Raw genomic sequence first — 57671 nt, 5'->3', positions numbered from 1 at the left:
TCCTCGCCGGGCCGCACGCAAGCGATGCCGCGCGCGGCCAGCCTGTCCGGATAGACGGCACTGTCGACCAGCCAGCGCGTACCCGTCAGGCCCACCCGTTGGACACCGCGCGCCGCCGCTTCGGCGGCCACGACGTCGGCGATATGCAGCCATGGCAGCGGCGAACGGGGCGCCATCAGCTCGAATGCCTGGTGGATGGTGTTGTCGGGGCAGATCAGGAAATCGGCGCCGGCGGCGGCCAGCTTGCGCGCCGATGCCAGCATCAGTTCGGCCACGCCTGCCAGGTCGCCCCCGTTCAGGCAATCCACGTAACGCGCCAGCGACGGCGTGTGCATCGATACTTCCGGGTGTTCATATGGCCCCAGCGCATGCGCGCCCTCTTCGCAGATCGTGCGGTAGCACAGGGCCGCGCCTTCGGCCGAGCAGCCGACGATGCCGATATGTTGTGTCATGCGATCTTCCTTTTCAATTAAATACGCTGCCCGCCGTCGATGGGGATTTCCGCGCCCGTGATGTACGAGGCGCGCTCGCTGCACAGGAACTCCACCAGATCCGCCACTTCGGCCGTCGTGCCCAGGCGGCGCAGGGGGATTTGCGTGTCGACGATGTGCGAAGTGCCGGGCGACAGGATGGCCGTGTCGATCTCGCCCGGCGCGATGGCGTTCACGCGCACGTTCAGCGGCGCCATGTCGTTGGCCATTTCGCGCGTCAGCGACGCCAGCGCCGCCTTCGAACTGGCGTAGGCCGAACCGGCAAACGGATGCACGCGATAGCCGGCGATCGAGCACAGATTCACCACGGAGCCGCGCGCATTCGACAATTCCTGCGCGAAGCCGCGCGTCAGCGCCAGCGGCGCAAAGAAATTCGTGTTGTACATTTCCTGCCACGTCTGCATGTCCGTCGTCAGCGAATTGACGCGCGAGCCGCCCGGCCCCTTCGGCGACACGCCCGCATTGTTGACCAGCGCGTGCAGTTTGGCGTCGCCCAGCATGGGGCGCAGCGTCTCGACCATCTGCCCGATCTGGCTCAGGTCCGACAAATCCATGCACACATGCGTGTTGTGCTCCTGGCTGCGCGGGCAGCCGCCGGGAATCGGGCTGCGCGAGACGGTGATGACCCTCCAGCCCAGGCTGCGGAAGCGCTCGGCCACGGCATGGCCGATGCCGCGGCTGGCGCCCGTGACGATGGCGGTTTTCTGTTCCATGTTCTGTTCAATCTTGTGCTTGATGTGCGTCATGTTCTTCCTTGTCCTCTTCGGTTGCGCCGGCGTGGATGCGCTCCTGGCGCATCACGTAGGCCAGCATCTGCGTGCCGCCGTCGAGGATGTCCTGCTCGATGGCGCGCCGCGCGGCCCCGCTGTCGCGCTGGCGCAGCGCGCTGATGATGGCGTGGTGGTGGCCCACCCGCATGTCGGGCGAAAAGCTGGCGTAGCCGGCGGCGATCAGGGGCGCCGTCTGCATCCACAGATGGTCGACGAAGCGTTTCAAGGTCGGCATGCCGGCCGCCTGCGCCAGGCCCAGGTGAAACGCCTGGTTGCATTGCAGCGCCGCGGCCAGGTCGTGCCGCGCGATGGCCTCTTCATTCGCCTGCAGCAGGCGCTCCAGGTCGGCCAGGGTGGCGGCGTCGATGCGCTGCGCCGCTTCCGCCGCGCCCAGGCCTTCCAGTTCCAGCCGCAGCGCGCGGATTTCCAGGTAGCGCGCCACGCTCAGCACGGGCACGCGGAAGTCGCGCGGCGAGCGCAGCACCAGCGCCTCTTCCTGCACCAGCTGCAGCATGGCGTCGCGCACGGGCGTGACGCTGGTGCCCAACTGCTGCGCCAGTTCGCGGATGCGCAGCCGGTCATTCGGCTGGAAGCGCCCGGCCGCCAGCGCTTCGCGCAGCATGGCGTACACGGACTTGCCCAGATTGACGTGCAGCAGACTGTCCAATGAATGGTTCATGCGTGTTTTTGATCGCCTATAAATTATGATGCATCATACATCAATGCGAAAAACAGTGTTTTTCCACGCGTGCGCCGCAGACAGGAAGCGCCGCGAGACCGTACAATCAGCCGCCACCGTATCGAAAGGAATGCTCTTGAACTGGGATTATCCGCACGCCCATACCCTGCCCGTCACGCCAGAACCGGGCGACATCGACGGCTTGCAGCACACGAATAACGCCGTCTACGTGCGCTGGTGCGAGCATATCGCCTGGCACCATTCGGCCACTCTGGGGCTGGACCTGGACGACTACCGGCGCCTGGACCGGGCCATGGCGATACGCCGCGGAGAATACGACTATTTGCTGCCGACGCGGGCCGGCGAAGCGCTGACCCTGGCCACCTGGCTGTGCGCCAGCGATGGCCGTTCCAGCATGGAGCGGCGCTTCCAGCTGGTCCGCGACAGCGACGGCGCCACCGTCGTGCGCGGACGCTGGGACTTGATCTGCATCGAATTGAGCAGCGGCCGCGCGCGCCGCCTGCCGCCCGAGTTCCTGGCCGCGTACGAACCGGCCATCGTGGCGGCCGGCGCGTAAAAGCGGACGCCTGGGCCGCCGTTTTGCGCGCCGTTCGGCGAAGATGCGGGGCTTTTCTTGCGCCTCCGCAGTGCAACATGCATTTCGCTCCTGATTTGCCCATTCATGCTTTAGAATCAGCGACCTCAGCCCCGTAAAAACAGGATAAAACATATGACGGCAGTCGGGATTACCGAACCACAAGAGCTCAAGCGCGGCCTGAAAAGCCGCCACATCCAGCTCATCGCCCTGGGCGGCGCCATCGGCACCGGCCTGTTTCTGGGCATCGCGCAAACCATCAAGATGGCCGGCCCTTCAGTGCTGCTGGGTTATGGCATCGCCGGCGTCATCGCCTTCCTGATCATGCGCCAGCTGGGCGAGATGGTGGTCGACGAACCCGTCGCCGGCTCCTTCAGCTACTTTGCCGACAAATACTGCGGCCACCTGCCCGGCTTCCTGTCGGGCTGGAATTACTGGGTGCTGTATGTGCTCGTCAGCATGGCCGAACTGACGGCCGTCGGCATCTACGTGCAGTACTGGTGGCCGGGCGTGCCCACCTGGGTGTCGGCGCTCGTCTTCTTTTGCGTGATTAACGCCATCAGCTTGTTGAATGTCAAGGCGTTTGGCGAGATGGAATTCTGGTTTGCCCTCATCAAGGTGGTCGCCATCATCGGCATGATCGTCTTCGGCGCGTACCTGCTGGCCTCCGGCGACGCGGGCCCGCAGGCGTCGGTGGCCAACCTGTGGCAGCACGGCGGCTTCTTCCCGAATGGCTGGCAGGGACTGGTGATGGCCATGGCCGTCATCATGTTCTCGTTCGGCGGCCTGGAACTGGTCGGCATCACGGCGGCCGAGGCGGATGACCCGAGCACGACGATCCCGCGCGCCACCAACCAGGCCATCTACCGCATCCTGATCTTTTACATCGGCGCGCTGGGCATCCTGCTGTCGCTGTACCCGTGGCAAAACGTCGTTACCGGCGGCAGCCCCTTCGTGCTGATCTTCCATGCGCTCGACAGCAACATGGTGGCCACGGCCCTGAACGTGGTGGTGCTGACGGCCGCCCTGTCCGTCTACAACAGCGGCGTGTACTGCAACACGCGCATGCTGTTCGGCCTGGCCAAGCAAGGCAATGCGCCGCGCGCGCTGCTGCACCTGAACCGCCGCGGCGTGCCGCTGGTCGCCCTGGGCGTGTCGGCCCTGGCGACAGGCGCCTGCGTGGTGGTCAATTACTTCATGCCGGGCGAAGCGTTTGAAGTGCTGATGGGACTCGTGGTGTCGGCGCTGATCATCAACTGGGCCATGATCAGCTGGATCCACCTGCGCTTCCGCGCGCAGAAAAAAATCGAAGGCAAGACGACCCTGTTCCAGAGCCTGGGCTACCCGTTCACCAACTACCTGTGCCTGGCGTTCCTGGCCGGCATCCTGGTGATCATGTACCTGACGCCGGGCCTGCGCATTTCCGTCTACCTGATTCCCGTGTGGCTCGCCGCGCTGGGCGTCGGCTACTGGATCAAGCAAAGCAAGGCCAAAGCGTAAGCTGTTTGCGCCGCATCAAACAAAAAGCCCGTCTTCGCAGGAAGACGGGCTTTTTTTAATATGAGGCAAGGGGCAATTAACGGACCGCCTCCTCGGGCGGCACATCGGCTTGCCACAGGCTGATGGTCTGGCCCGCATACGACTGCAGCAGCACGTCGTCGCTCAAGGTCAGCAGCGCCTGCTTGCGCTGTTCCAGCCGCGCTTCGGGCGTCATCTCCTTCTCGCCCGACTTGTATGGCCCCAGCACGGGCAGCAAGTCGCGCAGCACGGAGAAATTGCCCGGCGTGGTCTTGTCCGATTGCAGCTTGCCCAGGAAATACTTCATGACGTGTTCGGACTGGCTGCCCTCCTGCCGCAAGCTCGCCTTCACCATCTTGCCATCCTTGTAGGCCACTTGCGCCTCGCTGCTGGCCGTATCCTCAATCTGGTGGTAGGTATAGTTCTGCGATTCCGTATTGTCCAGCAGGCGCAGCGGCACGCCAGGGACCAGCGTCTGGTGGTAGCTGGCGCTCAGCTTCGATTGCTGCTGCTGCCTGATTGAGCGCTCGTCCTGGCTGGCGCCGGCCTGCTCCGTCTTCTGCGACACTTCATAGTTGAAGCCATCCTTTTCCGCGCTGCGCATGGGATTGCTGAATTTCACGGTCTGCGACACGGAAGCGCTGAAATCGGCCAGCCCCGTCAGGATGGACTTGTCCTCGGCCGCCAGGCGCCACTTGCCCGTCGCGGGATTGTCCGTGGCCACTTGCGGTGCGGCGGTATTGCTGTGCAAGGCAGTGAAGCTATCCTTGAGCATGGCCACCAGGCCCGCGTCGCCATGGCCGCGCGACGCCGCCTGGTCGAATTGCTTCATATAGCTGCCCAGCGCCTTGGCTTGCCGCTCGGGGCTGCCCAGGGTATTGAGCGCGCTGGTATCGACCTTCAGGTCCAGGCTGCCGGCCTCGCCGCTGAAGCTGACCTTGCGCTGCGCGCCATCGGCCTGGAAATCCAGGGTTTGGGTACTTTCCGTTTCGCCACGCACCTTGACTTCCGCATGCAGCTTCACCGACTCGAGCACTTGCTGGTCGAACTGCATCAAACCTTCCAGCTTGATTTTCGGCGTGCTTTGTCCCATCCCGTCGATGGCTTCCTGAAAACCTTTCGCCAATTCGCCCAGGGCGCTCGCTTCAGCGTCGCTGAGGTCGCCGCTGGTCGTCATGTTCACGGCCAGGCCGTCGCCCTGGCTGTCGAGCGACAGCTTGACTTCCACGCCGCTCTTCGTCGTGATGCTGAGGGAAACCCGGTCTTCACCATTGCCATGCAGGCTGCCGGGCGCGATGCCGGACGCCGCATAGATGTTCGGCGTGGTGCTCGGCGGCGGCTGCCGCATCGCCTGCGAGAAATTGTAGTTTCCCAGCTTGGCTTGTCCCAGCATGGCCGCGCCCAGGCCGCTGAAGCGGCCGCCAAACGCATACGAAGAAAAACTCTTCGTCATCGCCTCGCTCACCTTGTCGCGCGTCGCGCTTTCCCACACCATCGGTGGTTTGACGAGCGCCGCCGGCTTGCCGTCGTTCACGCTTTCCGGGCTGAGAGCAACGATGGACGATGGCGTCGATACGGGCGACGGCGCTGCCGCCTCCGCGCGGTTCGATGTGGCGGCGGCAGCCCGCGACGGGGCGCTGTTCCAGCTGGACAGTGGAGAAATGGAGGTCATGGCGCTGTCACCTTGCAAATAGAGAGAAGATGCATCATAAAAGTTCGATATGGTTAAGTATTTTGCAATTACCTGGCGCCAGGCAAACCTTGCGTCACGTTATCTGGCGTGATGGCAAGTACTGCATGGCAATACTGCATTAACGGCAAGAAACGGAAAAGCATGAGCGTCGGGGAAATGAAACATTTTCATGCCGCCGACCTCGCCTACCCCCAACAAGTTGAATCACCGCCGGGAATGTCCATTAAAATGCCACCATGGAACACAAGATTCTGCGCGCGCCGCTGGCCAGCTTTACCGACTTGTTGCTCGATGCCGTGTGCATGGTCGACGTGGAGGGGCGCTTTGTCTTCGTCAGCACCGCCTGCGAACGCATCTTCGGCTATACGCAGCAGGAAATGATCGGCAAGCTCATGCTCGACATGGTTGCCCCGGCCGACCGCGCGCGCACCCTGGCGGCCGCGCGCGCCATCATGGATGGCCATGCGCAGACGCACTTCGAGAACCGCTACCTGCGCAAGGATGGCAGCCTGGCGCACATCATGTGGTCCGCCCGCTGGTCCGCCGCCGACCAGCTGCGCGTGGCCGTGGCGCGCGACGTCACCCTGCTGAAACAGGCGCAGGCAAAGCAGGCCGCGCTGTACGCCATTTCCGAAGCCATGCAGGCGACGCAAGACTTGTCCGCCTTGCTGCACCGCATCCAGCACATCATCGGCGAACACTTGCCCACGCGCGGCCTGACCTTGCTGCTGCATGACGAACACGGCGCCCAGCCTCCCATGACCTCGCATGCCGACGACAGCGCGCCGCAGCCCACGTCATCGCTGGCCAGCCTGCTGTGCGATGAAGTCCTGCGCAGCGGCCGCCCCCTGCTGTTGCAGACGGGACAACTGGCCGGCCTGCCGGCGGCGCTGCAAACGGCGGCCTGCGCCCTGTCCTCGTGCTGGCTGGCCGTGCCGCTGTATTCTTCCCTGGGCAGCATCGGCGCGCTGGCCTTGCAAGGCGGCCAGGATGCCGTCATCGGCACGGAGCAGGACCAGGATTTGCTGCAATTTGTCGCCAAGCAACTTGCCACCGCCATCGAGCGCCGGCAGTTGCAGACGCAGATGCAATTCATGGCCATGCACGACGAACTGACCCGCCTGCCGAACCGCCGCCTGTTCCACGACCGCCTGCACACGGCCTTCGCGCGCGCGCACCGCCAGGAAGGCCGGCTGTCGCTGCTGTTCCTCGACCTCGACAACTTCAAGCGGGTCAACGACGACCACGGCCATGCCTGTGGCGACCTGCTGCTGCAAACGGTGGCGAGCCGCCTGCGCGATTGCATGCGCGAAACCGACACCCTGGCCAGGATGGGCGGCGATGAATTCGTCGTGCTTTTGGAAAGCAATGCCGCGCCCGCCGACGTCAGCCTGATCGAGCAAAAGATCCACGCGGCCCTGGCTGCGCCGCTGCACCTGGGCAACGGACAGCATTTGCAGATCGCCGTCAGCATCGGCGTGGCCCACTATCCGGAAGACGGCGATACCATGCAACTGCTGCTGCGCCATGCGGACCGCGCCATGTATGCATCGAAAATGCTGGCCGCCGCCTCGCGCTAGCGGACGCCCGCTCCTGGCGGCAGTTGCCCCTATGCTATACTTTCCGGCGATGCTAAGACTCTTCAAAACATGGCTGATCCTGCTGCTGATCGCGGCGGTGCCGCTGCAGGCGGCCGCTGCGGGCGCCACGCGGCTATGCGCGCCGCTCGCTGACGAGCCTGCCGTCGCGATGACAGCGGCTTGCCAGCATCACGCTGCGCGCTCATCCGCCGTCGCGGACAGCGCCGGCACGCCGGAAAACGACAAGACCCCTGCCAAGCACCCCGCGTGCGGCGCCTGCGCCAGCTTTTGCCTGGGCGCGCTGATGTCGCCTGGCCTGGCCCTGCCTGCCGCCGCCTGCAGCGGTGCGCAACAAGTCACCATCGCTACGGCCACCTTGCTGACGGGATTCATTCCCGACGGCCCGCGCCGGCCGCCGCGGCCGCTTTCCGCTTAAATTCCAAGCTCGTCCCAAGCAAGCCACCAAGGTGGCCACGATAGCCCTATTCCGTCTGAAAGCAACACATGATCAAACATTTCTTATTGCGCGGCGCCTTCGCCGCCATGCTGGGCCTGCCCACGTTCGCCATGGCGGCCCTGCCCGTCATCGAAGTCTACAAGAGCGCCTCGTGCGGCTGCTGTGCCGACTGGATCAAGCACCTGGAAGCGAACGGTTTTACGGTCCGCGCGAAAAATGTCGAGATGCCGGCGCAATACCGCAAGCTGGCCGGCATTCCCGACGCGCTCGGCTCCTGCCACACTGGCCTCGTCAACGGCTACGCCATCGAAGGCCATGTGCCGGCCAGCGAGATCAAGCAGTTGCTGCGCGACAAACCCAAGGCGAAAGGCCTGGCCGTGCCGGCAATGCCGATGGGCTCGCCTGGCATGGAAGGACCGCGCAAGGATGCGTATGACGTCTTGCTGGTCAAGAACAATGGCAGCACCGAGGTCTACAAGCATTACAAATAAAAAACCTGCACGGAAATGAAAAACGCCGCCGGAATCGCTTCCGGCGGCGTTTTTCTATCAGGCAGCAGTCAAGAACTTACTGCCTGTCAAGACTGCATCAGATGCTGTCCAGCACCGCATTCAGGCTGGCGCTAGGACGCATAACGGCTTCCGTCTTCGCCGGATCTGGCAGGTAGTAGCCGCCGATATCCGTTTCCTTACCTTGTACTGCTTTCAGCTCGGCAACGATCTTTTCTTCGTTGTCGGCCAGGGCCTTGGCCACCGGCGCAAAATGCGCTGCCAGTTCCGCATCGTCCTTCTGCGCAGCCAGGGCTTGCGCCCAGTACATGGCCAGGTAGAAATGGCTGCCGCGGTTGTCCAGCTCGCCGGTACGTGGCGATGGCGACTTGTTGTTGTCCAGCAGCTTGCCGGTGGCTTCATCCAGGGTTTTCGCGAGGATTTTGGCCTTCGCATTGCCCGTCTTGATACCCATGTCTTCCAGCGACACGGCCAGGGCCAGGAACTCGCCCAGCGAATCCCAGCGCAAATGGTTTTCTTCCACCAGTTGCTTGACGTGTTTCGGTGCCGAACCGCCGGCGCCCGTTTCATACATGCCGCCACCGGCCATCAATGGCACGATCGACAACATCTTGGCGGACGTGCCCAGTTCCAGGATCGGGAACAAATCGGTCAGGTAGTCGCGCAGGATATTGCCGGTCACCGAGATGGTGTCCAGGCCGCGGAAGGCGCGTTCCAGGGTGTAACGCATGGCGCGCGTTTGCGACATGATCTGGATGTCCAGGCCCTTGGTGTCGTGCTCCTTCAGGTAAACCTGTACCTTCTTGATGACTTCGTTCTCGTGCGGACGGTAGGAATCGAGCCAGAACACGGCAGGCATGCCCGAATTGCGCGCGCGCGTGACGGCCAGCTTGACCCAGTCGCGGATCGGCGCGTCCTTGACCTGGCACATGCGCCAGATATCGCCCTCTTCCACCGTTTGCGTCAGCAGCACTTCGCCCGTTTCCAGGTCGGTGATGTTGGCGATGCCGCCTTCCGGCACTTCAAACGTCTTGTCGTGCGAACCGTATTCTTCCGCTTGCTGCGCCATCAGGCCCACGTTCGGCACGGTGCCCATGGTCTTCGGATCGAAGTTGCCATGCCATTTGCAGAAGCCGATCATTTCCTGGTAGATACGCGCGAAAGTCGATTCCGGCATGACGGCCTTGACGTCCTTCGGACGGCCATCGGCGCCCCACATCTTGCCGCCGATACGGATCATGGCTGGCATCGACGCGTCGACGATGATGTCGTTCGGCGAATGGAAGTTGGTGATGCCCTTGGCCGAATCGACCATGGCCAGTTCCGGACGGTTGGCGTGGCAGGCGTGCAAATCTTTCAGCACTTCATCTTTTTGCGACGCTGGCAGGGTTTCGATCTTGTCGTACAGGTTGCTCATGCCATTGTTGACATTCACGCCCAGCTTGTCGAACAGCGCGGCGTGCTTGGCGAACGCGTCCTTGTAGAAGATGCGCACGCAATGGCCGAAAACGATAGGGTGCGAAACCTTCATCATGGTCGCCTTGACGTGCAGCGAGAACATCACGCCCGTCTTGAAGGCGTCGTCGATTTCCTTCTCGTAGAACTCCAGCAGCGCTTTCTTGCTCATGAACATGCTGTCGATGATTTCGCCCGCTTGCAGGGAAACCTTCGGTTTCAGCACGATGGTCTTGCCCGAGGCCGTGACCAGTTCCATCTTGACGTCGCGCGCCTTTTCCAGCGTCAGCGATTTTTCGCCGTGGTAGAAGTCGCCATGGTGCATGTGCGACACGTGCGTTTGCGACGACTGGCTCCACTCGCCCATCGAATGCGGGTGCTTCCGTGCGTACTCTTTGACGGCCTTCGGTGCGCGGCGGTCGGAATTGCCTTCGCGCAAGACCGGGTTGACCGAGCTGCCGATGCACTTGCCGTAACGGGCTTTCAGGGCTTTTTCTTCGTCCGTCTTCGCATCTTCCGGGTAATCCGGCAGCTTGTAGCCACGGCCTTGCAATTCGCGCACGCAGGCGATCAGCTGGCCTTGCGAAGCGCTGATGTTCGGCAATTTGATGATGTTGGTGTCCGGATTCTGGGTCAATTTGCCCAGTTCAGCCAGGGTGTTCGGGACTTTTTGCGCGTCCGTCAGGAATTCGGGAAATTCAGCCAGTACACGGGCCGCCACCGAAATATCGCTGGCGACCACGTCCACGCCAGCCGGCGCGGTGAATTTTTTGATAATTGGCAGCAGGGAATACGTCGCGAGCAGCGGCGCCTCGTCAGTCAGCGTGTAGATGATTTTGGATTTTTGTGTTGCCATGTTCATTCCCTTGTATGCGGTGATGCCTGGTGGTTAACTTTCTTCATTCCAAACACAGGACGGTTAGCCTTGCTTTGGACGGCTAGTGTGCCGGCGGTGACGCCGTGCTTGCCCACCACGTATTTTAGACTGTCCTGCCGCTGTTTGTGTATCAGATGGCGACGAATCTTATATAAGACAGCAAATATCCGGATCTGAAGGCCCAGGATGGTCATTTTCCGCGCTGAAATGCCCTCCAGGCATGCGCGCGGCATGTATGCGGCCGTGGCGGCAATGAATATATTAATCATTATAAATCGTAATGATTCTCATTTATAATATCCTATGTGCAATTCCTCCCTATCAACTTTATACGCTTGCCCCTGATGCCCATTCAACATTCCCGACTCGCCCACCCCCACCTCACCACCCGATTGATCCTCGCCGGCCTGCTCGTCGCCAGCGTGACGCCGCAGGCGATCGCCCAGGCGACGGCCGATGCATCCGCCCCGCTCGCCACCGTGCTGGTCAACGGACAAGCCGAAGCGGACGCCGGCGGACAGATCGCCAAGAGCGCGCGCGCCGGCATGCTGGGCGAAAAAGACTTGCTCGATACGCCGTTCAGCGTCAACAGCTACACCAGCCAGCGCATGCTGGACCAGCAGGCGCTGACCCTGGCCGAGGTGCTGGGCGGCGACCCGTCCACCCGCTTCACGGGCCAGATCGGCGGCGTCACGGATTCCTTCTTCATCCGCGGCTTCCCCCTCAACGAAGGCAATCTGAGCGAAGTGGCGTTCGACGGCGTGTATGGAGTCTCGCCCAACTACCATTTGTTTACGGAGTATCTGCAGAGCGTGGAAGTGCTCAAGGGGCCGGCCGCCTTGCTGTACGGCATGTCGCCGAACGGCGGCGTGGGCGGCGTCGTCAACGCCGTGCCGAAACGTTCCTTGCCGCGCGACCTGACGCGCCTGACCGTCGATTACGGCGCGGGCTCGCAGGCTGGCGCGGCCATCGACGTCAGCCGCCGCTTCGGCGAGGAACGGCGCTTCGGCATCCGCTTCAATGGCTTGCACCGCCAGGGCCGCACGCCGCTCGACCACCAGACCTCGCGCGCGGAAGTGGCGGCCATCGCCCTCGATTACCAGGGCCAGCGCCTGCGCGCCTCGCTCGACGTGATCGAGCAATACCAGTGGATCGACGCGCCCACGCGCCCCTTCCTCGTGGCCGCTCGCCTGCCCGTGCCGGCAGCGCCCGATGGCCGCCGCAACATCGCCCAATCCTGGGGCTGGTGGAAATCCAACGACCTGGCCACCCTGGGCAAGGTCGAATACGACCTGAACGACAACGTCACCGTGTTTGTCGACGTGGGCGGCACGCGCTCCGACGTGTCGCGCTATTCGGACCAGACGCCGACCATCACCAGCGCGGCCGGCGACATGACGGTCACGCCCATGAACTGGAAATTCCGCGTGCGGCGCGCCAGCGCGGACACGGGCGTGCGCGCGCGCTTTCGCACGGGCGGCGTCGAGCATGCGCTGGTCGTGATGGGCAATGTCTACCAGGACGAATTTGGCAGCGTCAGCAATTCCGGCAAGCTCATCACCTCGAATATCTACCGCCCTGTCGCCGTGGCCGACCCCGGCATCGCCGCCCCGGCCCGCGCGCCGAAGCTGTCCGCCTCCACCCTGTCCAGCCTGGCCGTGGCCGACACCCTGGACATGCTGGACCAGCGCGTGCAACTGACCCTGGGCGTGCGCCGCCAGCTGGTCGAAGCGAAAAACTACCATGCGACGACGGGCGTGCTGACCACGCACTACAAGCAGGGCGCCCTGACGCCGCTGGCCGGCATCGTCGTCAAGCCATTGCGCCACGTGTCGCTGTACGCGAACTATATCGAGGGCTTGAGCAAGGGCGATATCGCGCCGAACATCGCCGACAACGCGGGCCAGGTGTTCGCACCCTACAAGAGCAAGCAGTATGAAGTGGGCACGAAGGCCGATTTCGGCGTGGTGCTGGCGACCCTGGCCGTGTTCCAGGTGACGAAACCCAGCGGCCAGCTGTATGGCAAGGTCTACAGCATGGACAGCGAGCAGCGCAACCGGGGCCTGGAACTGAACCTGTCGGGCGCCGCCAGCAAGGCCGTGCGCCTGCTGGCCGGCATCACCTTGCTCGACGGGCGCCTGGTGAAGACCAACAACGCCGCCACCATGGGCAAGCGCCCCGTGGGCGTGCCCACGTCCATGGCCAATCTGGGCGGCGAATGGGATGTGCCGTACTGGCCTGGCCTGACGGCCACGGGCGCCGTCAGCTACACGGGCAAGCAGTTTGTCGACCAGACGAATGTGCAGTCGGTGCCGTCATGGACCAAGGTGGACCTGGGCTTGCGCTACCGCACGGCCATCGCCGGCAAGGCGACCACCTTGCGCGGCGGGCTGATGAACGCGTTCGACCGCCATTACTGGGCCGGCGTGGCTTCGTATGGCACCGTCTCGCAATCGGCGCCCCGCAGCGTGCAACTGTCGGCCGCCGTGGATTTTTGACGGGCACCGGCATCGGGCATCGCCCGGCTGGCGCGTGCACTGCGCGCCAGCCGCAAAGTCAGAAACAATAAAAATAGCAAGAAGCAGACCAAGCCACCGCTGATGGCGCCAGGACCCACCGCTGGTCCTGGCATCATCGGCAAACGGCGACACTCCCGCAGCGGCTCGATACGCCGCACCGCAACGCATTCCATACCTCCCTGCCACTTCCCGGCGCACTGCCGCCGCCATTCCGCCTGCCTCGCTGCGTCGACAAGGACGCAACACCGAACGACAACTACATTGATATTTATCAAATTGACTGCCCGAGGCCTGGGCTACTGTCGGTGCCATCTTTGATTTGAAACAGAAACTCTGCAGCCAAGAATCGACCATTCCAGAAACAACGCCAGTTCTCGCCAGGCTCTTCATTCCCCAGCCGATAACGCTCGCCAAGTGCGGTAACACCCAGCGTCCCACCTCCCTTGCCTACACGTGCAGGGGAAACTTTTGCTAGCGATTTTGCAGCTTTTTGATTAATGAACGTTAAAAAGGAATTTCGTATGAGCACGTATTCTGACATTTGCATCGTAGGCGCCGGCATAGGCGGCTTGACTTGCGCCAACCGCCTGATCGACACCGCCGCCAGCAGGAAGCTGCGCATCCGGGTCTTCGACCTGAATGCCACCGTCGGCGGCCGCATCCAGTCGCGGAAAATAGATGGCGAGGAAATCGCCGAACTCGGCGCCGCCCGCTACTCGCCGCAGCTGCATCCGCACTTCCAGCAACTGATGCAGGGCAGCGGGCTGCCGCATGCCGTCTACCCGTTCACCGAGGTCATTTCCCACGACAGCGTGCTGGAAGAGCTGAAGGCAACGCTGCATGGCCTGAGCCCGATGCTCAAGGAGCATCCGAACGACTCCTTCCTCGAATTCTTCAGCCATTACCTGGGCGCCGCCAAGGCCACCCACATCATCAAGGCGACCGGCTATGACGCCCTGCTGCTGCCGATGGTGTCGGCGGCCATGGCCTACGACATCATCAAGAAACACCCGGAAACGCAGCACTTTACGGAAAACGCCGCCAACCAGTGGCGCTATGCCACCGACGGCTACCACGCGTTGCTGTGCCAGCTGCAGTACCAGGCCCAGGCCGCCGGGGTGGAATTCCGCCTGGAACACCGCTTGCTGTCCGTTGAAAAATCCGGCGCCGACCATGTGCTCGCCTTCAGCCACCAGGGCGACACGCAGATGCACCGCACGCGCCACCTGGTGATGGCCATCCCGCCGTCCGCCATGCCGCGCCTGAACCTGGATTTCCCGAACGCCTGGAGCCCGTTCCAGTACGACTCGCTGCCCCTGTTCAAGGGCTTCCTCACGTTCGACACGGCCTGGTGGGAAGCGCTGGGGCTGACCGACAAGGTGCTGATGGCGGCCAATCCCCTGCGCAAGGTCTACTTCAAGAGCGACAAGTATGTGCTGTTCTACACCGACAGCAAAAGCGCCACCTACTGGCGGGACAGCCTGGAACTCGGTGAAGACGTGTACCTGGAGCGCGTCCGCCGCCACCTGGAAGACGTCCTGCCGCTCGATGGCCAGCCGCTGCCGCCGATCAAGGCGCACTTCCACAAGTTCTGGCCGCATGGCGTCGAGTTTTGCGTGGAACCGGAAGCCGAGCACCCGGCCGTCCTGCTGCACCGGGACGGCATCATCTCTTGCTCGGATGCCTATACCGCGCATTGCGGCTGGATGGAAGGCAGCCTGATCAGCGCCCAGCACGCCAGCGGCCTGTTGCTGCAGCGGCTAGATCAACGGGAAGACGTCGCCGCCGCCAACGATACCTTCATCACTTCCTCGACCGAGCGCGCATGAGCCTACTTGACTTCCCCCGTCTGCATTTTCGGGGTTTTGCCCGCGCCAATGTGCCGACGGGGAATCGCAATACGCACGGCAACATCGATATCGCCACGAACACGGTATCGATGGCGGGCGAGCCTGTCGACCTGAGCCGGCCGCCGGCTGAATTCCATGCGCACCTGAAACAGCTTACCCCCCGCTTCAACGCCAAGGGCAAGCCCGATCCGGACGGCATCTTCAGCCAGGCGGCAGGCCACAATTTTTGCGGGAATAATCATTTTTCGTGGGAAAACGCGAGGATCACGGGCGTCCAGCTGCGCGATGGCGAGATCGATACGCAAGACCCGCTGGTGGGCGCCAGGCTGGGCCTGTGGGGCCACTACAACGAGTACCTGCGCACGACCTTCAACCGCGCCAGGTGGATCGACAACAACCCGGCCCAGCCGGACACCACGCTGATCTACGCCGGCCAGTTCACCTTGAGCGACAAGCTGGCCACGCCCAACACACCCACGCTGTTTACGGCCGACATCGCGCAGGCGCACTCGGTGCGCTGGCTCGGCAGCGGCCATATCACGGAACGCAGCGGGCATTTCCTGGACGAGGAAATCGGCCGCTCCAGGCTGTTCCAGTTCTCCGTGTCCAAGCAAGACCCGCATTTCCTGTTCAATGCGGACCTGCCGTTGCCGGCCAGTATGCATGTCTTGCAGCAAGCTTTGGCCGACGACGAGGTGCTGGGCCTGACGGTGCAGTATTGCCTGTTCAATATGTCGACGCCGCAAAAACCGGACTCGCCCGTGTTCTACGACCTGGCCGGCAGCATCGGCCTGTGGCGGCGCGACGAGCTGGCCACCTATCCGGCCGGCCGCCTGCTGCAGCCGCGCCAGGCCAGCCTGGGACCGGTGCTGGTGAAACTGCATGCGGACCGCGTCTCGTTCAACATGCCGACCGCCATCCCCTTCACCACGCGCGACGCGGACGCCGTCTCGGAACAGCATCCCACGCATGCCCTGGGCGGCAAGCAGGCGCTCGGCGACCTGCTGCTGCAGGATGACTCCGGCACCTTGCTGGCGCGCATTCCCGAGCGGTTGTACCGCGACCACTGGCGCCATCACGGCGTCTTCGACGTACCGCTGCAACATGCCCCCGCCGCGGGTTCGCTCAGCCTGGGCAGCGCGCAGGCGCAGTGGGACGAGGCCGACTGGGTATCGCAATCGGACAGCAACCAGCTGTACCTGGAAGCGCCGAACCGCAACAAGCACGAGCAATTTCCGCAGGCCATCACCGTGCAAAGCCGCTTCCGCGGCGAGCTGGCGGCGCCCCCGTCCCTGGCGCAGGCGGAAGACGGCGCGCTGCTGACCGTGGAGCAGCAGCCGTCGCCGCTCGGCCACGGCTACACGGCGCTGACCCTGACGGGGCGCCAGCCGGGCGCGACCCGCATCGTGCTGGGGACGGGCAAACACAAACAATACCTCGGCGTGCGGGTACTGCCCGACGACTGGCATCTGGACGACGTACCGGCGGAACAGGTCGACTACGCCTTCCTCTACCGGCATGTGATGAGTTACTACGAGCTCGTGTATCCCTTCATGTCGGACAAGGTCTTCAGCCTGGCGGACCAGTGCAAGTGCGAAACGTATGCGCGCCTGATGTGGCAGATGTGCGATCCGCAGAACCGCGACAAGAGCTACTACATGCCCAGCACGCGCGAACTGTCGCTGCCAAAATCGCGCCTGTTCCTAAAATACCTGACGCAGGTCGAGGCAAAGGCCAAGGCGGCGCTGCCGGCACCGGCCACGCCGCACGCCATCGGCAGCAAGGCGGAACTGATCGACGAGCTGAAAAAGGCCATCGACCTGGAACTGTCGCTCATGCTGCAATACCTGTATGCCGCGTATTCCATTCCCAATTATGCGCAGGGGGCGGCGCTGGTGCAGGCGGGCCGCTGGCTGCCGGCCGAGCTGGAGCTGGCCTGCGGCGCCGAAGACCGGCGACGCAACAGCGGCACGCGCGGCATGTTGCTGGAAATCGCCCACGAAGAAATGATTCACTATTTATTAGTCAACAATGTGCTGATGGCGCTCGGCGAACCGTTCCACAGAGGCACCCCGGTGCTGGGCCAGCAGGCGCGCCAGCGTTTCGGCCTGGACACGGAATTTGCATTCGAGCCATTTTCCGAGCACGTGCTGGCCCGTTTCGTGCGTTTCGAATGGCCCGACTACATTCCCACGCCGGGCAAATCGATTGCCACCTTCTATATCGCGATCCGCCGGGCCGTGGCCGAGCTGCCCGGCCTGTTCGAGAGCGGCGGCGGCAAGCGCGGCGGCGAACATCATTTGTTCCTGAAAGAACTGACCAACCGCGCCTATCCCGGCTACCAGCTGGAAGTGTCCGACCGCGACAGCGCGCTGTTCGCCATCGACTTCGTCACCGAGCAGGGCGAAGGCGTGGCCGTCGATTCGCCGCATTTCGCCTCGTCGCACTTCCAGCGGCTGCGCACCGTCGCCGGCAAGTTCTCCGCCTGCGGCAAGCCGTTCGAGCCGGCGCGGCCGGCGCTGAAGAATCCGGTGCTGGAAGCGCGGGCGGACTGCACGGTAGTGACGGATCAAACGGCGCGCGCGCTGATGCAGCTGTATCAAGGCTGCTACGAACTGACCTTCCTGCTGATGGCGCACCATTTCGCGCAGCGGCCGCTGGGCAGTCTGCGCCGCTCGCGCCTGATGAACGCCTCCATCGACATCATGACCGGCCTGTTGCGCCCCCTGTCGGCGGCCCTGATGAACATGCCATCGGGCGTGCCCGGCCGCCACGCGGGACCGCCCGTGCCCGAACCGGTCAGCAGCAAGGTCAGCAGCGACTACAGCCTGGGCTGCGACATGCTGGCGCAGAAGTGCCTGGCGCTGGCGCAGTACGCGCGCAGCCTGGAGAGCGATGTCATCGGCATGGCGCCGATAGAAATGTTGGAGTTTTTTAATCAGCAACTTACCGATTTATCTCGGGGAAAGATGTCAAGAGAGGCCTGAAATGCATAAAATCATTATCGTCGGCGGAGGCCTGGCAGGTAGCCTCAGCGCCATTTATCTGGCGCAGCGGGGGCACGATGTCCACGTCATCGAAAAACGCGGCGATCCGCTGCTGGAGAATACCGCCAACGCCGACCCGGTCAACTCGCGCGCCATCGGCGTGAGCATGACGGTGCGCGGCATCAAGGCCGTCCTGGGAGCTGGCATCAGCAAACAGGAGCTCGACCAGTGCGGCGAACCCATCGTCGGCATGGCCTTCAGCGTGGGCGGCCGGCACCGGATACGCGAGCTGACCCCGCTCGAAGGCCTGTTTCCCCTGTCGCTGGACCGCACAGCCTTCCAGCGCCTGCTGAACCGGCATGCCGTCAAGCACGAAGTGAAGTATTACTTTGAGCATAAATGCCTGGATGTCGACCTGGAAAGAAAGATCGTGCTGGTCCAGGGCCCGGACGGCGCCGTACAGCAGCTGTATGGCGACCTGGTGATTGGCGCCGACGGCGCCCACTCGGCCGTGCGGCGCGCCATGCAAAGCGGCATGCGCCGTTTCGAGTTCAAGCAGAGCTACTTCCGCCACGGCTACAAGACTCTCGTGTTGCCGCACGCGGCAGATCTCGGTTTCCGCAAGGATTTGCTGTATTTTTTCGGCATGGATTCCAAGGGCCTGTTTGCCGGCCGCGCCGCCACCATCCCGGACGGCAGCATCAGCTTTGCCCTGTGCCTGCCCTACACCGGCACGCCCAGCCTGGGCACGCTCAACCGCGAAGCCATGGCCGACTTCTTCAACCTCTACTTCGGCAGCCTGCCGCCGGAGCGCCGCAAGGAGATGCTCGACCAGTTCATGGCGCTGCCCAGCAACGACCTCATCAATGTCCGCTCCAGCACCTTCCACTACAAGGCCAATATCCTGCTGATCGGCGATGCGGCGCATGCCACCGCCCCGTTCCTCGGGCAAGGCATGAACATGGCGCTGGAAGACGTCCACGTCTTCGTTTCCCTGCTGGAAAAGCACGGCAATGCGCTGGGCCCTGCCCTGTCCGAGTTCACGCAGCAGCGCAAGGTGCAGGCGGACGCCATGCAGGACATGGCGATCGCCAACTATGAAGCGCTGAGCAATCCGAATCTGATTTTCTTCCTGCAGACGCGCTACACGCGCTACATGCACAAGAAATTCCCCCGTGTTTATCCGCCGGACATGGCGGAGAAACTGTACTTCACATCGGTTCCCTACGATGAATTGCAGCAAATCCAGAAGAAACAAAACGTTTGGTACAAACTTGGAAGGGTAAATTAATGAACATTCTCGTCATCGGCGCAGGCCCCGCAGGCCTGCTCTTCGCCAGCCAGATGAAACAGGCCCAGCCCGGCTGGAATATCAGCATTACGGAAAAAAATACCCCGGAGGAAGTGCTGGGCTGGGGCGTGGTGCTGCCGGGACGGCCGCCGCGCCATCCCGCCAATCCGCTCTCTTACCTGGAGCAGCCGGAACGGCTCAATCCGCAGTTCCTGGAAGAATTCAAGCTCGTGCATCACGACCAGCCCAACCTGATGAGCACGGGTGTTACCCTGTGCGGCGTCGGACGCCAGGCCCTGGTGCAAGCCCTGCGCGCCAAGTGCGTGGCGGCCGGCATCGCCATCCGCTACGAAACGCCGCCAGACGACAAGGCGCAGCTGGAAGCCGAGTACGACCTGGTGGTAGTCTCGAATGGCGTCAATTACAAATCGCTGGACTTGCCGCCGGCGCTGGCGCCGCACATCGATTTCGGCCGCAACAAATACATCTGGTACGGCACCACCCAGCTGTTCGACCAGATGAACCTGGTATTCCGCAGCAATGAACAAGGCATTTTCATCGGCCATGCCTACAAATACTCGGACACGATGAGCACCTTCATCGTCGAATGCAGCGAAGAAACGTACGCTAAGGCCGGGCTGGACGCGCTTTCCGAGCGCGATGCCGCCGCGTATATCGCCAGGACGTTCAAAGCCGAACTCGGCGAGCACAGGCTGCAGAGCCAACCAGGCCAGGGCTGGCGCAATTTCATGACCCTCAGCCGTGACCGGGCCTGCGACGGCAAATTCGTCCTGCTGGGCGATGCGCTGCAATCGGGGCATTTTTCCATTGGCCACGGCACCACCATGGCGGTGGTGGCAGCCCTGCTGCTGGTGAAAATCCTCGATACTGAAGCCAGCACGGCCGCCGCCCTGGACAGTTTCAATGCCCGCGCCGTGCCCCTGATGCAATTGTTCAAGGAGCACGCCAACAGCAGCCGCCTGTGGTTTGAAAGCGTGGGCGAACGTATCGGACTGAGCAATGCAGAGCTGACCGCCAGCTTCGACGCCCGCCGCAAGGACTTGCCGTCGCTACAAGAAGCGCTGATGGCCAGCCTCGGCTACGCGCTGGGCCGCTAGGGAGCTGCCATGCCGACACACGTCTCCCCGCCGCTGCTGCCGATGCAATGGAGCAGCGCTTATATTTCCTACTGGACGCCGATGCAGGAGGACGACCAGGTCACGTCCGGCTATTGCTGGTTCGACTATGCGCGCAACATCTGCCGCATCGATGGCCTGTTCAACCCCTGGCCGGAAAAGGAACATGGACACTTGCTGTGGATGTCGGAAATCGGCGACGCCAGGCGTGAACAAAGCCGCAAGCAGAAAGTGGCCTACGCGAGGCAAGCGCAAGCCACCGGCGAGCAGCTGCAGGGCACGGCGCTGGCCGATGAGGTGATCCCGTTCCATGAGCTGTTCCTGCCGCAAGCGGTGCTGGCGGACGGCGGCGCCCGTCACGACGGCCGCCACACCGTGCTGGGCCGGGAGGCGGACGCCTGGGTAGTGGAGCGGACGGGCAAGCCGTCATCGGTCTTTTACCTGGAGGCCGGCGGCAACCGCCTGCTGCGCATGGTCACGGGCAACGACCCGCAGCACCTTTCGGTACGCGACTTCCCCAACCTGTTTGTCGGCGACATTCCCGACAGCGTCTTTACGTCTTGCAACACCTGACCACGGCGTGGCGCGCGCAAGGGCCGCTTGCGGCCGGGGGGCGCGCCACGCCTGGCGAGTGTTTTAGTGATTACTTTCGAAGGATATTGCTATGCCGCTGGTTGTTTACATTCTGGGGTTGACGATCTTTTCGTTGACGACATCCGAATTCATGGTGGCGGGCATGATGCCGTCGCTGGCCCTGGCCATGGACGAACCAGTGACGCGGATCGGCTATCTGATCTCGCTCTATGCCATGGGCATGGTCATCGGCGGACCGCTGAGCACCATCATCCTGCTCAAATTGCGCGTGCCGAACAAGAAGGGACTGCTGTGGCTGCTGTGCTTTTATGTCCTTGCCCAATCAGTCGCCGCGTCCGCCACCAGCTATGACATCCTGGCCATCGCGCGGGTAGTCACGGGCGTGGCCGCTGCCACCTGCTTTGGCCTGTCCCTGGCGATCTGTGCCGACATCGTCGCGCCCAACGCGCGCGGACGCGCCGCCGCCGTCGTGATCGGCGGCCTCATGCTCGCTTCCGTGGTGGGCGTGCCCGTCGCCACGCTCATCGATCAGCACCTGGGATGGCGCGCCAGTTTCTGGCTGGTGGTGGTGCTGGCGCTCTTGTGCCTGGCGCTCATCACCGTGCTGGTGCCGCGCGCCAAGCCGTCCGAAGTCGTCAGCCTCGGCAATGAGCTGGGGGAATTCCGTAACCGCCACCTGTGGGCAGCGTATGCCAGCAGCGGCCTCATCATTGGAGCGATTTTCGCGGCGTTCAGCTACTTCGCAACCATCCTGACGGAAATTACCGGCTTTCCAGCCTCCGCTATCCCCTGGTTGCTGGGCGTCTACGGCGTCGCCAACGTGGTGGGCAATGCCGTGGTCGGCCGTTATGCGGACCGCTACACCACCGTCATCATGGTCTGGGGCATGGTCATCCTGGGCATCAGCCTGGCGCTGTTCGCCGTCTTTGCACACGACAAGACCGTCAGCGTCGCCTTGCTGGTCGTCACGGGCCTGGTCGGCATGTCGATGAATCCCGCCATCATCGCCCGCGTGATGAAGACCGCCCACCCGGGGCCGCTGGTCAACACGGTGCACACTTCCGTCATCAACATCGGCCTGGGCGCCGGATCATGGTTAGGCGGCCTCGGCATCGCCGCCGGCTACGGCCTGCGCTCCCCACTGTGGGTCGGCGTCGCGCTGGCCGTGCTTGGCCTCCTCAGCTTGCTGCCTTACCTCGGGCACAGGTCGCGCGATTCGGTGCTGTCGCATTAGCGGCTGGCGGCGGTTGGCATTGCCAACCGCCCGCTACCTTAATGGCGGCAGGGTCCTGTCCAATGACCATTTACAAAAAATTATTAACTTCCTCCTGCGTCAGGATAGTTGTCGCGTCACCTGATTTACCGTAGCATGACCAGGTTTCTCCTTCCCGCCGAAAATCTATAAAAGGAAATATCCTTCAAGATCAACCTACCCTGATCACATATAGCATACCGATTGAGCGCGATCGCTTACCAGGCAAGCAGGGCATCCTGCGCTGGAGGCTTGACATCCTGCGTCCCAATACCCTGCGACTGAAATCGCCGACCAGAACGCAATTCTTGCGAAAAATAATGCGAAAAACTCATTCCATAATTCTTTCTATCATTTTGGCCGGCTTGGCCATGCCTGCATTGTCGGCGGATCAGCCACTATCCCTGCCAGACCGCTTGGCCGCCCTTCGCGCGACGATCGCAATCGACCATGGAAAGATGGTTGGTTCCGGCGCGGCAACATTGATAGATGCAGGTCGGGAGAGCCAATTCGTGCTCATCGGCGAGGACCATGGCATTGCAGAAATTGCGAATTTTTCGGCGGCGTATTTTGAAGAATTGGCAAGTCAAGGATTTACGACACTGATTGTCGAAAATGGGCCGGCTGTTGCTGATGCTTTGGCGAAGACGTTGAAGGCCAATACTGGCGTTGCTGGCATAGCAGCATTTAATAAGGCCTATCCGGTCGCTACTGCTTTCTACAATTGGCAAGCTGAGGCGCAATTCCTGGCCCGTTTCGCCAAAGCCGCCGGACCATCGTTCCAATTAGTAGGAATGGATCAGGAACTCATGGGCGCTTCGAAATATTTGCTCGAGCAAATGGCCGGGCAACCGCTTGGTCCTTTGGCGAAATCAAAAATCGAGGCCTTCCGCAAGCTTGAAAGCGACGACTATGGCCGGGCGTCGGCGAGCGGAGACCCGCGTGATCTTTTCATGTTGAAAGTCAAAGAAGAGGAGTTATTCGCCTTACGGAAGCTGCTCACGGCACCCAGGGACATGCCCGCCTTGGCGATGTTAAATTCGTTGATCGAAAGCCGCAGCATTTATAGCAAAAACATAACTCCGGGACAGGGATATGCATCCAATACACAGCGTGCCAAGCTAATGAAGCGGAATGTGGCCAGCCATTTGACGCTTGCGCCTGCACAGCGAATGTTGCTGAAAGCCGGCGCAGTTCATGTATTCCGAGGTTATAACCCGCTGAGTGCCGGTAGCCGGGAGATCGGCAATTATTTGGCTGAATATGCGGAAGGCCGCGGGCAAAAATCGCTGCATGTATTAGTGCTGGCGTCCAAGGGCCAGCAGGCGCAATTTGCTGGAATTGGACGCGCGTCGGCCTCAACAGAAATCGAAAAAACCGATATCAAGTCCGCCATGGCTGGCGTATTGCCCTTCTTCGCCGCGGCGAGCGAGCATAAGGAATGGTCATTGTTCGACGTGCGCCCCTTGCTGGGATCGGCTAAAACCCTGGCGAATGGAAACAGCAGTGTCCAAGGCATGATTCAGGGCTACGATTTTGTACTGGTCATTCCCGATGGGAGCGCAACGTCGGACCTGTGAAAATGTCCCGTGGCCTACGCTGCCTTTATATGGTCAATATTCGGTTAGCGGCAACAATGACGTCACCTTTCTGGCTTACGGTGCACCTTGTCGCGCCGGTTGACCGCGCGCTCCATCAGCGAGCGCGTCAGGAGCTTATGAAACGGCATGATGATAAACAAATACACTCTTCCAAAGAGATTGTTTATTTTAACCAAGGTTGAAACCGTCACTTCCGATCCCTTCAGACTCGGTTGAATGCTTATCCAGATCCGGAAGTCCAGATGCTTGTCGTCACCACCGACGACGACTTCAGTCTCCGTACTTGAAATAATCGGAAACATGCCAATCTTCCCCAGCCCGCGATCACCAAAGCTAATACTTTTCTTTAGTCCGAGCGGTGCGACGATTCCGTTGCGCAAAATTATGAGCAAGGTGAGCATGCGATGCGGCTCAGCGAAAACGGCGCGCCCCGCTTGCTCGGCGTCAACATAGGTTCGATCCCCCTGACCGGAATAACCGTCGGAGAAATCAATGTGCGTCAATCCTGACGCCGTGATGGCTGCTGCCGGTGCGGAAATGAGGAAGACTTTGTTTGCTTCGTTTGTCATGAATAAAACTCTCTCTGTAAAGTGAGTGATGGTCGGACTGCGGTTGTCTTGATTGGCACGCATTCAAGTTTGCAATCGTGCTCTGGCGGACGGAATGCTTTCATCCTGGTCACATAGGCTGGAATGCTCCATAGCGATATCAGATGGTTTGTCCTGTGAAACATGCAAATGCAGCAATGACAACGGCTGAGGTGAGGTGAAAGAAACGTAGATTCATACGGGATCGTCCTCGATTGGCATGCTTCTTGACGGAGCTTGCTAGCAGTTTTCCAATATTGCGCCAACGCCTACCTTCGGGGAGATGGCGTCCCGGACACTCGTATCAATTAGTCGCTCATAGATTGCGCTTTGGCCGGCAGGAATAAGTTCTCTGAGTGTTTGTTGACGTTTGTCCCGGCCGAACAAGGCCTCAACGACCCAACCGATTAGATACACAGCAGACAAACAGCCACCTGCGGTCGCAACATTCCCTTTGCATACCAGGGGCAAATCGAGCACGTCAATTCCCAGGGATTGCAGTTCCTCTTTGGCATCGGGATGAGTCGTGGCCGGCCCCATTGCCAGCAGACCCAACTTGGCAAGAATGAACGAGCCGGCACAGATCGATCCAATGAGCTGCGTGTTTGGATTCAGCGAAAATGCACGCATGAAATCCGGGTTGGCGATAGCGCCTTTCACTCCAACTTTACCGCTGGAAAACAATACAACGTCGGCGTCATTCGCTTCGCTGATGCACCCGTGGGTCTTGATAACAAGGCCGTTTGCGGATTGGTGCTCTTCCTGTGTTCCCAATATCTTCACTTGCCAGTCCGTCTTATTCCTTCCGAGGATGTCCCACATCAAGAACAAATCCAAATCGGTGAAATGATCAAAAATCACGATGACTATTTTTTTCATGTTGCGCTCCGCCGTTTGCGTCGATTCAAAATGAGACCACGGACGAGCAGTCCGCAGTTGGGAATAAGTCCACCAAATCTCTGTTTAAGAAGTACTTCTTTTCCTGATTGGACGGGCTTCAGTGCTGGCCCGCCAGGAATTGCGCAGGCACGGCGTGGCTGCTGCCACGCATGATGAAGAGCGCGGGTCCCGGAAGCAGAAACGTCGTATTCATTCAACGAATCCAGGGGTTGGTGGTGCGCACACGTGCACCGAGGGTTTTGAGAAGCTGGATCAGACCTAAATAGGCCCGGTCGACATAGGGCAGCTCCTCCGGCAAGGACTGCAGATGCCGAAGTGCCTGGCGATGATGTTCCGCTGATGGACGTGGGTATGGCGGGTGGTGCGTAAAGTCATACACCTCCACGGTAAACGGCAACTTCTGCCAGGCATGCCGCTCGGCCATTGCCGGCAGCAGCAGCTGGCAAAAGTCCTGCTCATTCAGATGCGGCCCAATCAGGCCTAGGTCCCGATAGGCCTGCTGCATGGCACGGTGGTCCGCCGGGTCGCGCAACTGGGCCGACCAGAGCGCGCTGAGCGCTTGGCAAAAGTCAGCGTCCAGCGCGCGGGTGCAGCCAAAGTCCAGCAGACCCAGTCGGCCGTCCGGCATGAACAGATAGTTGCCCGGATGCGGGTCGGCTTGCAAGCAGTGCAGCACAAAGGTGCAATGAAAGAAGGTATCAAACAGCAACTGACCAGCCTGATCACGTGCGTTTTGATCGGGTTCGGTCAGCAACCATTCGTTGAGATGCAATCCCGGCAGGCGTTGCATCGTCAGCACGCGGCGTGTGGTGCGGCCCATTACCGGCTGGGGGACCACCAGGCCCGGCAGCGTGAGATGCTGTGCAAACCATTGCATGGTCTGTGCCTCATGCAAATAGTCCAGCTCCTCGGCCAGTTTCTGTTCGATGTCATCCATCATGCGCGCGATGATATCGGCTTTGAGCAACATATCCGAGCGTTCCCCCAAGGCTTGCAGCAGGCTGCGTAGCATACGCATGTCGCTGCCAATGGAGTCCGCCATTCCGGGGTATTGGAGCTTGACGGCCACTGCCAGACCGTCCGCCATGATGGCGGCGTGCACCTGCCCCAGACTGGCGGCAGCAAAGGCGACAGGCTCGAATTGCTGGAACAGGGCTTGCGGATCCTGGCCAAACTCCTGGCGCATCACTTTGATCACCAACGCGCGGTTCAGCGGCGTGACCTGGTAGTGGGCGCGAGCCAGTTCCTGGCGCACGCCCTCGGGTAAAAAGCCCAGTTCCATGCTGAGCAGTTGTGAGGCTTTAAGTGCCGTGCCCTTGAGCTGATTCAACGCGGCAAACAGGATGCGCCCGAGTTCCGCCTCATGTGCCATGCGGGCCTGATCCATTTTCGCCTCGTCGCACGTGATCGACTTGGCCTTATGGCCCAGGTGTGTCAGCCCGGCCCGCGCCACTGCCATGCCGACAATCGCCCCACGCGAAAGACGCCCGGTACGCGGCAAACGCGAAACTGTGTTCGTCTTGGTCGTGGGCGTCATGAGCGTACCCCTCCCAAGCCGCGACGGGCCAATTGCAGCAGATCCAGCAAGCCATTGCCGTCTTGCATCAGGCGCGCAAGCTGGCTGCGCACCATGAAACCTCCCAGTTCCAGCAGCTTGTCCACCAAGCCACTGCGCAAGGCTAATACCAGCACGCCCAAGCTCAAATCGACCATTTGCGTGGTGTTGGTAAATTGGTCGGAGGTGTCGCGTAGCCAGTACGCAATGACGCCGTACACATAGTCGGCCAACAGTCCAGCCAGACTGGGCTTGAAGCCGCAAGGCACGATTTCACCGCTCGCCTCGGCCTGCTCCAGCATCTGGACGAAGGTTTGCCGGAGCAAAGGCTTGCCGGGTAGTTGCTCGCCCAACAGCAGCGTGGGAGTGCGCTCCACCATGCCGCGCGCCAGACCCACAAATTCACGGTCGGCCAGCAAACCTTCCAGCAGACTGTTGACTACCAGTTGCAGGCGTTCCTGCAGCGAAAATTCGTTCTGCCCCTCCGTCTTGTCGGCCTGCGCCACTGCGTCTGCAATTGCTTGCTCAAAATAGGCGGTTACCAGTTTCTCCTTGGTAGGGAAGTATTTGTAGATGGTGGCATCACCCACGTCGGCGGCACGCGCGATCTGCTTCATCGTGGTGCCCTCAAACCCATGCTGGGTCATCAGGTCTACTGCGGTCTGAATGATCAGCCGATGGTTTTTGGCTTGTTGGGCTTTGGAAGTACGCATGATCGAAATTTGAAGAAGAGTGGAATGTCGGGGGCAAAACAATCAAGTCTGGCCCCACCATGTAAGTAGTGCGGCGGTGAGTAGGCAGACTCAGCCGGAATACCGTGCCCTGGAACCAAGAAATACCAAGGCCGCCCCGGCCAGCATGACGACGGCGCATGCCTGCACAATGAATCCGGCCAAGCGGCTGCTCACCGAAGGGAATGCCAACTGCAGCAGAACGGCGGTAATACAGAGGCCGAAGACGGTCAGCACATGCCGGCGGGACCCGTGTATGCGTACGTGCCACTCAAGGAGCACGCCGCCAGCATTGCTTGGCGCCAGTTTGCCGCACCGGAGTCGATTGAAGATGCGTTTTTCTCCCCAAACGGAGTGAATCATAGCGACCAGGCCGATCGTTGCCACTGCAGCCACAAAATATTCATTCATATTTGCCATACCCCCTGGTATTACCTCATGCCCTGCACTGCGACATCAATATACGATATTTACTATCGATTAAAGCAATGTAATGCACTTCCATTAAGTAGTCAATGAGCATTGCTTAATAAAAAGGAAGATGAATTAAAAGCATGGGTTCATACTGCAATCCATCGAACTTAGCAGCGCCGCGCCTCAGCACGGCTTCTGACTTAGTGATTTGTGCGATCTCGGACGTGGGACTCGAGGCTTCGATTTGATGATGCCAGGGCGGTGCGAGTAGTTGCGGTAGGCAATCAATAGTAGTGCGTCGAGCAGACGCTTGGCGAAGTCGGCGTCGAGCAGCAGTGCAAGCAGTAGCGGCTTGAGGATGGAGTGGCGGCTGCGCGGTTGATGCGCCACGCCGGCGGCAGCACCACCTCGCGCAGTGCCGTTCCGGTCGCACCGGTCGGGGCGGCCAGCGAGACTATCCGCTCGTCATCGTCTGAGCGCAGGAAGTCGCACGCACGCAAAGCCGGCGTTACCGCCTTTCTCGAGGCGCACGCAGATGCCGACACCGCGCTCGTTGAGCGCGGCGCCCAACCAGCACAATGGATAGTCTCCGTGACCATGGGGAAAGCCACCCTGCTCCGATATCTGCCGCGACGACGCTGGCATACGATTCGGCATCGGGCAGGCCGGCGCCAGCTTCAATCGTAAGCATAGGAAATCCTTCATTCTTAATAAAAATTTAATTGGTGAAATTTTTCAATAAAATTGTCGCATAATTAATTTCGGTATCTTTTTAACATCAAAATAGGGGAAATAATGAACTTATACACAGCTGTCAAAGTTGCACTGCCGAGCATTATTTTGTGCGCTTCCTTCCATGTACAAGCAACAACCTTTTCCAACGAGTTCAACGGTGGCGAACTAGGTTACTTGGGCGCAACAGGTTCGACTACTTATGGAGAAACCTTTACTTCTCCAGGCGGAGTGCTGAACGATTTCACCCTCTATGCGTCTTCCGGTTATGGCACTTCAAATTATGGCACCGGCTATGTCGGATTCGGGATTTCTGCATGGGACGGAACCAAAGCCGTCGGTCCCGCCTTGTACACGAGTGCTCCAATCCCATACAGTGGCAAAACTAAAGCATTTGAAGCAACCGGACTCAATCTGGCATTGCCACTTAATAAAGAATACGTAGCATACTTAACAGTTGCAGGCATCCAAAATCCAGTTTATTTCGTTAGGATGCAAGGATCCAACAACAATGGCGAATTAACAGGGAACCACGTTTATTCGAATGCCGTGGATCCCCTTAACGCAAGTCAGCCGTGGGGTGTGGATAAGACGTATTACATGAGATTTACGGCAAATTTCACAAATAACACCATTCCTGTTCCTGAGCCAGAAACCTACGCCATGTTACTGGCCGGCTTGGGCATAGTCGGTTTCGCTGGCCGACGCAGGTTTAAATCGGCTTGATGGTGATGGCCAAGACTCAAGTCTTGGCCGCTTTGGCCGACCTCTGGGCCGATGCAGCCGGCGCGGCGATTGCTTGTAACAACGCGGCGCCGGCATCTGTGGCTGCCTGGAAGGTGGCAGCTTCGTCGCTCAGGCGCTTCGCTTCGGCTTCGTTGGCGGCGGCCTGCTTGGCGACGTGGATGACGGCCGCCTCGTTTTCGCGCGCTTGCTCGGCAACGCGATCTTTTTCGGCCGCCAGCTCGCGTTGCAGCACCTTCAGCCAAGGACAGCACGCGCAACTTCGCGGGCGCAGAAGCGGCCGCATCGAACGGAACCTCCTTCCCGTCGTCATGTACGTAGACTGGCTTGCCATCCTGGACAACGACATTGCCGTTTGCTTCAAGACATAGTTGCTTGCGTCAAACTCATGCAGATGATCGGCGAAGGTCAGTTCGCAATGGCTCGCACGGTGATGATGCCGTTCGCCGACCAATTTTATGCGCTGGCAGGACAGGTCCGTCCAGTTTGAGAGTTCAAGTGCCATGCCGGGAAAATTTCACCTACCGATCAACAACGCGACAGAACCATCGTTATGACACCTTTGAAGCCGCTGCGTTACTGGCTACTGCTGCTCCTGTGACGGTGATCAATCCGCATCATGCAAGGGATTTCGCCAAGGGACTTGGTTTGTTGGACAAAACGGAACAGGTCGGCAGCTGGGCGTTGCCGCGCCAGCGCAGTGGACTCGGCGGCGAGCACCTTGGCCTGCCAGCGGCGCGAGAAACCTCGCCGGGACTGGTTAATGCCGCCGAGCACATTCTGCCCGGTTTCCCGGGCACAGTGATCCAGGGCCTGGCGCAGCATCGTATCGATATTGGTCAGGGAAACCTGATACTCGTCCGCAACCTCCTGGCGTGTTTTTTCTTCGATCCTCAGGGCGACCAGCACGGAACGGTGCCGGTACGGCATGCGCTGCATCGCGCGCTCGACCTCGGCCAGGTCCGAGCGGGCTAGCGCAATCAGGTCCGGGCCGGGCGCTGGATCCGTCAGATGCTCGATTGCCGTGGCATCGTCGTATTGCGCAGACCGCCTGCCACGCAGCTCGTCCATCGCGACATTGCACGCCACCCGGTAGACATAGGCGTTCGGGTTTTGCACGGATACCGGGGTGCTGGCGTCCGCCAGGCGTAGCCAGGCGTCGTGCAGGCAATCGCTGGCCAAGTCGGGACAACCGAGATTGCGCAGCAACCGGCGGTGCAGGCGGGCATAGTTCGCCACGAGGAAATCGCGCAGCACGATGCCCGGGGCATGCTCGCCGAACGGTTCTGCTACGAGCGCATCGCTAATATTGGAGGCCTCCAGGCCATCCAGGGTACTCGGGTTCATGACATCTACCTCGGTGTTCGGCTGCAAGAATGGGGGAGCGCCCCGGCCTGTCCCCTGCACGGGGCAGGAAACAGGCGGGCACGCGCTACATGCCGCTGGACTGGCGCTCCTGCTGCAACTGGCGCAGTTGCTCCGGGCTCAGGCGCGCAAGCTGCTTGGCGTCAAAATCCCGCCCCACGCCAAGGAACTGCACCGGACTGGCAGGGTCGTAGGGAAGGCCGCGGGCGGACTGCAAGCCGGCCCGCGGTGGCGGCGGCGGTGCTTCCGCCTCCCCCTCCATCGGCTCGTTGCCAAAGCCGAGCAGGCGCACCGTGAAGATCGACGGCAGGTTCTGGCGCGTCGTCGCGCGTTCGCGCTGCAGCACGTCCTGCGCGGCGGCCGTCGCCTGCGAGGCTGCCGCACTGGCATTGCTCAATGCGCCGACGTTCACCGCCGCCATGGCCGGCATGCCCGTCGACTCGCCCTTGACGGCGATATTGGCCGCATTGACCACTTGCAGGGCCGCCAGGTTCACATTGCCCGACACGCGGATACCCGCTTCGCCCGCGTCGATGGTCCCCAGGGGCGCGATCAGATCGATGTCGCCGGCCGGCACTTCGGGAATCGGCGCCAGCGTGGCGATACCGGCACCGGTGCTCGGCACGTCCGATGACAGCGTGACGTTGCCCCACTGGTCATACACGCGCTTAGGCGGCGTGTAGACCACGGTGGTCTTCGAACCCCGGCCGGCATTGATGTCGCCCTCGGCCGACCAGCTCATGATGCCGCCGCCGAACGTGGTCATGATCCGGCTCTGGCCCAGCAGGATGCTGCCGAGCGAGTAGATCGCGATGTCGCCCGCGCCCTGGGTCAGTACGCCCGACTCGGACGGCGGCGCCTCGCCCTCGATGCCGTAGACCTGGCGGCCGCCCGGCGTCATGAGCTCGATATTGCCACCGAACAAGGTGCGTACGAAGCCGCTGCGCGGCGTGGCGCCGGCCCTCCCGCGGAACATCGTGATGTCGCCGCTGTAGTTGATCGGCGTTCCGTCCGCCCTCCCCTTTGGAAATAGCGCCGCGATGGCATTGCGCCCGCGCAGGTAGCTGCCGAAGCGCGCGCCGTCCGCGTCGTTGTACTCGCGCCCGCCTGCCTTGAGTTCGGCGAAGTACACCTGGCGCGCAAAGATGCGTTGCTGCGTTGCCGGCAGTGCGTCGAAGAAAGCCTGCGCCTCGCCGGCCGTGCCGGTGAAGCCCAGGCCGTGGGCCGGTTCGGCCAGCCAGGTGGCCAGCTCGGCCTCGTAGGTCTTGACGACCTTGCCCGGCTGCTCAGCCAGCGGCATGCCAGCCTGGGCGCGCTTGCCTTCGCCGAGGTAACGCGCCAGGAAGCCCTTGTAGTCGGCGCCGTTCACACCTACGCCGGCCAGCATCGAGATGCTCGCGCCGGGCCGGCTGTCGCCCGGCACCACAGGCCCCAGGCTGGTCACGCCCGCGCGGTCTTCCATCTGGATGTGGCGCCCTGCGGTGATCTCCAGCGTGCCGGGGCCCGCCACGTTAAAACTGCTGTAGACGATGTCGCGACCGGCCGAGACTACCGACACGTCGGTCGGGGCGCTGTGCGCGAACAGGTTGCCCGAGCTTTCATAACGCGCGCCCAGGCCCGCGTCAGTGGGCAGGGCCTGACCGATAGGCGTGCCGCTGCCAACGATGTCGCGCCCGGCCATCATCCACACCGGCTGCACGGCCTCGTAGTAAGTCTGGCCAGCGCGTGTCGGGTCGTTGGACGTAAAGACGTTGATGCGGCCCGTGGCCACACCCACGAGGTCGCCGTGCAGGGCATAGAAGCGCGCCGGTTCGCTGCCATGTTTGCCGCCTGCCGAAACAGTGTTGGCGCCCAGTGCGAACAATGGCCTGCCATTCTCGATGAGGTTGCCGGCCTCGGCGAGATTGCTCACAACTGTGCCGTTCGCCAGCGTGCCCCGGAAAGCCGGATGGAAGGGCGTGGCCATGGCACTCTCGGCTGCGCCCGAGGGGCTCACGGTGTAGCCGCCGCCATGGATCGAATCGCTGGCAAGAAACTCCAGCAGGCTGTTGGCCGATGGCGCCAGCACCAGCGCGCCGGTCGCCTCTGTCATCCTGTCCGTGGCCATGCTGCCATAGTAGAGGCTGCCGCTGGCCGCAACCGCGCTCAGGATCGACGGGTAGACGTTCGCCATGTCGGTCGGGAGTGCGCCAAGGTTGGCCATCTGCGGCGTCAGGTCGCCTCCGGCCGAGAACAGGCGGATGGCGGTGTTCGGCGTCCACAGCGTGAACCAGCTGTCGCCGCTGCCCTTGACCGCGCCGACGTTGAAGGGTGTAGCCTTCGGCAGCACGGCACGGCCCGCGTCGTTGGCATCCGTCACGACCAGGTCGCCGCGCGTGTTCAGCTGGTAGCTCGCATCGCCCGGCACCAGCAGCATGCCGCCCTGCGCCACCGCGCGCCCGGCCGAGAACGGATCAATGGCCTGAGGGTCGCGTTCGGACAGTTGGCCGGTGTACTGCGCGTAGCGCAGCGACTGGGTGCCCATCGCGCCGGCTTGCATCTGCACGTCGCCGCGCAGGTTGACGACGGAGCCATTCAGCACGGCGTTGGTCTGGATGTCGTTCAAGGGATCGAGCGCCAAGGGATTGAGTGCGCCGCCGACGCGCAGGCTCAGATCGCCCCCGCCGGTGAGCACCAGGCTGCCATCGGCCAGTACGCGGCCGGTGCCGCCCACGGCCAGCACCAGGCCGTCGCTGCGCAGGTTGTCCGTGCCGGTGCGAACGGCCGCACCCCGCTGGGACACAAGGCCCGCGTCGCCGCCCACGTCCACGCGCAGGTCGCCGCCGCCCAGCGTGCCGTAACCGGTGAAACCCAGCAGTGTGTCGGTCGTACCGCGCGTGGCGTAGCTGCCAAAGTTGATCCACCAGGCCGCAGCCTGATCGTTGCCTCCCCCGAGCGTGCTGCCGCTGCCCTGGCGCCACAGCCAGTTGGCGGTGTCGTTGGTCGTCACGCCCTTATCTGCCGGGTTGGGGCGGCCGACGCCGGTCGAGGCGATGGCCTGCGCCGCCTCGCCGGTCAGGTTGCCGCCGGCCTGCAGCGTGAGGTTGCCGCCGCCGGCCGGGTACCAGGCGCGCGCCAGGCTCTCGGCCCCGCCATCGACGAACTTCTCGTAGCCCGTGTTCTTGTCGCTCAGCACCGTGCCGCTGCTGCCCACCACGCGCGGCAGGTTATACGGGTCGCCGGCCTGCGTGGCCTGCGACGAGGCGCCGGCCGTATAGACGCCGTAGAGCGAGTGCATGCCCAGGTTGCCGGCCGCGCGCAGGTCAAGGTCGGCGGCGCCGGTGCGCAGCACGCTGAAGCGGGTGCTGCCGGGCAGGTATTCGTAGTAGATGTTCACGGGCAGCGAGACGCAATAACTGGAACTTCCCTTACATAGCGCCTCAGCCGTCTTGAACGAGCCTCCGGTCAACCGCGCGACATCGGCATCGAGTATCGGCGTATCCGCAAGCGCAGGCTCCTTGAACCTCCGCGCTGCGGACGCCGACCAATTGAACGCGTAGACGGGCGTGCAATAGGCCCCGTTCGCCCCGCACAGCGCCGCAGCGGTCTGGTATCTGCCGCCCATGAGTTGGCTGGCGACTTCGTCGGTGATCTCTACGCCTGCCTTCAAGCCCAGATCGGCAGCCGCGAGCGATGTCCATGCAAACGCGCCTTTGAACGGCAGCGCCTTGGCGAACAGACCGTAGTGGGTGTCGGCCATGCGCAGGCCGCCCGCTGCGGGGTTCTGCTGCAGCGTGCGCGGGTCGGCCGCACCGAGGTCGGCGCCGCCCGCCAGTTGCAGCGACCACGACTGCGAGCCTTCCGGCAGCATCGCGGCCACGCCCCATAGCCGGCCCGCGCCGCCAGGACGAAGCTCGACCGACTTGGCGTCGCCCGGCAACCTGATGTCGGTCGAAGAAGGCAGCAGCGCCCCCACGGGCAAGGTCGTGTCGCCATGCATCAGGTACTTCACGCCCACGGCCGGCAGCGCGACGCCCTTGGGCCAGACCAGCGCGTCCAGCATGGTGGCGCCCGACAGGCGCGTGCCCGCGTCCAGGCGCGTGCCTTGTGGCAGCGTCACGGTTTCACCGGCGATGCTGCCGGCCGCGTGAATAATCTGGCCCGAGGCATCGCGCACGTTGGCAGCGAGCACGGTCCCGGCGGGCAGCAGCATCTCAGCCGTCAATTCGCTGGACACGGGGATCAGCGTGCCGGCGGCAAAGTCACTCGACTGGATCGGCAGGTCAAAATTGAGCGCGTTGCCGCCTTCGAACGCCGTGCCATCGGCCAGCACGACGCCGGCACGCGGGATCACCGTGTCGGCGCCGAAGAAATTATTTCCCGAAAGCAACAGCCAGCCTTTGTCGTCCTGCGTGGCGGGCGGAGGCGCGAAGCCGTCGTTGATGCTGCCATAGATATCGAGGTTTCCGGCTGCGCGAATGCGCAAGGTGCCGACTTCGCCCGAGCCATAGACGCCGGTCTTTGGCGTGTGCGGGTTGACGCTGGCGTAGCGGTAGCCTGACAGGTCCAGGTCGCCCGACACGACGATGTCGCCACCCGGGTTGATCAGCGCATTGCTTGCGATCTCGATGCCGGGACGCAGATGGAAGGCGTCGGCATAGGCCGGGTTGCGCAGGCCGGCAAGCTTGCCGGTCATGAGGCTGGCGCGCGCCAGTGCGGCATCGATGAAATCGTTGTTGTCGTCGTGCTTGTCCTTCAGCCAGGTCTGGGTGATCTCCTGGTAAGGTCGTCCGCTGGCAGCCGGCGTGCTGACCAGCGGGGCGTCGTCGTAGCGTTGCATGGCGTTGACCGCGATGGAGCGAGCGCCGCGGATGTCGAGCGCACCGCGCGCGTCAATGGCGATGTCGCCGTAGACCGCCGCATTGCCTGCCCCGTTGATACCCGGCAAGCCGTTGGTGCCGATGCGCGGCGCCGAGAGTTCGAACGTGCCGCGTGCGCGGCCGTCGTTCTGCCCCGGCTGCGTGCCCAGGGTCGCGGCTGTGCCGTGGCGCAGGTCGACGCGTGCGCCGTCGGCCAGCGTCAGCACGCCGCCCTGCGTACTCAGGTCGACGATCGCGCGGTTGGGCGAATCGATGATTTTGCCGTAGCTATCCACGCGCAGCAGCGTGCCGTGCGCATCGAGCACGGCCGAGCCCGCCACCGTCAGGGCGTTCTTCGCCGCGAGGTAGATGCGGCCCGCGCGCTCGCCGCTGGCGTCGACGGTGCCGTTGACCGTCAGGCTGCCGTTGTCGACCGACACGTTGACCTCACCGGCCTTCAAGCCGTCGCCGATGGCAAGGTCGCCCTGCTTGAGCTGGAAGGTGCGCGTGCCGGACACGCCGCCTTCGTTGAGCCTCTGGTTGAGAGATGCGAACTGGCTGTCGGGCGCTGCGCCATCACCGAGATGCTGTGCGCGCACTTCCACGCCGCCAGCCTGATAGGGCACGAGCGTGCCACCCGCGTCGTAGCGCCCCGTGCTGCCGCCGCGGATCGCGCCCTGCAGGTCGACCACGCCGGCCTGGTCACCCAGCGCCAGGGCCTTGAGCGTGCCGGCGCGGTTGTTCCGCGCCGACAGGTCGATCACCGAGCCCGCGGCCTGGCGCACATTGCCGGCCAGGCTTTCGAGCGTGACGTCGCCGCCCCAGCTGTACTTGGACACGTCGTTGAAATCGATCTTGCGGCCGGCCAGGTCGAGCTGCGCGCGCCCGGTCAGCGTGAGGTCCTTGTCGGCGGTCACCACAAGCTTGCCAGTGGGCAGTGCCAGCATGGTGTCGATGATCACGTCGCGGCCCGCAAGGCGCAGTTCCGCGCCGAGTGCGGCATCGGCGACCGGTGTAGTCAAAGGCACGGAAGCGCTCACGCGCAGGTCGCCGCCCGCGGTGATGCGGTTGACCGAGCCCGCCGCGCCTGTCACCAGCGGCGCGTCGATGCCGAGGTTGCCGCCGCTGTAGGCATAACCCTTGCCGGCTTCATACGCGCCTTGCGACTGGTAGACCGAGAGGCTGCCCTTGTTGTTGGCGGTGATCCGCTCGCCGGCCTTGAGCCGCACGTCAGCGAAGCCCAGCGCCAGACGCGCGTCATCGCTGGTGCCCGCGGCTTGCGTGCCTGGGCCATAGCCAAATTCGATGGTCCCGGCCTCGATGGCCAGCGTGCCGCTGCCGGTGCCGGCGCCGCCCGTGACTACGGCGCCGGGCGCCACGGTCGATCCGGTCCAGATCAGGTGGCCGGTGCGGATGGTCGCCACATCGCCGGCCGCACCCGCGCCGTAGATGGCGGGCGTACCCAGCACCAGGCGCGCGAGCGTGGATTTGCCGGTGGCCGGGTCGATGGTGTCGAGCGAGGCGCTGCCGAAGAATCGCAGGCCGCCGCTGGCGTTGAGCTGCAACGTCTCGAGCGCCGGGGCGCCGTACCGCGTGTCGCCGCGCAGCAGGCGGTCGAGCAAGCTCTGGTTCAACACCAGGCCGGACGGTAGCGTGTTGCGCGCGGCCGCGTCAGCCAGCGCCACGCTGTCGCCGACGTTGATGCCCTGCACCGCCAGCGTGAGGTTGCGCGTGCCGTAGCGCACCGTGTCGTCGAGTACGAAACGGTCGGGCGTGGACAGCGCGATGGTGCCCTGGGAATACAGCTCGGTCTGGCCCGCGCAGGGCGAGGCGGTGCATGTGCCGATCTGCAGGCTGCGGTTCCCCAGCAAGTCCACGCTCGGCAGGCCCGGCAGCATGCTGAGCACGCCGTTGGACACGGCCACCAGATTGCCGGCCGTACCCGCGTAGAAAAATCCATCGGCCGAGTCATAGGCCGCGCGGCCCTTGCCCAGTGTGTTGACACCCGCGCCCTGCTCGATCACGAGGTGGCTCGCGTTATCGGTGTTGGTGGCATCGGCCAGCAGAAACACCTCGGGAGCCGACAGCACCGCGCCCTGACGCAAGGTGAGTCCGTTCGTCCCTGGGTTGAACCTCACAATGTTGCCGCCCGAGCCGTATTCCACATACTGCAGACCGCCTAGCATGAGCCGCGATGCGCCCATTGCATTGAGCGCATCAGCGTTCAGCGTCACGCCCTCGAAGCCGGCGGTAGCCTTCGCACCGCCGCGCACGACCTCGATCTGGCTTTCAGGCCCCCCATATCCCGCAAAAACAGCCACCGCGCCGCCGTAGCCGCCCTTGGCCGCGTCGAAGCGGCCGATACCCTCGAAATGGAAAGCGTCGGCGCCGGCGTCGGCGCCAGTGTTCGGCATGAGGGCCAGCAGCAGCGTGCGCGCGTCCGCGGGTGCCATCGCGCGCGGCACGCCGATGCGCGCGGCGTCGCTGACGATGAACTGGTTGAACGAGGTCTCGTTGTACTGCGAGTAGGTACGCAGCACCTCGGCCGGTGTAAGGATCGCTTGGCGGAACAGCGTATCGCCGATGGCGGTATTGGCGATGCCGAGCCGCGCGGCGGCCGACCACGAGCCGTTGCGCATCGCGCTGCCGGGCTGCGCCGCGCCCTGCCCGGCGCTGTCGTTGAGCTCGACGCGGAAGGCACCAGGCATCAGGGCATAAGTGGAAGGCATCAGCGTGTAGGTGCCCGCAGGCAAGCCCGGCACGCCGGCACCCAGCGTGATCTGCTGGCCGATCAGCGGGTCGACCGCGCCCCGTTCGCCGCCCGCCGGGGCGACCGGGGCTTGCACGCCGGGCACGACGGCATACACCGGGTTGCCCGCGAGACCGGGCAGGCTGAAGCTGCCATCGGCCGCAGTGCGCACCAGCGGGTGGTAGCGCGCATCGGTCGAGCCGCCGCGGCCACCGATAAAGCCAAAGCCCTTGAGTTCGCCGCCGCCCGAGAGGTCCAGTACCGCGCCAGGCTGCACATTGACGCTCGCTCCGCCCAGCGTGAGGCCGACCGTCAGCGCCTGTCCGCGCGAATCTGCGCCGCCCACGCCGATCAACTCCACCTTCGTGCCGTCGTAGAGGTAGTTGATGCCGTCAACCGTGCCGCCATAAGGCATCAGCAGGCCGTTGCCACTGACCGAGGTCAGGCTCCCAGGCAGGAAGTCGACCCGCGTGGTGTTTGCGTCGCCGATGCGCAGGCTGCCCAGCGGCACGCGCAGCACGCCGCCCTGCTCGATGGTCGCGGCGCCGAGCGTCAGGCCGCCAAAAGCCGCATAAGGCACCGCCGGCGCGGATTGCCCCTTGCCTTCGATGCGCAGCACGCGATCCGGTGCATAAGTGCCGTCGGGCAACACACCCGCCTGGATCGAGGCCGAGACGCCGATGGCCGGGTAGATTTGCGCAGCCCGCAGTGTGAGGTCGCCTGGGGTGGCCAGGCTGGTCGTCGGCACGCCGTTGGTCAAGGCCGGCACGTCGGACAGAAAACGCAAGTCGCCGTCGCTTTGCAGCGTGGTCTGGCCGAAGCCGCGCCGCTCCACCCTGATGCTGCCCGGGTTCTCCGGCGTGTCGCTGTCGGACGATATCGGTATATCGCCGTTGACACCGGACATTCGAACCGACGAGCGCACGTCGATGAGGCCGGCATGCACCACCAGATGCGCCTCGGAGGGTAGCCAGTCGCCGGCGCCGATGACGCCGAAGCGACCTCGGGTCACGTCCCCCCCCAAGCTCTGCGTGATGCCGGCCAGCCGCACGTAGGGTGCTTCCAGCGTAATGTGCGCGTCGTTGCGCGCGTTGTCGGCCAGCATCAGCGCGCCGTAGGTCGACAAGCTCTGGCCGAGCCGCAGGCTGGCGTTGTCTTCCAGGCTGATGCCGCCCGCGCTGAGCAGCGCGAGGTTGTCGAAGCCGCCCCGTGTGACGGTGTCGACGCCCAGCCGGCCGTGGCCATAGACCAGCGCCGCATCGGCCGCGCCGGGGGCCAGTCCGGCCGGCAGGTCCGACGGCCCCTGCAGCCCACCGATCACCAGGTCGCGGTAGTTGCGCACCGCGTTCTCGGCCAGCGTGTACTGCGCCGGGCCGGAACTCGTGCGCACTTCGGGCGATTCCAGCGCGACTTGCAGCGTGCCGCCGGCGGCGCCCGCGCCGCCCGAGCGGGCCAGCAGTTCGCCGTCCAGGTAGAAGCCGTTGTTCGAGGCCAGCGCGATATGCCCGCCGCGGCTCGCCACCGCGACCGGGCCGGCAGCGCCCATGTCGAGCACGGCGGCGGTACCCGAGGCATCGAGCACGGCACCCTCGCGCACGACGATGAAGCCGTTGGCGGCCGTGGCCGAACCGTCGCTTTCCTTGATCTCGCCGCCGATCACGATGCTGCCACCGTCGCGCACGATGCCGTAACGCCGGCCGTGCGCATCGAGCGCGGTCGCGGGCGTGGCGGACACGTCGATCACCGCCTGCTCGCCGAGCCAGATCGAGCGGCTGTGCGCCCCATCCACGGCATGCTCCTGCTCCATGCGCGTGAGGTCGAGGTTCTTCAACGAAATACTGCCGCCGTGCGCCAGCAGCCGGCCTTGCAGCGTGAGCTGGCCGACACTGCGCACGTCGATGGCCTGGCCGGGATCGACCGTGATCTGCGCATCCCGACCAATGACTGCAGCCACCGTCGGCAGGTCGGCTGCCAGGGTCTGCACCGTGCCCGCTTGCAGGCTCAGGCTCGCACCGGCACGCTGCGTGAGCACGCCCTTGGCGGCATCCTCGGTGTAGAGCAGCGGCGTCCAGGCCTGCAGTGCTTTGCCCAAAACGGCGGTGCTCGCGACATTCCTGGCTTCGGGCGTTACGCGCAGCACCGGCATCGTCACCTCGACCTGCGTGCCGTCGGTCACCGTGATGCCGCGGTCGCCGATGAGTGCATAGCGGCTGAAGCCCTTGTCGAAGAAGTTGCCTGAGAGGAGTAATGTGCCTGGCTCGGCCGAAGTGTCTGCCCCCCCTCGACCGTCCGTGACGAGCATGCGCCCGGTCTGCAAGCTCAGCGTGCCGCCACCCGAGGTGCCCCAGCCGCGCAGCACGCCATCGGTCGCCAGCACGCCCTCGCCACCGCCGGTCTGCGCATTCGCCTGCAGCCGGACGTCGCCGCCCTTGCCGCCTCGCTGCGAGGTACCGTTGGCCAGCAAGGCCGCACCCGAGGACACGTCGATGACGCTACCCTGGGCCAGCAGCACGTCTGCGCTGCTGCGGATCGATACGCTGCCGCCGTTGCGCCACGCCATGTTGCCGGTATCGGCAGGATCGAGCCACAGGTTGCTCCACAGGCCGCGCGTGTCCAGTGCCACGCCCCGGGCCACCGCCACGCCCGCGCGCACGCCTTCGGGCGTGGTGGTCTGCGTGGTGTCATCGAGGCGGTTGGTGCTGGCTTGCGCGAGCGTGTCGCCCAGGCGGATGCTGCCGCCGTGCGTCGTGAGGTCCGCGTTCACACCGACTTTCGGGCCGTAGAGCGCGATGTCGCCGCCATTGCCCAGCGTCAGCGCCGAGTCCACCGTGATCGAGTTCTCGGCCGCAATACGTACTGCACCCAGCGAGAAGCCGTTGAGCAACGTGGTGTCGAGGGTCAACGTGTCCTGGCGCGCGGCTGGCAACGTCGCCGTGAGGTCGAGCCCGGCTGCGATGCGTTCGGCCGTGTCGCTCAGGACCACGTTCTTCACGCCAGCGGTGTCGAGCCGGCGGTGCATCAGGCCGGTATTCTTGTCGTAGAGGGTGCCGTAGGTGCCGACCACCAACTGCCCGCCGCGCGCCACCGCCATCTGCGACTGGTCATACCCGTCGAGTCCGGCCTGCGCCGCCTGCGTCTGGCCGCTTCCCCGGAAGGTGTCCCCCGCGATGTCGCCCTCGAGCACCGCGTTCTTCGTCCTGACCACCAGCACGCCCGCATCGCGGCCCACCGTGTAACCGCTTTCCAGCCTGCGCTGCTGTCCGATCAGCGGGTTGTAGTAATAGCCGGTCGCCTTCTCGCCCCAGCGTTCGTGCTTGTCTTCGTAGCCCTTGTAGACGCCCGTGTAGCGCTGGTCGCCCGGGGCCTTGTTCACTTCGTACAGCCGCCCATCGGCCCCTTTGAGCCAAGTCTGATTGATGAAACCGCTCTGCACATTGACCGTGCCGCCCGAGAGGTTGATGCTGGAGCCGGCCTGCGTGACCACATCGTTGCCGCCGAAGCTCACCGTGCCGCCCTGCGCCATCCATTCGCCCACGGTGTGGCCCGCGGTGCCAAGATAGCCGCCCACCTCCAGCAGGCCGCCCGCCGTGTACCAGCGCTCGGTGGCGTAGCCGTTCGTGCCCTTGGGTACGAACACCAGGCTGCGGCGGTCGATCCACATGTCGTTGCTGTTGAGGGTCTTGCCATCCCGGTTGACCGGCGCATCGCGCTGTTCATTGCCCTGGACGTTGACCTTGACGTTGTTCGATTCCATGGCCAGGTTCACGCCCACGGCGCCGGAAACGTCGATCCGCGCGCGCTCACGCACCAGGCTGCGCTGGGCTGCATCGATGACGATCTGACCGCCGGTGGCCAAGGTCAGGGAGTCGCTCTGGAAGTCGGCCGTGCCGCTGCTGCTGATCTCGATGCGGGACTGGTCGCGGCGATCAGTGATGGCCACGATGTTCTCGGGAGTGCTGATTGCCGGTCCTCGCAGGCTGTCGCGCTGGCTGTCCAGGGCCCTCTTGCCGTCGTCCTCGATCACCACGGCAGTGGCTGCACCCTGGCCGAGGGCGACCTTGCCGTCCGCGCCGATGGCGTTGAGGTGCACGGTGCCGCGCGTGGTGACGCTGGTGGTGGCAAGGACGATGCCGTTTTGCTGGACGTCACGCCCAACCATGGTAACGTCGCCCTCGCGAGCCTGGATCAGGCCGGTGTTGCTGACCTTGCCCGACAGGCTGTCGGTACTGAACTGCGGAGTGATCTCGTTGCCGCGCGTGGTCGACGCCTGGTTGCCATCGGTGCCGACACCCTTCTTGATGATGAAGTTGTCGCCGGCCGCAAGCGCAGTCTGGCCTTTCTGCGTGGCGATGTCTCCCCCGTTGTGCACCTCCTTGCCGAGCAACAAGACATAGCCGCCCCCTTCGGTGGAAGTCTTCGGGGCCAGCGTGGCGATCCGCGCACCGGCCTGTATCTCTACCTTGCCCTGGGCATTGGTAAAGCTGGGCTGGCTGGCATTGGCCGTGTAGATGCCGCTGGTCTTGAACTGGCCGTCGTCGATCTGGGCGGCGGCAGCGACGAGGTTGCGCGTATTGACCTGGCTGCTGCCATTAAAGACGATGCCGTTGCGGTTGACAATGAGTACCGTGCCATCGGCCTTGATCTGGCCCTGGATTTGCGAGGGCCGCGCGTTCGGGTCATTGACGCGGTTGAGAACGGCCCACTCCTTTTGCTGCCTGAATTCGACCGTCGTGTTGCGACCGACATTGAACGTCTCCCAGTTCAGGATAGCCTTGTCGGCCGTCTGTTCGATGACGACGTTGCTGCGGCCGTCGACCTGGGTAAGCACAGGGGCATTGGCGTTGTGCCAGCCTGCGCTCAGCGAATTGGTGTCGATTTTCAAGCCACCCACGGTCATGCCGTCGGGAATGGATGCCCCGTTCGCTGCCGCCAGGCGGGCGGCAGCCTGGGCCGACTGCTGCGCCGCGATGCCGCGCGCGGCCAGATTCAGGTTGCTGATGGAGCGCTGCAGTTGCTCGTTGGCCTTCTGCTGCTGTCCAAGCGGGCTCGTCAGGTTGGATGCGGGCAAGCCATTGGGCAGCCGGCCCGTTTGCGATGCCGTGTCCCGGACCGTGCCCTTGTCGGCAAACCATGCCGGACTGAACGCGCGCTGCGCATGGGCCGGCACCGTCACCGCGCCGGCGGCCAGCGTCAGCGCGATGGCCCGCGCCAGCGGCGCCAGCCTGAATACCCGATCCTGTTTGCGTATCGTTTGATTTTCCCTGCCACTGCGCCCGCGTGTGTTCATGTAAGTATCCGCCTGGTCATTGAGTCGATGCCGTCCGGCTGCCCGTCTCGCCCCGGCCAGCCACATTCATGAAGGCCTTCCCCATCGCAGCCGAGTAGCGCCGGCGACAGGAAGAGCCCCTATGCAAGGGTGACGAACCGCACCACGCAAATACCGCAAACTTTTTTGAAACTATTTTTGTAAGCTCTGCGCACAGCCCGAAATACGGCGCACAGCGCCGGGCGGACGCGCGCGCCAACGTGCCGGGACTTGCCGTGCAAGACGATGGAGCGAGCCGTTCAGCTCAAGAGCAGCAATCCCGCCGGCAGCGACCGTGCCTGCAGCTGAAACGATTCCTGCAACTGCCACAGCGCCAGGTCCAGCGAGGCCGTGAAGAAACGCCCGCTGACGGGCTTGTTACGCACGGCATCGTTCATCAGCACCACGCGGCCGGCGCGGTAACGATTGATTTCGTCGAGCACGTCGGTCAGAGGGGCCTGGTCAAACACCAGCATCCCCTGGCGCCAGGCCGACACTGTTTTCGGGTCGATGCCGGCGATGTCGCCCAGCGAACTGGCGCCATAAACCAATTGCTGGCGCGCATGCAGCTGACGCGCGCCGGCCGGATGCTCCACGCGGACGGCGCCTTCGATACAGGTGACGCAAACCTTGCCATCGAGGTGGCGCACTTCGACCCGTCCGGATTCGAGCAGGCTGCGGCCAACGCCGGCCACGACGGCAAAGGCCGGCCCTGCAGCCCTCAGATCGATGGACGCTTCGCCCGTGAGCAGATCCAGGCCGACCAGCCTGCCGCCATCGGTCTGGCGGCGTATGCTGGTACGCGTATTGAGGATGACGTCGACACCCTGGGACAGGGCCAGCGTGCGCTGTTCGCCAGGGGCGGTGCGCTCGTCTGCAGCCCACTCGTCCGGCCCCGGCCACAAGCCCAGGGGCGGATGGACCACGGCCACGCCGGCGACGGCCGCCGCGCCGATGGCAGCGCCGAGAAAAGCCCGCCGTCCGCCGGGCGCAAGCAAGGGACGGCGCGCGCGCGCCGGCACGGCTTCCGGCCTGGCGCGCAGCAACTCGCGGGCCGGGGCCTCAAGCGCATCCCAGCGCCGCTTCACGTCGTTGTACGCGGCCTGGTGCGAGGGACTGGACTTGACCCAGCGCCGGAACCGTTGCGCATCCACTTCGCGCGCGTCTCCCGAGGTGAGCAGGCGCAACCAGTTCCACGCCTGGGCTTCCAGCTCGGCGGACGAAGCGGCGCGGCTGTCCTTGGGCGGCGGCGTCTTCATCGTGTCAGGTCCAGCGGCCAAGCCGGGCCGCAAGGCAGGAAACCTGCGGGCTGCTGCGTGCTGCATGCATATGTTTTTTGCTCTCTCATACTTGATGACGAATGGCGCCCCGGAAAACCCGCATTATTTATGCTCCGCCGCCAGATAGGTGTCCAGGCGCTCATGGACGCGCTTCAATTCGTATTCGACCGTCCGCAACGACACGCCCAGCCGCTGGGCCGCCTCTTTTTGCGTCACGCCTTCCGCATGCACGAGCAGCGCGACGGCCCGGCGGCGCTTGGGCATGCGGTCGAGCAGCTGCAACAGGGCATCCAGGTCCGAGCGTATCTCGGCCGTGCGCGCCGGACCGGGGGCCGGGTCCACCAGTTCCTCCAGCAATGCATCGATATTATCGCCGGACAGCAGGCGGCTGTGCCGGCGCTGCACGTCCACCGCGATATTGACCGCCATCCGGGACAGGTAGGCACCGGGGTTCTGGACGGGCCCAAGGTCTTCGCCGCCCTTGAGGCGCAGCCAGGTGTCGTGCAGCGCATCGCCGGCATCTTCAGCATTGCCCAGCTTGCGCGTCAGGCGCTGCTTGATGGTGGCGTAGTGCTTGCCCAGGTAGTTCAGCAGGAAAAGCTGCGTGCCTTCGGACATGGCTAGCCCTCCCCCTGCTGCTGGCCGCACTGCGGTCCCACGCCGGGGGCGCTGGGCGCAACCATCATGGTCAGAGGCTGCCGCGCGATTGCCGCTGGCGGAACACTGCCGATGTGCACACCGCGCAGTGTGTGCAGCAATGCGGCATCGCGACGGGGATCGCCACTGCTGCCGAGCAGGCGGACGCCGCCGATGCGGCCATCCGTTTCCAGGTAAAACCTCAGCAAGGACGTGTAGTTGCCCGGCCGGGTACGCGCATCCGAGCACAGCGCCTGCCAGATACGCATCTGAACCAGTCCGGCATAGCCATCCTCGCTGAACAGCTCCGCCATGCCATTGCGCGGCAAGGTGGATGCCGGTGCTGCGGATGCCACGGCGGCCTCTTTCAGAATGAAGGTCTGGCCCAGGCCAGAACTGCGCCTGTCAGCAACCAGTCCGGTACCTTCGAGCAGGATGCGCAATGCCGCTTCGGCCGAATAGTGGCCGTATACCGCCGTGGAGGTACGGGCATGCGCAATATCACTGGAAAACAATGCAGGCTGTCCGGTGATGTCCGCATATTGGTTCAGCGCCGCATTGAGCGGCTGCGCCGGGATACTGAAAGCAAGGAGAGAAATAGCCGCATCAGAAACGGGGTTGACACGTGCTGCACCTGTAGGCGGCAAATCGGAAGGAGCGCCATGGGCGTCCCCTGTTAATCCGATAAACCCACTCAGTACCCAGAAGAGCGCCAGCCCGTTGCAGCTCAAGCCGCCGACGTACATACGCACCCCTGTCGATCCCGCCACCGCGCATTGCCGCGAGCGTCGTCAAGCCAGCAGCAGTGCTGCATGGGGCATGGCAGGATGACGGATCGAGTCGGCAAGGTAGCTGCACCATTCTGAAATGGTGCATAGTGGCATTCAAATGTGACGGTGTTGTTACATCAACACTGAATCGCCATGAGTTGCTATCGGTAGCTTAGACTCTTCTGATCCACAGTTCTTGAAAGAGGAAAAACCGGTGGATCGTGTTGGTAGCCTGAGTGTCCTGACAGACGCCAGGTGTACGATCTCATAGCTGCCTGATCCAACGACGAAATCGGATCTGCCCTACCCCTGGCGATCCCTTGGCACGTTGCAAGACAGTGCCGTCAATCAATAAGCGAGAAAGATAATCATGTTGGATAAGAAATGGTGGCATAACGCCGTCGTGTATCAGATCTACCCACGTAGTTTTCAAGACAGCAATCACGATGGGGTCGGTGATCTGGCCGGCATCATTGGCAGACTGGACTACCTGCAACATCTGGGAATCAACCTGATCTGGCTGTCGCCAGTGTACCGGTCGCCGATGGACGATAACGGCTATGACATCTCCGACTATCAGGATATCGCCGCCGAATTCGGCACATTGGCCGAGATGGAGCAGTTGATCGCAGAAGCGGCCAGGCGCGACATCCGTATTTTGATGGATCTTGTGGTCAACCACACCTCTGACGAACATGCCTGGTTCGTCGAGGCGAAGAAATCCAGGGATAGCCCCTACCGTGACTACTACATCTGGCGCAATGCAGGCGCCGATGGCTCCCCGCCCGACCAGCAACGTTCGTATTTTGGCGGGAGTGCATGGGAGTACGATTCCGCCAGCGGTGAATATTACTTCCATCTGTTCTCGAAACGACAGCCGGACCTGAACTGGGAAAATCCCCAGGTGCAGGCAGAGGTGTATCGCATGATGAACTGGTGGTTGGACAAGGGCATCGGCGGCTTCCGCATGGATGTGATCGATCTCATCGGCAAACAGGTCGACCAGCAGATCATCGCCAACGGCACACGACTGCACCCGCTACTGCAGCAAATGCACCAAGCGACCTTGGCCGCACGCGATGTATTGTCGGTGGGCGAGACTTGGAGCGCCACCCCGGAGACAGCCAAGCTGTATTCCGACCCGGCGCGTCAGGAGCTGTCGATGGTCTTCCAGTTTGAGCACATCACAATGACCCACGATACCAAGGAGGGGAAATGGAAGCCGCGGCCGTTCGATCTGATCGAATTCAAGCAGATCATCGGTAAGTGGCAGACCGAGCTAGCCGATGCCGGCTGGAATTCGCTGTTCTGGAATAATCACGACCTGCCGCGCGCCGTATCCAAATACGGCGACCCCGGCCGTTACCGGGTCGAGTCGGCCAAGATGCTGGCCACCGCGCTACATTTTCTCAAGGGTACCCCCTACGTCTATCAAGGCGAGGAAATAGGCATGACGAATGTACGTTTCGATTCCATTGACGACTATCGCGACATCGAATCGCTCAACCTCTACCACGAACGCACGGCCGCCGGTGTACCACCGGAGACGATGATGGCCGGCATCCACGCCAACGGGCGGGACAATGCACGCACCCCAATGCAGTGGAACAGCACACACAACGCCGGCTTCAGTACTGGCACGCCATGGCTCAAGCTGAATCCCAACTACCCGGAGATCAACGTCGCGGCCGCACTGGAACAACCCGATTCGGTCTTCTTCCACTACCAGAAGCTGATCGAACTGCGCAAGCACTGGGACGTCATGGTTTACGGAAATTACCTGCCGTTGCTGGAGCAGCACCCGCAGGTATTCGCCTACCGGCGCAGCTTGGGAAGCCAACAGCTGGTTGTCGTCAACAACTTCTCCAGCGAACACGTCGAACTGGATCTGCCGGCAACGCTGCACGGCATTGCCGGGCAAGGCTTGATCAGCAACTATGCCCAGCGTGACAGCTGGACCGACCACCTCAGCCTGCAGCCATACGAATCGTTTGCTATCGCTTATGTGTGTGAGGCAGGGGCGCGAGTAAAGCGTTGTTGTGCAATCACGTCGAGTCGCGCGAACGCCTGGGTAAATGGCGCTGGGTGGTTGAGCGCACACTGGGCTGATTGCACCGCTTCCGCCGATTACGCGTCCGCTACGAGCGCCGTGCCGATATCCGCCAGGCGCTTCTCTCGCTTGCCTGCATACTCATCTGCTGGAGATACATTCAGCGGTTTTGTTAGACGTTCTTAGTGTATGAAGTTGTTGCTTTGAAAGCAAGGAAGAGGATTGTCAGGCGTACTAAGCCAGCTTGATGTGAAAACGGCCGCAGAAAGCGGCCGTATCGTTGAGGCTGGGCAGTGGATTAGAAATCCCATTGCCCCAAGTTTGCCCCAAGCTCGTATTCAGACAAGATGTAACATCCTAAATCATTGAATACAAACGAAAATTTTGGTGGGAAGTGCAAGTTTCGAACTTGCGACCCCTGCAGTGTGAATGTCGAATTAGCGGACATTACTGGACATCAGCGGACCACCCGTTCATAGGGAAAAGTTTGATTTTCGTCCGGCGAGATCCGTCAAAATGCGCTATAGTTTTTCATACTTTTTTCATACTCCTGCCAGCGGCATGGAGCATCTTTCCCTATCCTTTTCCCGTGTAGGCATTCGCAGGATAGTAGCATGGGCGACAGAATCGATACCGTCACTGCACGCGGCAAGTTAACTGCCCGACGCGATCCGTATTGGCAACGGATCAGCCAGGGATTGTTCGTCGGCTTTCGCAAGATGACGAGCGGCACAACTGGCACTTGGATGATCCGGTACCGTTCAGAAAACCGCAAACAACTGCAACAATCATTAGGTTCGCTTGAGCAATTTCCGGCATTCGAACGTTTTGACAGGGCTGTCGATGCAGCTAAAAAATGGATTACTCACCTTCATCAAGGGGGATCAACTGAGAGTAGCACAGTGATGGACGCCTGCAATGCGTACACAACAAAAATTAGAGAACTGAAGGGTAGCAAGGCCGCCGACGATCTTGACGCACGATATCGTCGCTGGGTCGCCATTGACCCGGTTCACCGGATTGAACTAACAAAGCTCACGCGGGAACATATCCACTCCTTTCGAAATCGCATGGTAGCCGCGCCAGTTAAGGTCGGCAAGTCGGCAATCACCCGCGCACGATCCAAAGATACCGTCAATCGAGACATAGCGGCCATACGCGCAGCACTCAATCAAGCACTTTCTGATGGGAAGGTGACCAGCGACTTCGCCTGGCGCATCCCGCTGGCGGCCTTCAAGAACGTCACCAAACGGCGTGAACTCTATCTAGACCGCAATCAACGAAAAGAATTGATTCGCGTGGCACCGGTAGACTTGGCGCAGTTCATCAAAGGCTTGTCAATGCTGCCACTAAGACCAGGCGCACTTGCCGCCCTGCTCGTTGCTGATTTCGACACCAAATTCGAAATATTGAAAATCGGTATAGACAAGAGCGGGGCAGCCAGGAAATTCAAAATTCCGCCAGAAATTTCCCAATTTCTTAGGGAGTGTACACAGGATCGACCAAGCACCGCACCACTCCTTGCCCGTGCTGACGGAAGCGCATGGAATAAAGACTCCTGGAAACATCCGCTCAAGACCGCAGCCAAAGACGCAGGACTACCATCAAACACCGTCGCCTACTCCCTCCGCCACGCGGCAATCACCGATTTGGTTCACGGCGGCTTGGATCTGCTGACCGTCGCACAAATTAGCGGCACCTCAGTGGCAATGATCGAAAAATACTATGGCCATCTGCGAGGCGACGTTGCCGCCAGCGCACTGGCAAAGCTCGTGCTTTAGGGTGCCTAACAAAACCTCTGAACATATCGCCAGAAGATGGATATGCTGGCAAGTGACAGGAATGCCTGGTGAATATCGGCACGACGTTCAGAGCGGATACGCAGCCGACGGAAAAGGCGGAGTCTACCGAGTGCGCATTCGACTACTCAGCGCCATTTTTCCAGCTGCTGGCGCGACTCGATGCAGTAGCAGGCAAGCGTGGTGCAATACCTCTACTGCGTATCCAGGCGCGATGGGTGCGCGCCCCATATACCTTAACTGGTTTGTCAATCAAGCCAGTTTGGCCATTCACGCCAGCGTCGGCGATATCGCCGACAGTCACCGTTACATCCCCTACCGCCTGGGCAATCAATGTATTTTCTTCGCCCGAGCCGGCGACGTACAGGCGCCCTACCCTGTTGACGACCATGCTGCTTTAACTGACTTTTTTTGCTCTCCAGACGTACACCGAAGTCGCTTACGGTCGTCATCACTAGGTTGATGCGCGGCCTTCGATGGCCAGCAAGTACGTTTTGACAACGACGCCACTCACAGGGGAATTGATATCGTTTCCTGCCATCTACACTCGCTTAAGTGATTAGGAAATCGAATCCAGAATGAATACCATAAGAAAACTCTGTAAAAAACGGCTCTAGCATACTCAGTTATTCCAACAGGAAAATTTCTCTAAAAAAATCACTCCCACTCGATTATCAATGAGATCGCCAATGGATTGATTTTCAAAGATTTTGTATGCCACAAATGTTTAATACCGTAAAAATGCCTTCATTAAAAAGTCAGGTCCTGGGGACCACCTCAGCATCTCATTATCATACGCTTTCCAATGAGTTCCAGCATCGATTGCAACTTTCGAACTTGCTTTCCCGGGGCTTCAAACCCGCTCAGCGTCTGGTTTTCGCAAGAACTGCGAGAAGTAGATGCGCTAAGCTAAGCTAAGCTAAGCTAAGCTAAGCTAAGCTAAACTCAGCTGACATGTTCACAAAAATGTTCGCAAATTTCGCCTTCAAGTAACAGCTACGCCTGAAGCCAATAAACTGGACGAGAACCATCTTTTTTACCAAACACCTTTTCAGCGATCAGAAGCTTCTCCAACATCGGGTCCTCAACCTGGCTTGGAAAAAGGTGCGATGGTGAAGGCAAATCGCCTGGTACAAATCCACCGTCAAACTTAATCTTCAATCCAATGAAGCGACTGGCGTAGTTTCGATAAAGAGCACCCGAGCCACCTAAGGTCAGGCAAGCCTGCCGGGACGGCCTCAGCGCTTCCTCCTGCGGTAGCAGGTTTTCCGATCGATACAAAGGCGCCATACCTTCGGGGACGAATAGCACGTAAAGCACGGAAGTGCGGAGGTCAGTTACAGCCTCGCACGTCATACCTCCGTCGTCACCTATTTGTAGCTTGGTAAACGCGAAAAACTCTGCTACACGATGGTCGGATGTTACATCCACCACAGGGGTTGGCGCACCATAGTGTTGCAATATAAGGTTGCGCCGTGAGTCCTCATGAACCAACCGATGTCCCTTTTCGACCGTTCCTAGAAAATTCCCTTGCGCGTCATAATGTTCTGTAACGGTCCTCATCTCATTCTCTAGACAGCGCGGATCACGCGAGTCTGGTGCGAGGAACGAAACTTCGCTCTTAGCAGTGCCTTTTAGCGGTGGTACATATCGAGTCTCCTTTTCAAAGACCACGCGTTCATAGAAGTGCCAGCGAACGAGGTCACCTATGAAATTCGAGTAACTCTCTGGTTTAACGTAATGCTGTTCAAAGTTACGGTATATTGACGGCAACAGGCTATGGTCCCTTATGTTGGAATATGGGGTGATTCCTGCCTCAACTAAAAATTTTCGATCAGGCAACAGTCGCTCAGACGTTTGACCACGATAGACAGGTGTCACCTTGAACGGAGCAATTGCGCAAGCATTCTCTATAAGGGAGATCAACTTGTCGAGCTCGACTTGTGATTGAACTGTGACAGTTGGAATGCCTGCCACATCTCTGGTGTACAAAGGTTGCTCGCGCGGTTGCAGCACTCTTTCCCATACTGGAACGCCAACATTCAGCAGATCGCACTGGTTTTGGAAGATAAGTTTTTCTCGAGGAGCATTGCGATTTTTAATCCAGTTGACAAACTCTACTGATCCGCCGAGCCAGCAATTATTCATGCGGTCAGGATTATCTAAAAGAATGAATCCGGTCAACGGATCGTACAAAAATATTTGCTGATCAGCGTCAAAAGGTGCGGTAACCCTTCCGAAAAAATCTGCTCCCGGATGAAGAGCTTCCAACAGTGGACGCGAGATAAATGTCAACCCTCCCTCCCCAATCTTCTCCACTGGGATGTTAAAGCGAGTTGCAATTTTCTGTAGGCTTTGGGTAAGTTCCTCTGGGGAGAGGTCGTGCAACGGCTCGACGTGCAACCTAAGTTCGCCTGGCTGACTACCTAGCCTGTATAAGGCTGGCATAAATCCACACAAAAACTGCGCCCTCTCCGATAGTCCAGTGGCGTAACTTCGACCAACTGAGGACATCTTGTGCCAAGTGTCAGGTTTATCCCATGCTGGAAGCTCACTCAGCATCATCGCATAGTCGATCGATAGCCAAGAAAAGAGTTGGGTGTTTTTAACGAAAAAGGAATTATCAATCAGTTTTTCGGTCATGTTTATTGTAGATACCTATTTTTGAATAATTAAGCCGTTCCAGGTCATTCAGCCAAACTGGGCGATGTTGCCATTCACTTCCTTAACGGTACGAGCACTAACTCGCATGAAAAATTCGTTTAACGCGCCATCGATCGCCACGCCTGTCAATCGAGAAATCGCCTTTATGCGCATCCCGTATGCGGAGCCCCTGCGAGGTTGCAAGCAAGTATCCTGCCGGATCCACCCAATGCACGCCGCCAGATCTCACGATCGGCAGCACGTCATATTGCGCTGAAGCTCCGACTCCCCGGTTCAAAGTAACATTAAAGGCAGGGTTAGGGGCTGGTGCCGTGGTAGTAGCTTGCAGTGTCGCGGCCCAAGCGATGAAATTCTGGGGATCTATCAAGTCCTCGGCTTCTTCGATTCCGCTATTGATGTTTAGCCATGCTTCAAATTCATTCCGTCGGTCTGCAGCGGCGGAGCGCGTCCCTTCAATACCCTGTGCAAGTGCAAACGCAACGAAAGGATCTAAAGTCCCCCAACGCAGTAGTTCTTTTGCCCAAAATCCAAACCAAGGTAGACCTGTTGTTGATCTCCACGTCGCCAGCGATGGCACAAAGAATGGTTCTTCGGTTCCGTCGGACCACGCTTGCGCAACGACCGCCCCTATTGCAGCCCCAACCCTGAATTCAAAATTATCACTAGTAAACCGCTGCCAGTTACGCAGCTCGCTAGGATCAGGGGACGGCGCTCCAGGAACATCCATTAGCCACGCTAATGGCTCGATCCAATTGCCGAGCAACGTCTGATCACCAACTGTGTTTCTGGCGCGAATCCCAAAGCCGCGATCATTCGCCAACATCGCTACCAATTCACCAAAATAGTTCAGACGCTGCTGAGCATTCTGCGTTCCATAATCCACGGCTGCCGCTAGAACTTCACGGATCACTGGTGCCACGGCGGTGAATCGCCTTCCGACATACGGCGAAAAGCCATACTGGAAAAGACGCTTCCGTTCAGCAGGGTCAGGATAGACATTCTCAATTAACCCCATTCCTCGCCGAACAAAGGCATGCTCCAGCCAAGCCTCTTGTGAGGCGGCGATCTGACTAAACGTTCGCCCCCACAATTGAGCCAAGAAAGCCTCCACATTAGCTAGTGATAGCTCGTCGTCCGCTACCATTGCCACCTCTTCCACCGCAGTGAGCAAGATACCGTCCAGTTCGTCCACGCTGTCCGCCAATCTGGCGAGACGATCGTTATGTGCCCCACCCGCGTGGTCGCTAATATCAGCTGGAGAAATTTGCTCAAGCCAACGCAGAAACTGAGTGTCGCCCACTCCCAATAGGACTCGTGCGCGATCAGCGATGGTCGAAATTAACAGCGCAAGTGGGCTCGTTATCTGGCCACCGTCTCCTTCTTCCTGGCGCAAGTTTTCCAGGAGATTTTCATAGTCTTGCTGCATTTCCAGGATTTGACGGCGCTGAAGTGCCAAAGTTGCCGCCGCCGTGGTTGAAGGCACCGTGGGCAATGCGATCAAGGTAATTCCCTCCATCCCTTTCGTCGCACCAGGCCGACCTGCGCGGCCCGCTAGATTTCTGAATTCGGCTGTAGACATCGGAGTTACCGTCGAGCGCTCTGTTCCCGTTGCCTCGGGATCGTAGCGACGGCGACGCAGAGACAGAATAAAAATGATATCGAAGGGAAGATTGACACCTTCGGTAAGCGTTGCAGTAGCGACAGTAATAGCGCATATTCTGCGTTCAATTAGCTGTGTCATTAACCTGCGCAAGCGTTGCGGCATCTGGCCGTGGCTGCTGGCGATTCCGTAATCGAGCAAAGCCAACTCATAGGAGTCCTCGCCGCAGTAGTCAACGCACGCCGCACGCGCGTCATCAAAGACCCTTCGGTCGGCAGGATCATTCGGCAATGAGAACCTCAACGCAGCCGACCACTCAGGACGGTCGATGGCCTCTTTGAACCATCGCATGGTCTGTTCCGGCCGCTGCGTCACCGAGATCAGTACCTTACGTCCGTCGTCGATTAGATGCAGCGCGGTCCAGAGGACATGCAACTCGTTGAAGTGATAAATACTGTTTCGCACTGAGGCACGAAGCTCGGGCATTCTAGCAATGCGAAGGGGAATATAAACGGGCTCTTGACGACCACGGACTCGCAATGGGGCACCGTTCATCAGCTCCACCAACAGCTTGCCAGCATGCCCGCTTGTCGCCTCCAAAACACCAATCAGTTGTCGAGTGCTTCTATAGCGTGTGCCAATCGGCTGCGCTTCCGCATCCCCCTCGATCCATTTAGCCACCGGCGCTGCCGCTCCACCCGCGACCGCGGTCAATGCAATCCTCGCTATATCAGGCGCCCGAGCCAATAATCGTGAGACAAAACTCTCCAGCCTTAGCGATCGGCTAGCGTGATCAGCGAAATCTGCGCGGGCGCGACTATTATCCTCGGAGACTACCTGATGTGCTTCATCAACAATAAGCAGCCTAAGCCTAGCCACGAGCAACGGTCCAACGTATCGCATAAGTGCCTCGGCCTTCTCCACTGTCGCAATCAGCACTGTGGGGCGTTCCGCTTGGAGCCAGTAGTCTGTTATTCCCCAGTCGGCGCCGCCGTAGAGGCCAGTAACAATGAAATCACTACCGAGCTCATATGTTAGTTTTGCCTCGACCTCTCCAGCAAGCGCACGAGACGGAACCAAATACAGTGCCAGCGGCATCTGAACATCATCGTCCACCAACAACAGTTCCTTTAAAATGGCCAGATTGGCTACCAAGGTCTTTCCAGATCCCGTCGGTGTACATAAGGCAAATGACGATTGCTGCAGTAACCGATCCAATCCCTGCTTCTGCGAAGTCCATAGGATACCTCGTCCGCGACTGAACTGCCCCCTCCCAAATCGCTCCAAACGTAACAACTGTGCCGGTTTGATTGACGCAAGTCCGCGCAGTGGTATATAAATGCTTGACTGTGAATAGCCTTGCGCCACTGCCTTCATGAGGCTGATCAACGTCGCAATATCACTCGTAAAGGTTCGAGTTGCAAGTCGTTCTAGTGCTTCCAATTTCTGCAGTGCACGGCTAGCGCGTTGATCATCGCCACGTCGGAGCGCAGCTGCCGTCAATCCGATACACCTCACCAGTTCGGTCGTGAAGTACCATTCAAGGCCCTCGGATTCCTCTGGCGATAACATTCGCGATGGGTGAGATCGCTCGGTGAGTCCGCTGTTTTTCTCCCAAAATGCGAGTGCCTCGGCAACAGTGCCATCGAAGTCTGCGGCAAAAAATCGAGCGTATAAACGTGTACCTGGCTCCTGAGATTGAACTTGCGCCAACAGCCCGGTTGCCATCGCCGGCAAACCCGCTAGCTGATAAGCGGCCGAAGCCAGCAGTTCTACTGGTACGGCAATAGCTAACTCGTCGGAAGCTCGGGACAACCACTCCAAGATTTCCGCTGCGCGCCGGTAGCAATCCTTCGCAGTGGATGAGTCAACACCGTCGACTTCGCGCAGAACAGCTCCAGCATGTAGCAGGCGCTGAACATCGGATAATTGGGCACTGGACTCGGATGGCTGCCACTGAATAGTTGGCACTTCCCAAGTGCTCTGCATACCTCGAACAAAGGCCCTTGCTTGCTCGGGTGTCAATCGATTTTCGGAGGCAAGACCTCGACCCAGTTGCTCGGCCATTGTTTTTCGTTCAGCATTCGTGTCAGCCATGTATTACGTCCCGTCCCACAGCGAATCGTAGATTCGCCCAATTAAGTCTTCACCATTCGATAGGATGAGTTCCACAACCTGCAGGTCGTGTGGCGCTTTATACTCATCCGGTGCTTTTTCCCAGGCGATCAAGGGTTCTCCTGCTTCACGCCGTGCGGCTCCGTTACCACTAATGAGTACCAAGTTCGTCCGCTCAATCGGTTCGTTATTCTTGATCATGATTGCTTTATCAATCGACAAGATAGCTTCTGCCATACCCACCGGATCTAGCTCATGTAAAAGCTTTTGCAGCTGCCGCATCCCGTGTGGGATTGGAACATCGATATTCAACTGCCGCCAAATACCGTCATTGCCACGCACGCGATTCCCATCATCATCCTCAACCCACTGCCCAAACAGCAAATTATTGACGACCGATGGAGTCAGTTTCGCACGCCATTTAGCTTCCCCGACAAGATAACGGACAACCTTCCCGTCGTTATCAAGTGCGAGCGCTAAGAAGTCTGAACCAAAGCGACCGAATACTTGACGTTCCCGAGTTGGGTTTCGCACTAACGCAAATAGGTATGCCTCGACATCAGAATGGTGTCGGAAGAGGAACACGGGAACTGTCCAGCTATGCTTACCGATAAAATCGAAGTGCTGGGCCAGCATTCCACACATCACTTCACCAAAGAGTCCGTGACGAGCTATTGGCGGCAAACAGCTGGGATAAAGGGCATGTCCAACGGTGGGAATATCCGTTGCATCTGGATGAAGATCAATACCTATGACATCATGAAAGTGCTTGCGCGCGTCTCCATGAGCCGACTCAAAATAGGGCCGCAAGCTCCCTGCAAGCGCATCGAGGTCAATATCTGTTTGTTCAAGCAACGTATGACCATAATTGCCCTTTACGCTTGGATACTCATCCAACCATTCATCAATGGCGGCCTCAGGGGCCGGAGAGGTGTGCATAGAGTTCTCCGAAATTCGTTTCGCAAACAGCCTGACTATTGCGG

General features: G+C 61.3%; 36 protein-coding genes and 2 pseudogenes (1 of these 38 running past the window's edge). 17 read left to right on the top strand and 21 right to left on the bottom strand.

Annotation, left to right across the window (positions count from 1 at the left end):
- The 3 genes in view from O3298_RS11175 to O3298_RS11165 are tightly spaced (at most 17 nt apart) and all read right to left on the bottom strand, a layout consistent with a single transcriptional unit that may run on beyond the window.
- A protein-coding gene (locus O3298_RS11175; protein ID WP_305059368.1) for an aspartate/glutamate racemase family protein crosses the window boundary here: on the bottom strand, positions 1 to 452 show its 5' portion. The gene continues 241 nt to the left of window position 1, outside the view; 452 of the gene's 693 nt are visible here — the first part of the coding sequence; it begins with the start codon at positions 450 to 452; its stop codon lies off the left edge, out of view.
- A gap of 17 nt (positions 453 to 469) precedes the next feature.
- Positions 470 to 1237, bottom strand: coding sequence for an SDR family NAD(P)-dependent oxidoreductase (locus O3298_RS11170; RefSeq protein WP_251348468.1), 768 nt, complete (start codon positions 1235 to 1237; stop codon positions 470 to 472).
- Positions 1212 to 1940 carry a GntR family transcriptional regulator gene (locus O3298_RS11165; protein ID WP_305059367.1) on the bottom strand — a complete coding sequence of 243 codons (729 nt, stop codon included), beginning with the start codon at positions 1938 to 1940 and terminating at the stop codon, positions 1212 to 1214. The genes O3298_RS11170 and O3298_RS11165 overlap by 26 nt, the downstream gene beginning before the upstream one ends.
- Before the next feature lie 136 nt (positions 1941 to 2076).
- Here O3298_RS11165 and O3298_RS11160 point away from each other — a divergent pair, with 136 nt between their 5' ends.
- Both O3298_RS11160 and O3298_RS11155 read left to right on the top strand, forming a co-directional pair.
- Positions 2077 to 2517: a thioesterase family protein gene (locus tag O3298_RS11160; protein ID WP_251348466.1), complete on the top strand. Its 441-nt coding sequence runs from the start codon at positions 2077 to 2079 to the stop codon at positions 2515 to 2517.
- Positions 2518 to 2670: 153 nt separating this feature from the next.
- On the top strand, positions 2671 to 4035 hold the full coding sequence (locus O3298_RS11155) for an amino acid permease (RefSeq protein WP_305059366.1): 1365 nt from the start codon (positions 2671 to 2673) through the stop codon (positions 4033 to 4035).
- A 76-nt stretch (positions 4036 to 4111) separates the two neighbouring features.
- On the opposite strand, the gene O3298_RS11150 is transcribed toward O3298_RS11155, so the two are convergent.
- Positions 4112 to 5725, bottom strand: coding sequence for a hypothetical protein (locus O3298_RS11150; protein WP_305059365.1), 1614 nt, complete (start codon positions 5723 to 5725; stop codon positions 4112 to 4114).
- Positions 5726 to 5982: 257 nt separating this feature from the next.
- Here O3298_RS11150 and O3298_RS11145 point away from each other — a divergent pair, with 257 nt between their 5' ends.
- The 3 genes from O3298_RS11145 to O3298_RS11135 all read left to right on the top strand — a co-directional run bounded on the left by O3298_RS11145 (position 5983) and on the right by O3298_RS11135 (position 8274).
- Positions 5983 to 7326: a diguanylate cyclase domain-containing protein gene (locus O3298_RS11145; RefSeq protein ID WP_305059364.1), complete on the top strand. Its 1344-nt coding sequence runs from the start codon at positions 5983 to 5985 to the stop codon at positions 7324 to 7326.
- A gap of 49 nt (positions 7327 to 7375) precedes the next feature.
- Complete coding sequence (locus O3298_RS11140) at positions 7376 to 7762, top strand: hypothetical protein (protein WP_305059363.1); 387 nt, start codon at positions 7376 to 7378, stop codon at positions 7760 to 7762.
- 68 nt (positions 7763 to 7830) lie between these two features.
- Positions 7831 to 8274, top strand: coding sequence for a DUF411 domain-containing protein (locus O3298_RS11135; protein ID WP_099667723.1), 444 nt, complete (start codon positions 7831 to 7833; stop codon positions 8272 to 8274).
- A 97-nt stretch (positions 8275 to 8371) separates the two neighbouring features.
- On the opposite strand, the gene O3298_RS11130 is transcribed toward O3298_RS11135, so the two are convergent.
- Positions 8372 to 10603, bottom strand: a complete 2232-nt coding sequence (locus O3298_RS11130; RefSeq protein WP_251348460.1) for an NADP-dependent isocitrate dehydrogenase — start codon at positions 10601 to 10603, stop codon at positions 8372 to 8374.
- A 2-nt stretch (positions 10604 to 10605) separates the two neighbouring features.
- Positions 10606 to 10893, bottom strand: coding sequence for a hypothetical protein (locus O3298_RS11125; protein ID WP_251348459.1), 288 nt, complete (start codon positions 10891 to 10893; stop codon positions 10606 to 10608).
- Positions 10894 to 10968: 75 nt separating this feature from the next.
- Here O3298_RS11125 and O3298_RS11120 point away from each other — a divergent pair, with 75 nt between their 5' ends.
- Positions 10969 to 13122: a TonB-dependent siderophore receptor gene (locus O3298_RS11120; protein ID WP_305059362.1), complete on the top strand. Its 2154-nt coding sequence runs from the start codon at positions 10969 to 10971 to the stop codon at positions 13120 to 13122.
- A 292-nt stretch (positions 13123 to 13414) separates the two neighbouring features.
- On the opposite strand, the gene O3298_RS11115 is transcribed toward O3298_RS11120, so the two are convergent.
- A complete protein-coding gene (locus O3298_RS11115) occupies positions 13415 to 13690 on the bottom strand; it encodes a hypothetical protein (protein ID WP_289914506.1) in 276 nt (91 codons plus the stop codon).
- On the opposite strand from O3298_RS11115, the gene O3298_RS11110 reads away from it, so the two are divergent.
- The 7 genes from O3298_RS11110 to O3298_RS11080 all read left to right on the top strand — a co-directional run bounded on the left by O3298_RS11110 (position 13665) and on the right by O3298_RS11080 (position 23833).
- A complete protein-coding gene (locus O3298_RS11110; protein ID WP_099667720.1) occupies positions 13665 to 14972 on the top strand; it encodes an FAD-dependent oxidoreductase in 1308 nt (435 codons plus the stop codon). The genes O3298_RS11115 and O3298_RS11110 overlap by 26 nt on opposite strands.
- On the top strand, positions 14969 to 17980 hold the full coding sequence (gene vioB / locus O3298_RS11105; RefSeq protein WP_305059361.1) for an iminophenyl-pyruvate dimer synthase VioB: 3012 nt from the start codon (positions 14969 to 14971) through the stop codon (positions 17978 to 17980). Before O3298_RS11110 ends, vioB begins: the two co-directional genes overlap by 4 nt.
- Position 17981: 1 nt before the next feature.
- Positions 17982 to 19271: an NAD(P)/FAD-dependent oxidoreductase gene (locus O3298_RS11100; RefSeq protein WP_305059360.1), complete on the top strand. Its 1290-nt coding sequence runs from the start codon at positions 17982 to 17984 to the stop codon at positions 19269 to 19271.
- On the top strand, positions 19271 to 20389 hold the full coding sequence (locus tag O3298_RS11095) for a tryptophan hydroxylase (protein ID WP_305059359.1): 1119 nt from the start codon (positions 19271 to 19273) through the stop codon (positions 20387 to 20389). Before O3298_RS11100 ends, O3298_RS11095 begins: the two co-directional genes overlap by 1 nt.
- Before the next feature lie 9 nt (positions 20390 to 20398).
- Complete coding sequence (gene vioE / locus O3298_RS11090) at positions 20399 to 20980, top strand: violacein biosynthesis enzyme VioE (RefSeq protein WP_305059358.1); 582 nt, start codon at positions 20399 to 20401, stop codon at positions 20978 to 20980.
- A gap of 91 nt (positions 20981 to 21071) precedes the next feature.
- A complete protein-coding gene (locus O3298_RS11085; protein WP_305059357.1) occupies positions 21072 to 22235 on the top strand; it encodes an MFS transporter in 1164 nt (387 codons plus the stop codon).
- A gap of 338 nt (positions 22236 to 22573) precedes the next feature.
- Positions 22574 to 23833 carry a hypothetical protein gene (locus O3298_RS11080; protein ID WP_305059356.1) on the top strand — a complete coding sequence of 420 codons (1260 nt, stop codon included), beginning with the start codon at positions 22574 to 22576 and terminating at the stop codon, positions 23831 to 23833.
- Positions 23834 to 23895: 62 nt separating this feature from the next.
- Here O3298_RS11080 and O3298_RS11075 read toward each other — a convergent pair whose 3' ends face one another.
- The 5 genes from O3298_RS11075 to O3298_RS11055 all read right to left on the bottom strand — a co-directional run bounded on the left by O3298_RS11075 (position 23896) and on the right by O3298_RS11055 (position 28047).
- Positions 23896 to 24423 (bottom strand): DUF2867 domain-containing protein, encoded by a 528-nt coding sequence (locus tag O3298_RS11075; protein WP_305059355.1) that lies wholly within the window; start codon positions 24421 to 24423, stop codon positions 23896 to 23898.
- A 258-nt stretch (positions 24424 to 24681) separates the two neighbouring features.
- Entirely contained in the window at positions 24682 to 25320 is a 639-nt protein-coding gene (locus O3298_RS11070) for a DJ-1/PfpI family protein (protein ID WP_305059354.1), read from the bottom strand.
- A gap of 214 nt (positions 25321 to 25534) precedes the next feature.
- A complete protein-coding gene (locus O3298_RS11065; protein WP_305059353.1) occupies positions 25535 to 26878 on the bottom strand; it encodes an AarF/ABC1/UbiB kinase family protein in 1344 nt (447 codons plus the stop codon).
- Complete coding sequence (locus tag O3298_RS11060) at positions 26875 to 27609, bottom strand: TetR/AcrR family transcriptional regulator (protein WP_289907086.1); 735 nt, start codon at positions 27607 to 27609, stop codon at positions 26875 to 26877. Before O3298_RS11060 ends, O3298_RS11065 begins: the two co-directional genes overlap by 4 nt.
- Positions 27610 to 27699: 90 nt before the next feature.
- A complete protein-coding gene (locus O3298_RS11055) occupies positions 27700 to 28047 on the bottom strand; it encodes a hypothetical protein (protein ID WP_305059352.1) in 348 nt (115 codons plus the stop codon).
- A 789-nt stretch (positions 28048 to 28836) separates the two neighbouring features.
- Here O3298_RS11055 and O3298_RS11050 point away from each other — a divergent pair.
- Entirely contained in the window at positions 28837 to 29499 is a 663-nt protein-coding gene (locus O3298_RS11050; protein WP_305055685.1) for a PEP-CTERM sorting domain-containing protein, read from the top strand.
- 16 nt (positions 29500 to 29515) lie between these two features.
- Here O3298_RS11050 and O3298_RS11045 read toward each other — a convergent pair whose 3' ends face one another.
- The 6 genes from O3298_RS11045 to O3298_RS11020 form a co-directional block, all read right to left on the bottom strand.
- A complete protein-coding gene (locus O3298_RS11045) occupies positions 29516 to 30022 on the bottom strand; it encodes a hypothetical protein (protein WP_305059351.1) in 507 nt (168 codons plus the stop codon).
- Positions 30023 to 30093: 71 nt separating this feature from the next.
- Positions 30094 to 30864: an RNA polymerase sigma factor gene (locus O3298_RS11040; protein ID WP_305059350.1), complete on the bottom strand. Its 771-nt coding sequence runs from the start codon at positions 30862 to 30864 to the stop codon at positions 30094 to 30096.
- Between the two features lie 85 nt (positions 30865 to 30949).
- Positions 30950 to 43756, bottom strand: a complete 12807-nt coding sequence (locus O3298_RS11035) for a filamentous haemagglutinin family protein (protein ID WP_305059349.1) — start codon at positions 43754 to 43756, stop codon at positions 30950 to 30952.
- Positions 43757 to 44034: 278 nt separating this feature from the next.
- Complete coding sequence (locus O3298_RS11030; protein ID WP_305059348.1) at positions 44035 to 45033, bottom strand: FecR domain-containing protein; 999 nt, start codon at positions 45031 to 45033, stop codon at positions 44035 to 44037.
- A 123-nt stretch (positions 45034 to 45156) separates the two neighbouring features.
- On the bottom strand, positions 45157 to 45672 hold the full coding sequence (locus O3298_RS11025) for an RNA polymerase sigma factor (RefSeq protein WP_305059347.1): 516 nt from the start codon (positions 45670 to 45672) through the stop codon (positions 45157 to 45159).
- Between the two features lie 2 nt (positions 45673 to 45674).
- Positions 45675 to 46436: a hypothetical protein gene (locus tag O3298_RS11020; protein WP_305059346.1), complete on the bottom strand. Its 762-nt coding sequence runs from the start codon at positions 46434 to 46436 to the stop codon at positions 45675 to 45677.
- A 394-nt stretch (positions 46437 to 46830) separates the two neighbouring features.
- Between O3298_RS11020 and O3298_RS11015 the strand changes: the two are divergent.
- The 3 genes and pseudogenes from O3298_RS11015 to O3298_RS11005 all read left to right on the top strand — a co-directional run.
- Positions 46831 to 48441: pseudogene (locus O3298_RS11015) on the top strand (alpha-glucosidase); the annotation flags it as partial.
- A 68-nt stretch (positions 48442 to 48509) separates the two neighbouring features.
- Positions 48510 to 48686: pseudogene (locus O3298_RS11010) on the top strand (transposase); the annotation flags it as partial.
- Positions 48687 to 49124: 438 nt separating this feature from the next.
- Positions 49125 to 50291: a site-specific integrase gene (locus O3298_RS11005; protein WP_305059345.1), complete on the top strand. Its 1167-nt coding sequence runs from the start codon at positions 49125 to 49127 to the stop codon at positions 50289 to 50291.
- Positions 50292 to 51305: 1014 nt separating this feature from the next.
- On the opposite strand, the gene O3298_RS11000 is transcribed toward O3298_RS11005, so the two are convergent.
- From O3298_RS11000 to O3298_RS10990, 3 genes are all read right to left on the bottom strand, one after another.
- Positions 51306 to 52952, bottom strand: coding sequence for an FRG domain-containing protein (locus tag O3298_RS11000; RefSeq protein WP_305059344.1), 1647 nt, complete (start codon positions 52950 to 52952; stop codon positions 51306 to 51308).
- 97 nt (positions 52953 to 53049) lie between these two features.
- Positions 53050 to 56670, bottom strand: a complete 3621-nt coding sequence (locus tag O3298_RS10995) for a DEAD/DEAH box helicase (RefSeq protein ID WP_305059343.1) — start codon at positions 56668 to 56670, stop codon at positions 53050 to 53052.
- Positions 56671 to 56673: 3 nt separating this feature from the next.
- Positions 56674 to 57627: a hypothetical protein gene (locus tag O3298_RS10990; RefSeq protein WP_305059342.1), complete on the bottom strand. Its 954-nt coding sequence runs from the start codon at positions 57625 to 57627 to the stop codon at positions 56674 to 56676.
- Positions 57628 to 57671 lie beyond the last annotated feature (44 nt).

The organism is Janthinobacterium sp. SUN137 (assembly GCF_030587265.1).
GTDB lineage: Bacteria > Pseudomonadota > Gammaproteobacteria > Burkholderiales > Burkholderiaceae_D > Janthinobacterium > Janthinobacterium kumbetense.
Note: the sequence above shows the minus strand (reverse complement) of the source record. Positions and strands in the feature narration are given on the sequence as shown.

What these genes read in the sequence shown, in the direction of transcription:
- O3298_RS11155 (WP_305059366.1), top strand. Translation starts at nt 2,671, where the DNA reads ATGACGGCAGTCGGGATTACCGAACCACAAGAGCTCAAGCGCGGCCTG.
- O3298_RS11135 (WP_099667723.1), top strand. Translation starts at nt 7,831, where the DNA reads ATGATCAAACATTTCTTATTGCGCGGCGCCTTCGCCGCCATGCTGGGC.
- O3298_RS11165 (WP_305059367.1), bottom strand. Translation starts at nt 1,940, where the DNA reads ATGAACCATTCATTGGACAGTCTGCTGCACGTCAATCTGGGCAAGTCC.
- O3298_RS11040 (WP_305059350.1), bottom strand. Translation starts at nt 30,864, where the DNA reads ATGAACCCGAGTACCCTGGATGGCCTGGAGGCCTCCAATATTAGCGAT.
- O3298_RS11035 (WP_305059349.1), bottom strand. Translation starts at nt 43,756, where the DNA reads ATGAACACACGCGGGCGCAGTGGCAGGGAAAATCAAACGATACGCAAA.
- vioE (WP_305059358.1), top strand. Translation starts at nt 20,399, where the DNA reads ATGCCGACACACGTCTCCCCGCCGCTGCTGCCGATGCAATGGAGCAGC.
- O3298_RS11170 (WP_251348468.1), bottom strand. Translation starts at nt 1,237, where the DNA reads ATGACGCACATCAAGCACAAGATTGAACAGAACATGGAACAGAAAACC.
- O3298_RS11085 (WP_305059357.1), top strand. Translation starts at nt 21,072, where the DNA reads ATGCCGCTGGTTGTTTACATTCTGGGGTTGACGATCTTTTCGTTGACG.
- O3298_RS11000 (WP_305059344.1), bottom strand. Translation starts at nt 52,952, where the DNA reads ATGACCGAAAAACTGATTGATAATTCCTTTTTCGTTAAAAACACCCAA.
- O3298_RS11060 (WP_289907086.1), bottom strand. Translation starts at nt 27,609, where the DNA reads ATGCGTACTTCCAAAGCCCAACAAGCCAAAAACCATCGGCTGATCATT.
- O3298_RS11020 (WP_305059346.1), bottom strand. Translation starts at nt 46,436, where the DNA reads ATGTACGTCGGCGGCTTGAGCTGCAACGGGCTGGCGCTCTTCTGGGTA.
- O3298_RS11030 (WP_305059348.1), bottom strand. Translation starts at nt 45,033, where the DNA reads ATGAAGACGCCGCCGCCCAAGGACAGCCGCGCCGCTTCGTCCGCCGAG.
- O3298_RS10990 (WP_305059342.1), bottom strand. Translation starts at nt 57,627, where the DNA reads ATGCACACCTCTCCGGCCCCTGAGGCCGCCATTGATGAATGGTTGGAT.
- O3298_RS11050 (WP_305055685.1), top strand. Translation starts at nt 28,837, where the DNA reads ATGAACTTATACACAGCTGTCAAAGTTGCACTGCCGAGCATTATTTTG.
- O3298_RS10995 (WP_305059343.1), bottom strand. Translation starts at nt 56,670, where the DNA reads ATGGCTGACACGAATGCTGAACGAAAAACAATGGCCGAGCAACTGGGT.
- O3298_RS11120 (WP_305059362.1), top strand. Translation starts at nt 10,969, where the DNA reads ATGCCCATTCAACATTCCCGACTCGCCCACCCCCACCTCACCACCCGA.
- O3298_RS11115 (WP_289914506.1), bottom strand. Translation starts at nt 13,690, where the DNA reads ATGCAAATGTCAGAATACGTGCTCATACGAAATTCCTTTTTAACGTTC.
- O3298_RS11075 (WP_305059355.1), bottom strand. Translation starts at nt 24,423, where the DNA reads ATGACAAACGAAGCAAACAAAGTCTTCCTCATTTCCGCACCGGCAGCA.
- O3298_RS11125 (WP_251348459.1), bottom strand. Translation starts at nt 10,893, where the DNA reads ATGATTAATATATTCATTGCCGCCACGGCCGCATACATGCCGCGCGCA.
- O3298_RS11070 (WP_305059354.1), bottom strand. Translation starts at nt 25,320, where the DNA reads ATGAAAAAAATAGTCATCGTGATTTTTGATCATTTCACCGATTTGGAT.
- O3298_RS11140 (WP_305059363.1), top strand. Translation starts at nt 7,376, where the DNA reads ATGCTAAGACTCTTCAAAACATGGCTGATCCTGCTGCTGATCGCGGCG.
- O3298_RS11045 (WP_305059351.1), bottom strand. Translation starts at nt 30,022, where the DNA reads ATGGCACTTGAACTCTCAAACTGGACGGACCTGTCCTGCCAGCGCATA.
- O3298_RS11080 (WP_305059356.1), top strand. Translation starts at nt 22,574, where the DNA reads ATGCGAAAAACTCATTCCATAATTCTTTCTATCATTTTGGCCGGCTTG.
- O3298_RS11150 (WP_305059365.1), bottom strand. Translation starts at nt 5,725, where the DNA reads ATGACCTCCATTTCTCCACTGTCCAGCTGGAACAGCGCCCCGTCGCGG.
- O3298_RS11005 (WP_305059345.1), top strand. Translation starts at nt 49,125, where the DNA reads ATGGGCGACAGAATCGATACCGTCACTGCACGCGGCAAGTTAACTGCC.
- O3298_RS11110 (WP_099667720.1), top strand. Translation starts at nt 13,665, where the DNA reads ATGAGCACGTATTCTGACATTTGCATCGTAGGCGCCGGCATAGGCGGC.
- O3298_RS11055 (WP_305059352.1), bottom strand. Translation starts at nt 28,047, where the DNA reads ATGGCAAATATGAATGAATATTTTGTGGCTGCAGTGGCAACGATCGGC.
- vioB (WP_305059361.1), top strand. Translation starts at nt 14,969, where the DNA reads ATGAGCCTACTTGACTTCCCCCGTCTGCATTTTCGGGGTTTTGCCCGC.
- O3298_RS11100 (WP_305059360.1), top strand. Translation starts at nt 17,982, where the DNA reads ATGCATAAAATCATTATCGTCGGCGGAGGCCTGGCAGGTAGCCTCAGC.
- O3298_RS11145 (WP_305059364.1), top strand. Translation starts at nt 5,983, where the DNA reads ATGGAACACAAGATTCTGCGCGCGCCGCTGGCCAGCTTTACCGACTTG.
- O3298_RS11095 (WP_305059359.1), top strand. Translation starts at nt 19,271, where the DNA reads ATGAACATTCTCGTCATCGGCGCAGGCCCCGCAGGCCTGCTCTTCGCC.
- O3298_RS11065 (WP_305059353.1), bottom strand. Translation starts at nt 26,878, where the DNA reads ATGACGCCCACGACCAAGACGAACACAGTTTCGCGTTTGCCGCGTACC.
- O3298_RS11130 (WP_251348460.1), bottom strand. Translation starts at nt 10,603, where the DNA reads ATGGCAACACAAAAATCCAAAATCATCTACACGCTGACTGACGAGGCG.
- O3298_RS11025 (WP_305059347.1), bottom strand. Translation starts at nt 45,672, where the DNA reads ATGTCCGAAGGCACGCAGCTTTTCCTGCTGAACTACCTGGGCAAGCAC.